The 57,671-nt window shown below is 52.9% G+C and carries 45 protein-coding genes and 8 tRNA genes; 30 read left to right on the top strand and 23 right to left on the bottom strand.

Going from position 1 to position 57,671, the window contains the following annotated elements; genetic code table 11:
- Positions 1–159: 159 nt before the first annotated feature.
- A complete protein-coding gene (gene udp, locus EHSB41UT_RS15185; protein WP_087111336.1) occupies positions 160–918 on the top strand; it encodes a uridine phosphorylase in 759 nt (252 codons plus the stop codon).
- Between the two features lie 61 nt (positions 919–979).
- On the opposite strand, the gene EHSB41UT_RS15180 is transcribed toward udp, so the two are convergent.
- The 4 genes from EHSB41UT_RS15180 to EHSB41UT_RS15160 all read right to left on the bottom strand — a co-directional run bounded on the left by EHSB41UT_RS15180 (position 980) and on the right by EHSB41UT_RS15160 (position 6,099).
- Complete coding sequence (locus EHSB41UT_RS15180; protein ID WP_087111334.1) at positions 980–2,431, bottom strand: hypothetical protein; 1,452 nt, start codon at positions 2,429–2,431, stop codon at positions 980–982.
- 584 nt (positions 2,432–3,015) lie between these two features.
- Entirely contained in the window at positions 3,016–3,552 is a 537-nt protein-coding gene (gene yjjX, locus EHSB41UT_RS15170) for an inosine/xanthosine triphosphatase (RefSeq protein ID WP_207626660.1), read from the bottom strand.
- A gap of 74 nt (positions 3,553–3,626) precedes the next feature.
- Positions 3,627–4,874 carry an NRAMP family divalent metal transporter gene (locus EHSB41UT_RS15165; protein ID WP_087111330.1) on the bottom strand — a complete coding sequence of 416 codons (1,248 nt, stop codon included), beginning with the start codon at positions 4,872–4,874 and terminating at the stop codon, positions 3,627–3,629.
- 190 nt (positions 4,875–5,064) lie between these two features.
- The gene (locus EHSB41UT_RS15160; protein WP_165767282.1) at positions 5,065–6,099 is read right to left on the bottom strand and encodes an AraC family transcriptional regulator; all 1,035 of its coding nucleotides are present in this window, start codon (positions 6,097–6,099) and stop codon (positions 5,065–5,067) included.
- Between the two features lie 147 nt (positions 6,100–6,246).
- On the opposite strand from EHSB41UT_RS15160, the gene EHSB41UT_RS15155 reads away from it, so the two are divergent.
- The 4 genes from EHSB41UT_RS15155 to cysS all read left to right on the top strand — a co-directional run bounded on the left by EHSB41UT_RS15155 (position 6,247) and on the right by cysS (position 11,323).
- Positions 6,247–6,759 (top strand): styrene oxide isomerase, encoded by a 513-nt coding sequence (locus EHSB41UT_RS15155; protein WP_087111326.1) that lies wholly within the window; start codon positions 6,247–6,249, stop codon positions 6,757–6,759.
- Complete coding sequence (locus EHSB41UT_RS15150) at positions 6,752–7,531, top strand: metal-dependent hydrolase (protein ID WP_087111324.1); 780 nt, start codon at positions 6,752–6,754, stop codon at positions 7,529–7,531. Before EHSB41UT_RS15155 ends, EHSB41UT_RS15150 begins: the two co-directional genes overlap by 8 nt.
- A 521-nt stretch (positions 7,532–8,052) precedes the next feature.
- Complete coding sequence (locus EHSB41UT_RS15145) at positions 8,053–9,759, top strand: glutamine--tRNA ligase/YqeY domain fusion protein (protein ID WP_087111322.1); 1,707 nt, start codon at positions 8,053–8,055, stop codon at positions 9,757–9,759.
- Between the two features lie 181 nt (positions 9,760–9,940).
- A complete protein-coding gene (gene cysS / locus EHSB41UT_RS15140; RefSeq protein ID WP_087111321.1) occupies positions 9,941–11,323 on the top strand; it encodes a cysteine--tRNA ligase in 1,383 nt (460 codons plus the stop codon).
- Positions 11,324–11,440: 117 nt separating this feature from the next.
- On the opposite strand, the gene EHSB41UT_RS15135 is transcribed toward cysS, so the two are convergent.
- Together EHSB41UT_RS15135 and EHSB41UT_RS15130 are read right to left on the bottom strand one after the other, a co-directional pair.
- Entirely contained in the window at positions 11,441–13,339 is a 1,899-nt protein-coding gene (locus EHSB41UT_RS15135; RefSeq protein WP_087111319.1) for a serine/threonine-protein kinase, read from the bottom strand.
- Between the two features lie 72 nt (positions 13,340–13,411).
- Positions 13,412–15,286 (bottom strand): serine/threonine-protein kinase, encoded by a 1,875-nt coding sequence (locus EHSB41UT_RS15130; RefSeq protein ID WP_165767281.1) that lies wholly within the window; start codon positions 15,284–15,286, stop codon positions 13,412–13,414.
- A gap of 109 nt (positions 15,287–15,395) precedes the next feature.
- Between EHSB41UT_RS15130 and EHSB41UT_RS15125 the strand changes: the two genes are divergently transcribed.
- On the top strand, positions 15,396–16,166 hold the full coding sequence (locus EHSB41UT_RS15125; protein ID WP_242667333.1) for a DUF3581 family protein: 771 nt from the start codon (positions 15,396–15,398) through the stop codon (positions 16,164–16,166).
- A gap of 84 nt (positions 16,167–16,250) precedes the next feature.
- Here EHSB41UT_RS15125 and EHSB41UT_RS15120 read toward each other — a convergent pair whose 3' ends face one another.
- Positions 16,251–16,595, bottom strand: coding sequence for a zinc ribbon domain-containing protein YjdM (locus tag EHSB41UT_RS15120; protein WP_087111315.1), 345 nt, complete (start codon positions 16,593–16,595; stop codon positions 16,251–16,253).
- A gap of 291 nt (positions 16,596–16,886) precedes the next feature.
- Between EHSB41UT_RS15120 and EHSB41UT_RS15115 the strand changes: the two genes are divergently transcribed.
- From EHSB41UT_RS15115 to EHSB41UT_RS15060, 12 genes are all read left to right on the top strand, one after another.
- Positions 16,887–16,963: transfer RNA gene (locus tag EHSB41UT_RS15115), tRNA-Pro, on the top strand.
- Between the two features lie 98 nt (positions 16,964–17,061).
- Positions 17,062–17,138, top strand: a tRNA-Arg gene (locus EHSB41UT_RS15110).
- Between the two features lie 186 nt (positions 17,139–17,324).
- Positions 17,325–17,400 (top strand) — tRNA-His (locus tag EHSB41UT_RS15105).
- 78 nt (positions 17,401–17,478) lie between these two features.
- A tRNA-His gene (locus EHSB41UT_RS15100) sits at positions 17,479–17,554 on the top strand.
- Positions 17,555–17,642: 88 nt separating this feature from the next.
- Positions 17,643–17,718: transfer RNA gene (locus EHSB41UT_RS15095), tRNA-His, on the top strand.
- Between the two features lie 22 nt (positions 17,719–17,740).
- Positions 17,741–17,825 (top strand) — tRNA-Leu (locus tag EHSB41UT_RS15090).
- Positions 17,826–18,049: 224 nt separating this feature from the next.
- The gene (tig, locus tag EHSB41UT_RS15085; protein WP_087111313.1) at positions 18,050–19,405 is read left to right on the top strand and encodes a trigger factor; all 1,356 of its coding nucleotides are present in this window, start codon (positions 18,050–18,052) and stop codon (positions 19,403–19,405) included.
- An 87-nt stretch (positions 19,406–19,492) separates the two neighbouring features.
- Entirely contained in the window at positions 19,493–20,140 is a 648-nt protein-coding gene (gene clpP, locus EHSB41UT_RS15080; RefSeq protein ID WP_087111311.1) for an ATP-dependent Clp endopeptidase proteolytic subunit ClpP, read from the top strand.
- A 324-nt stretch (positions 20,141–20,464) separates the two neighbouring features.
- Complete coding sequence (clpX, locus tag EHSB41UT_RS15075) at positions 20,465–21,760, top strand: ATP-dependent Clp protease ATP-binding subunit ClpX (protein WP_087111309.1); 1,296 nt, start codon at positions 20,465–20,467, stop codon at positions 21,758–21,760.
- A gap of 399 nt (positions 21,761–22,159) precedes the next feature.
- Positions 22,160–24,577, top strand: a complete 2,418-nt coding sequence (lon, locus tag EHSB41UT_RS15070) for an endopeptidase La (RefSeq protein WP_087111307.1) — start codon at positions 22,160–22,162, stop codon at positions 24,575–24,577.
- A 284-nt stretch (positions 24,578–24,861) separates the two neighbouring features.
- On the top strand, positions 24,862–25,137 hold the full coding sequence (locus EHSB41UT_RS15065; protein ID WP_087111305.1) for an HU family DNA-binding protein: 276 nt from the start codon (positions 24,862–24,864) through the stop codon (positions 25,135–25,137).
- A 334-nt stretch (positions 25,138–25,471) separates the two neighbouring features.
- A complete protein-coding gene (locus tag EHSB41UT_RS15060) occupies positions 25,472–27,382 on the top strand; it encodes a SurA N-terminal domain-containing protein (RefSeq protein ID WP_087111304.1) in 1,911 nt (636 codons plus the stop codon).
- A gap of 106 nt (positions 27,383–27,488) precedes the next feature.
- Here the strand turns inward: EHSB41UT_RS15060 and EHSB41UT_RS15055 are convergent, their stop codons facing one another.
- Positions 27,489–28,226, bottom strand: a complete 738-nt coding sequence (locus EHSB41UT_RS15055) for a substrate-binding periplasmic protein (protein WP_165767280.1) — start codon at positions 28,224–28,226, stop codon at positions 27,489–27,491.
- Positions 28,227–28,767: 541 nt separating this feature from the next.
- On the opposite strand from EHSB41UT_RS15055, the gene fabV reads away from it, so the two are divergent.
- The 3 genes from fabV to EHSB41UT_RS15040 all read left to right on the top strand — a co-directional run bounded on the left by fabV (position 28,768) and on the right by EHSB41UT_RS15040 (position 31,833).
- The gene (gene fabV, locus EHSB41UT_RS15050) at positions 28,768–29,970 is read left to right on the top strand and encodes an enoyl-ACP reductase FabV (RefSeq protein WP_087111302.1); all 1,203 of its coding nucleotides are present in this window, start codon (positions 28,768–28,770) and stop codon (positions 29,968–29,970) included.
- Between the two features lie 158 nt (positions 29,971–30,128).
- On the top strand, positions 30,129–30,428 hold the full coding sequence (trpR, locus tag EHSB41UT_RS15045) for a trp operon repressor (RefSeq protein ID WP_087111301.1): 300 nt from the start codon (positions 30,129–30,131) through the stop codon (positions 30,426–30,428).
- 70 nt (positions 30,429–30,498) lie between these two features.
- Positions 30,499–31,833 (top strand): sodium-dependent transporter, encoded by a 1,335-nt coding sequence (locus EHSB41UT_RS15040; RefSeq protein ID WP_087111299.1) that lies wholly within the window; start codon positions 30,499–30,501, stop codon positions 31,831–31,833.
- Between the two features lie 85 nt (positions 31,834–31,918).
- Here the strand turns inward: EHSB41UT_RS15040 and EHSB41UT_RS15035 are convergent, their stop codons facing one another.
- Positions 31,919–32,950, bottom strand: a complete 1,032-nt coding sequence (locus EHSB41UT_RS15035) for a response regulator (RefSeq protein WP_087111298.1) — start codon at positions 32,948–32,950, stop codon at positions 31,919–31,921.
- 195 nt (positions 32,951–33,145) lie between these two features.
- Here EHSB41UT_RS15035 and EHSB41UT_RS15030 point away from each other — a divergent pair, with 195 nt between their 5' ends.
- From EHSB41UT_RS15030 to EHSB41UT_RS15020, 3 genes are read left to right on the top strand one after another with little or no spacing between them, the layout of a single operon-like run.
- On the top strand, positions 33,146–35,506 hold the full coding sequence (locus EHSB41UT_RS15030) for a DNA translocase FtsK (protein WP_087111296.1): 2,361 nt from the start codon (positions 33,146–33,148) through the stop codon (positions 35,504–35,506).
- Between the two features lie 32 nt (positions 35,507–35,538).
- On the top strand, positions 35,539–36,276 hold the full coding sequence (lolA, locus tag EHSB41UT_RS15025) for an outer membrane lipoprotein periplasmic chaperone LolA (RefSeq protein WP_165767279.1): 738 nt from the start codon (positions 35,539–35,541) through the stop codon (positions 36,274–36,276).
- A complete protein-coding gene (locus EHSB41UT_RS15020) occupies positions 36,276–37,607 on the top strand; it encodes a replication-associated recombination protein A (protein WP_087111291.1) in 1,332 nt (443 codons plus the stop codon). The genes lolA and EHSB41UT_RS15020 overlap by 1 nt, the downstream gene beginning before the upstream one ends.
- Before the next feature lie 175 nt (positions 37,608–37,782).
- Here EHSB41UT_RS15020 and crcB read toward each other — a convergent pair whose 3' ends face one another.
- The gene (crcB, locus tag EHSB41UT_RS15015) at positions 37,783–38,175 is read right to left on the bottom strand and encodes a fluoride efflux transporter CrcB (RefSeq protein WP_087111289.1); all 393 of its coding nucleotides are present in this window, start codon (positions 38,173–38,175) and stop codon (positions 37,783–37,785) included.
- A gap of 281 nt (positions 38,176–38,456) precedes the next feature.
- On the opposite strand from crcB, the gene serS reads away from it, so the two are divergent.
- Positions 38,457–39,749: a serine--tRNA ligase gene (gene serS / locus EHSB41UT_RS15010; protein ID WP_087111287.1), complete on the top strand. Its 1,293-nt coding sequence runs from the start codon at positions 38,457–38,459 to the stop codon at positions 39,747–39,749.
- Between the two features lie 74 nt (positions 39,750–39,823).
- Here serS and EHSB41UT_RS15005 read toward each other — a convergent pair whose 3' ends face one another.
- Complete coding sequence (locus EHSB41UT_RS15005; RefSeq protein WP_087111285.1) at positions 39,824–41,758, bottom strand: tyrosine-protein phosphatase; 1,935 nt, start codon at positions 41,756–41,758, stop codon at positions 39,824–39,826.
- 245 nt (positions 41,759–42,003) lie between these two features.
- Between EHSB41UT_RS15005 and EHSB41UT_RS15000 the strand changes: the two genes are divergently transcribed.
- Together EHSB41UT_RS15000 and cysG are read left to right on the top strand one after the other, a co-directional pair.
- Positions 42,004–44,076 carry a hypothetical protein gene (locus tag EHSB41UT_RS15000; RefSeq protein ID WP_133060531.1) on the top strand — a complete coding sequence of 691 codons (2,073 nt, stop codon included), beginning with the start codon at positions 42,004–42,006 and terminating at the stop codon, positions 44,074–44,076.
- Between the two features lie 107 nt (positions 44,077–44,183).
- Positions 44,184–45,584 carry a siroheme synthase CysG gene (gene cysG / locus EHSB41UT_RS14995; protein ID WP_087111282.1) on the top strand — a complete coding sequence of 467 codons (1,401 nt, stop codon included), beginning with the start codon at positions 44,184–44,186 and terminating at the stop codon, positions 45,582–45,584.
- Between the two features lie 18 nt (positions 45,585–45,602).
- Here cysG and EHSB41UT_RS14990 read toward each other — a convergent pair whose 3' ends face one another.
- The 8 genes from EHSB41UT_RS14990 to EHSB41UT_RS14955 all read right to left on the bottom strand — a co-directional run bounded on the left by EHSB41UT_RS14990 (position 45,603) and on the right by EHSB41UT_RS14955 (position 49,866).
- Positions 45,603–46,253, bottom strand: coding sequence for a deoxynucleoside kinase (locus tag EHSB41UT_RS14990; protein ID WP_087111280.1), 651 nt, complete (start codon positions 46,251–46,253; stop codon positions 45,603–45,605).
- A complete protein-coding gene (locus EHSB41UT_RS14985) occupies positions 46,253–46,792 on the bottom strand; it encodes a thymidine kinase (protein ID WP_087111278.1) in 540 nt (179 codons plus the stop codon). The genes EHSB41UT_RS14990 and EHSB41UT_RS14985 overlap by 1 nt, the downstream gene beginning before the upstream one ends.
- A 174-nt stretch (positions 46,793–46,966) precedes the next feature.
- Positions 46,967–47,293: a TusE/DsrC/DsvC family sulfur relay protein gene (locus EHSB41UT_RS14980; protein ID WP_087111275.1), complete on the bottom strand. Its 327-nt coding sequence runs from the start codon at positions 47,291–47,293 to the stop codon at positions 46,967–46,969.
- Complete coding sequence (tusB, locus tag EHSB41UT_RS14975) at positions 47,293–47,595, bottom strand: sulfurtransferase complex subunit TusB (RefSeq protein ID WP_087111273.1); 303 nt, start codon at positions 47,593–47,595, stop codon at positions 47,293–47,295. Before tusB ends, EHSB41UT_RS14980 begins: the two co-directional genes overlap by 1 nt.
- 10 nt (positions 47,596–47,605) lie before the next feature.
- On the bottom strand, positions 47,606–47,962 hold the full coding sequence (tusC, locus tag EHSB41UT_RS14970; protein WP_087111272.1) for a sulfurtransferase complex subunit TusC: 357 nt from the start codon (positions 47,960–47,962) through the stop codon (positions 47,606–47,608).
- Positions 47,963–47,964: 2 nt separating this feature from the next.
- Entirely contained in the window at positions 47,965–48,357 is a 393-nt protein-coding gene (gene tusD / locus EHSB41UT_RS14965; RefSeq protein WP_087111789.1) for a sulfurtransferase complex subunit TusD, read from the bottom strand.
- Positions 48,358–48,449: 92 nt separating this feature from the next.
- A complete protein-coding gene (locus tag EHSB41UT_RS14960; RefSeq protein WP_087111270.1) occupies positions 48,450–49,055 on the bottom strand; it encodes a hypothetical protein in 606 nt (201 codons plus the stop codon).
- 136 nt (positions 49,056–49,191) lie between these two features.
- Positions 49,192–49,866, bottom strand: coding sequence for a Bax inhibitor-1/YccA family protein (locus tag EHSB41UT_RS14955; protein WP_087111268.1), 675 nt, complete (start codon positions 49,864–49,866; stop codon positions 49,192–49,194).
- A 152-nt stretch (positions 49,867–50,018) separates the two neighbouring features.
- On the opposite strand from EHSB41UT_RS14955, the gene EHSB41UT_RS14950 reads away from it, so the two are divergent.
- Positions 50,019–50,109: transfer RNA gene (locus EHSB41UT_RS14950), tRNA-Ser, on the top strand.
- A gap of 89 nt (positions 50,110–50,198) precedes the next feature.
- Positions 50,199–50,289 (top strand) — tRNA-Ser (locus EHSB41UT_RS14945).
- A 232-nt stretch (positions 50,290–50,521) separates the two neighbouring features.
- Here EHSB41UT_RS14945 and EHSB41UT_RS14940 read toward each other — a convergent pair.
- From EHSB41UT_RS14940 to EHSB41UT_RS14925, 4 genes are read right to left on the bottom strand one after another with little or no spacing between them, the layout of a single operon-like run.
- Entirely contained in the window at positions 50,522–51,844 is a 1,323-nt protein-coding gene (locus EHSB41UT_RS14940; protein WP_087111267.1) for a lysine N(6)-hydroxylase/L-ornithine N(5)-oxygenase family protein, read from the bottom strand.
- Positions 51,841–53,646 (bottom strand): IucA/IucC family protein, encoded by a 1,806-nt coding sequence (locus EHSB41UT_RS14935; RefSeq protein WP_087111265.1) that lies wholly within the window; start codon positions 53,644–53,646, stop codon positions 51,841–51,843. The genes EHSB41UT_RS14940 and EHSB41UT_RS14935 overlap by 4 nt, the downstream gene beginning before the upstream one ends.
- A 5-nt stretch (positions 53,647–53,651) precedes the next feature.
- Positions 53,652–54,683 (bottom strand): GNAT family N-acetyltransferase, encoded by a 1,032-nt coding sequence (locus EHSB41UT_RS14930; protein WP_087111263.1) that lies wholly within the window; start codon positions 54,681–54,683, stop codon positions 53,652–53,654.
- Positions 54,680–56,461, bottom strand: a complete 1,782-nt coding sequence (locus EHSB41UT_RS14925) for an IucA/IucC family protein (RefSeq protein WP_087111261.1) — start codon at positions 56,459–56,461, stop codon at positions 54,680–54,682. Before EHSB41UT_RS14925 ends, EHSB41UT_RS14930 begins: the two co-directional genes overlap by 4 nt.
- Positions 56,462–56,564: 103 nt before the next feature.
- On the opposite strand from EHSB41UT_RS14925, the gene EHSB41UT_RS14920 reads away from it, so the two are divergent.
- The coding region (locus EHSB41UT_RS14920; protein WP_133060530.1) for an MFS transporter at positions 56,565–57,671 on the top strand (1,107 nt) is incomplete at its 3' end.

The following is a 57,671-nucleotide window of genomic DNA, read 5'->3' as shown; positions in this document are numbered from 1 at the left end:
TACTGACGGAAGTGTAATCCCTGTCGGTTAAAAATTGACCTACATCTACGAATCCTCAGAATTTCAGGCAAGGCCGTAAAAATAGTCGTACTCTGCAACACTGAATACACATTGTTGTACGTGTTGTCCCTTAACCGGGATTTGTCTGGAGAGTTAAGAATGTCTGATGTCTTTCACCTTGGCCTGGTTAAAGCTGATCTGCAGGGCGCGGAGCTGGCGATTGTGCCTGGCGACCCTGAGCGGGTAAAACGCATCGCTTCCCTGATGGATAACCCTGAGCACTTGAGCACCAAGCGTGAATACACGATCTGGCGTGGCTTTATCGGAAGTAAGGCGGTTATTGTCTGCTCGACCGGTATTGGTGGTCCTTCGACGTCTATTGCGGTAGAAGAACTGGCCCAGTTGGGCATTCGCACCTTCTTGCGCGTGGGAACAACTGGCGCGATTCAGGAAGATATTGCCGTTGGCGATATTATTGTGACCACCGGTTCCGTACGCCTTGATGGTGCCAGTCGCCACTTTGCACCGATCGAATATCCGGCGGTTCCTGATTTTGGCTGCACCACGGCTATGGTTGAGGCAGCCAAGGCAAAAGGTGTGACTTACCATACCGGTATTACCGCGTCCTCCGATACTTTCTATCCGGGTCAGGAACGTTACGACACCTTTAGTGGTTACGTGATTCGTGATTATCAGGGCGCGATGAAAGAGTGGCAGCGTCTGGGTGTGCTCAACTATGAAATGGAGTCCGCTACCCTGTTGACCATGTGTGCCAGTCTGGGGCTGAAATCCGCCTGTGTGGCTGGCGTTATTGTGAACCGGACTCATCAGGAAATCCCTGATCCGCAGCTGATGGCGAATACTGAATCCGGTGTGATTGAAATTGTTGTTGATGCCGCCCGCCACCTGTTGGCCTGATACCTTTCTGGTCCTTTCTTGACGCTTCTGCCGGTTCTTGCTGGTAGAAGCATTCATCCTCTTAATACTTGCTGTGGGCCGTTTTAGCGTTCATCAGTGAATTGCCACTGCTCTGCTGGCTGAGTGATCTTTGTGTTGCGGTGACCGGCTCTGAAGTTTGCCGGGCAAAAATGGGTGGTGCCGGAATGGACTCAACAGCTTCCAGGTCCACGCTCCTTCTTCTCGCACGACTGCGCAGAGTGCCCAGCGTATCCACAAGCGAATGACGGCGGGAGGAAGGCAGTTCCTTTGAGTGTCTGTGTTTTCTCTTCAGGGAGTCTTCGTAGGTTTGTGAGCGGGATGTGGCCAGTTGGGTGCGGCGTTCTACCCGGCCGGGAGAGCCTGCCCGGGAACAGGCACCTACTTTGCCTTCATATTCCGGGTAGTATTCCTTGAAATAGAGGGAAATATGCCAGGCCTGTTCAGAAAACAGATGCTCCCCGTTTAAGCTTTTCAGATAGGGCAGAAAGCTGGTGGCAACTTCGTGGCTTTTGGTGTCGGCATAGAGCAGGCCGCTCTCCCTGAGTACCCAGGCAACCGCCTGGGAGCAAAAGACCCGCGTATTTTCATCCTTGCTGCTGGTCGGTGTTATGTCGATCTTAAACGTCAGTTTGGCAAGTCCGGCGAGCACGCCCAGCAGATTGTATTCCTTGGTGAGTTCGGTCAGCTCTTGGGCTTTGCTGTAGATGGCGGCTGCATCGAAGGCGTCGTGATTACGGTCCAGTCGGACAATCCAGGCACTGGCGTATTCCTCTTGATAGTTCTCCATTATGCCGGTCAGGGTGCGGACGCAGGCGCCATTTCCCTCGGCAGTCACCAGCTCAATCTGGTCGGGGTCATGGCTGTTATGGGGGTTGGCCACCACCATGGCTACATGCCCCATGGGGATTTGCTCACCTCGGGATGAGACCCTGATCACCATAGAGCCGTAACGGCTTTTGCTGTCAAAGACCACCAGATCGCCCACGCCAAGTGGTATCTCCGGTTCGATTTTCAGTTGATAGGCCAGACGCTGTTCTTTTAGAAAGCGCAGATTGTGACTGGATTGCAGGTATAGCTGCTCACTCTTTTTGCGGCGAGTGTAGAGATCAACCTTGGCCTCGGAAAAGTCTTTCAGTTGTGATTCGATTTCAATGATGGCCTTGTCCTGATGCAGTCGCATTTTTTCATCAAGAAAAGGATGAGCGTACAAAAGCTCTTCCTTAAGGCCGGCCAGATTGGTGTCGATAGCCTGCTGGTATTCCATCGTATTTCTAGGAATGGCCTGCTGGTAAATGGGAAAGATCTGTTGAGGGAGCCCGGGAATAGCAAGCTCGTCATCGAGCATATCCTCGTTAGAGTCTTCGGTTGTTTTAGTTTGCTCTGGCTCTGTTTCCTGCTGCAGTTCTGGTTCTGGCTTCGATTCTGATGCGCTGTTCTCAAGGCTGAGTGCCTGGAGCTTTTCGTTCAGAGTCTCCGCAAAATCTGTTTTCACGGCGATAACTGGCTGTTGGCTATGTCTGGTTCCCCAGCTGGAGGGGCGTGGTTTTGACAGGAGGACAGGTTTAGGTTGGTCGGTAGAAGCATGCTCATGCTTGTCATAGTAAGACTTGGGTAGATAGTTGCGGAGTAGTTTATGCCAGACGTCAGTGCTTGTTTTGCTAGGGTTTTCCCCTGCGATTCGCCTGTGTGTGCCCTTGTGAAAGCGAGGCTTGGCACCATTGTGCAGGCAGCCATCAAGAGGGGTGCCGTAAGTGATTGTCGGTCGCCAGCATTGGGGACAGATTCCGACATTGCAGCCATCTTCAGAGCAGACCAGTGGTGTGTTTTTGGGAATATCACCACAGAGAGTGCAGCCATAGCGCGCCAGCAGAAATTGGGGCAGTACGCTGTGAAAGTTGTGCGAGTAAAATTTCTGAGTCGCTTGGCTGAAGTGAGGCCAGACGAGCAGAAGGCAGAGTAGAGGCAGTCTGTTTTTTATCATTCACGCCAGATCGAAATCCGTTATCCCGTTTTATATCAACAAGCCAGACTAGTTGATGATTCGGAACTGGCAAATCCACTGTCGTTTATTTGATGTTAATGTGCTGGGAAGCGTTCCGGGTTGATAAAAGGAATGCAGGCCAGAATCAACGCCTGATGGTAAACCGAGGAGCGGGACAGAAGCCCGCCGGTCAGCAGGCCGATAGCGCCACCCTGTTGTTTGATATTGGTCGTGCCAAACTGTTCATCCATCACATCCCCCAACTCTTTGCCCTGGGCAATGCCGGTCAGTACTGCTGGTGGAAGGGGTAAAGCGGCCGAGCGGGATTCACCCCGGGTCTTACCATTGCTGATCACCATCCAGGCAAAGGTATGCTCGCCTTCGATCCCTGCTTCCAGGCCCACCCAGTAATCGGCTTCCGGCATGGCCTGCTCAGCATTGGTAACCCGGTTACGGGCGCCTGCCAGGGTTTCTTCGTTAGATAACGGCTGGTCGGGAACACCGCTGCTGACGGCAACACCTTCTATAGAGACTGGGTTGGTGAAGACTTCGGTAAAGGCGCTTTCAACGGCGGCCAGTTTGGCGGGGTTCAGGGAGGCAACGCAAACGCGCAGAGTGCTGTTATCAGGCAAGGGGAGGCTCCGGGCTTAATAAATACAGCGGCAGGGGTGAGCTGCCGCTGTCAGTCAGGTTGTGAGCGATGTTATCAGATGATGAATTTGTCAGCGAAGTTGCTGATGTTGGAGACGCTGGCACCGGCCATGACGATGACGATCAGGGCACCGACCGCAGTTAGCCAGGCCGGGTGTTTGTAGTCGCCCACGATATCCTTGCGGCGGGCCGCCATCAGTACCGAAGCCAGTACCACTGGCAGGATGATGCTGTTGACCAGACCGGCGAGCATCAGCAGGAATACCGGCATGTTGACCATGACCGTTCCCAGTGTGGTGACCACGATAAAGGCCACGCAGCTGGCTTTTTCGTTGCGGGCGACAAAGGGGAACAGGGTCTTGACCAGCGAAACCGCCATGTAGGAGTTGCCGACCACTGAGGTGATGGAGGCGACGAACAGGACGATGCCGAAGATGTGGTAACCCAGAGAGCCGGCACCGAGCTTGAAGGCGCTGGCGGCAGGGTTGCTGTTATCCAGAGCGACACCAGTGGAGATGACACCGATCACGGCCAGGAACAGCAACACCCGGATGACGACTGCGATGGAGATGCCGGCCCAGGCTGCTTTCTTGATGGTGTCGATATCGTTGCCGCCCTGGGACTGCAGGTCAACCAGACGCTGGGCGCCGGTGTAATAGCCGCCGACGGCACCGCCAACGATGGTCAGGGTTGGCAGCAGCAGGCTGGCGTAGCTGGATGGGTAGACGGCTGCGGTCAGGGTTTCTGCAACGGGTGGCAGGTTGGTCATGGCGACATAGGCGATCAGCACAATCATCAGCAGACCGAGGTAGCGTGCCATGGCATCCATGCCACGGGAGGCGTTATGGGCCATAAACAGGATGCAGCCGAGGACGCCGGTAAACAGTGCACCCCAGACGGTATCAACCCCGGTCAGCACATTAATACCCAGAGCTGCGCCGCTGACATTACCGAAGTTGAAGGCCACTGCGCCCAGAGCCAGCAGGATACCGATCACATAGCCAAGGCCTGGGGCAAGGCGGTTGGCCAGATCCTGAATGCGCAGGCCGGAGGTGCCGGTTACCCGCCAGATGTTCATCACGATACCGAAGGTGATAAAGGCGGAGATCAGAACCGGAAACGCCATATCCATCTTGTAGATGTTGGTAAATACGGCGGTCTGGGTCAGAAAGCCCGGGCCTACCGAGGTGGTCGCCATCAAGAAGGCAATGCTGAGAATGGTCTTGGTACTGGCTTTAGCCCGTTTATCCACGGTAACGTTTTCGTTTTTTTGTGCAGATAAAATAGAAAGAGTAGATGACATGGGCAAACCTGATGTTTCTGTTGTTCCTACTTTTTAAAAAAAGCAAAAACAACTGAAATAAATCAGTTGCTCTAACAGAGAACCGCAGTAGGAAGGGGCCTTTCGGCGCTGCGCTCTCTTTAAACGGCGCGGACTATACAGCCGGGTTTTGGGGTTGTCTATAGAATTTTGTCGTTTATTTTTCGGGTGCCTAGTCTCCAGTATTCAGTGCTCTACGCCAGGCCGCAGGTGTTGTTGCAAACCAGGCGCGAAATGCTCGTCCGAAGTTTGCTGGTTCATGATATCCCAGTCGAAAGCTTATCTCTGAAACGGTCAGTCCGGTTTTTCTCAATAGCTGAAGGGCAAAGTGTTGGCGCAGCTCTTCCAGCAGTTTTTTATACGAAGTCTGCTCTTTTTTTAGATGGCGGATCAGGGTGCGGGTGCTGATATTTATCTGTCCGGCAATCTGTTCCAGATTCGGAATGTTACTGGCTGGTGCATTAATCATTGTCTGTTCAAAATGGGCAGACAATATATTCCGAACCGCTTCCGCTGGGCTGTTGCCCCGGGTTTTACGGGCCAGCAGGGTTTGACAGTTGGCCAGATTCTGTCGGTAGCTGTTTTCATCATAAAGCGGTGATGGCAGTGGCCACCAGGTTTTGGGGAAACGAAAGCCGTTAAAGCGCTGCTGGTAATAACATGAGCAGCCATAGGCCTGTTCCAACTCTCTGTGATGGCTCGGCTGATCATAACGAAAGCAGATTTTCAGATGCTCTCCGGTGGCGTGACCTAGAACTGTTTCAATCAGTAGTTGCAGAATACGAATGACGCTCTCGGTCAGCCGGCGGCCATAGGGTTCACTGCCGCTGAGGTCCTGGCACTCAAACTGCCAATACTCGCCTTCCTGTCGCATACATCCATGAAAGCTATCCGTGCGAATGGTGTGGTAATCCATCATGACCATCAAAGCTTCGCCCAGAGTCGGCGCGCTCATGGCGGCAAATCCGAGCGGGCCGTGGCTGGTGATATGGATTTGGCTGCCCAGATGAACGGACCAGGCTCGATCATCACTGTGGTGATCAAGGTTATTCATAATGGCGATATGGTCCGCCAGATTGATGTACTCCAGTCGATCCAGTTGGGCTCGGGTTAGCCTGGTTCCCGCCAGTAATTGCTCTTCAGGCAATCCGCTCATGGTCAGAAAGATTTTGATATACGCAGTAGCGCAGGTAGATGTGCCCAGCATTGTTGTCATTATTTTTCGGCGATGGTTTAAACCGTATCAATATGGGGCAGGTTGTCAATTAATGACTGTTTTTTCGGCAGTCAGTGAAAACGGTTTCTGACAGATAGCAGGGTACAGTGATGTTTATAAGAACAACGGAGTACCGACATGAGTGGTCAGGAAGCAATATACAAGCAACAGCTAAGGGCGGTTATCCATGGCAGCCTTGGCATTTTTCTCGGTTTACTGGCCGGGGTGGCATTAACCTATAGCGCTCTGGGGGAGATCGCCATCTGGCCATGGGTGTCTATTCCCGTTGATATGCCTGGCGATGTTTCTCTGTGGCGGGCTGCCCATGTGGGCTCGATTACCAATGGTCTATTGTGCATTGCCCTGCCGCTGGCTTTTGGGGTGGTAAAGGCGGACGGTGTTTCAGCCCGGCGTGTCTGCAATGCTCTTATCTTCACCGTCTGGGGCAATATTATTTTCTACTTTGCCCGTATCTGGGGTACCAACCGTGGACTGGCACTGGAGAGTGAACGATTTGGTGAGGGAAATTTCTTTGATGGCCTGGCCATGTGGCCGGCCTTTGCCGCCATGCTGGTGACGGCCTATGCCGTGATAAAAATGATTCTGCTGGCCCGACAGGCGCTGAAGCTGGGAGGTGTGAGTCATGACTGAGATGACTGTTCGCAAGCCCGCCTTTGACTTTCCTACTGAGCTGGCAGTGATGCCGGATCTCAAGGATAAATATTATGCGGCGTTTACCAGTGCAGTGACCTTTATTGCCCCCAATATTGAGCGCTATCTGATTCGTATGATGAGTCGGGCCAAGGCGGAGATCAAAGACCCGCAGGTGTTGGATGATTTGCTGACTTTTTCCCAGCAGGAAGCTGCTCATACCAAGGGGCATGAGCAGCTCAATGAAATCCTGCTGGCGCGGATGAGTGAAAAGGGGCGTGAGAGAGTGAAGGCCATCAATGATCAAATGGCCGAAGATTATCGCCGTTTTCTGAATACCCGCTCTTTGAATTTTAACCTGGCTTATGGTGAAGGTTTTGAGTCTGTTACCTGTGCTATCGGCCTGTGGGCTTTTCAGCATCGTACGTTTGAGGGTTTGACTGATGGTTGGCGAGAGTTGATTGAGTGGCACCTGGCGGAAGAGGTTGAACACCGTACGGTTGCTTACGATGTCTACCATGGGTTTAAAGGTCACTGGCTGCACAGGATTACTTTCTCCACCTATGCCCAGCTGCATCTGCTGAAATATATTGTTCGGTTTGGCCGGTGTTTTATGGAAGAGTATGACTTTCCAGGGGATGAAAAGTCGGTATTTAAGCAGTACTTCTGGTCACTGCTACGCCATTATCTGAAAACTGTGCCTCCCTGGTATTCACCCCGTAAGCTTAAAATTGATCCGGCAATCAACCGATTGCTGGAGAAATTCTCCTGATTTGTCTTGGCTTGGATGCTCGATAGCAGCGGTGTGCTGCTATCGGGGCGTTCTTGATGCTCTTGTTGCGCTTGTAATTGTACCTGCCTGCCGGAAAGTGATAATCTCCCACGTCAATAAGCAATTTCAGTTTATAGTGGTCAATTGGGTTGAATTCTCCGGTTGATTAACTGTAAGCCAGACTCCCCTTCATTTGAAGCTGGGAGATATCTACAAGGAAAGGGTTACCATGATGCGCGAGGCGCCGGTCAGTACGCTGACACCTGCATGGTTTGAAACCAGTGCAGAGCTATTAAATATTTCCTGTTGCTCCCCATCCGACAGTCAATGTCGACAGCAACAGCAATGTGGAATGCAGTGCGCCTGAGCATTCACTGACTGCTTTGCAGTGTGCAGCCGAAAGATGAAAGCCGCACCGGATCCTAAAAAACGGTCAGCAAAGTAGAGCTAAGCTATAGACTAATTTACCAAGGGCTGTGAGCAACGGTTCCTTCTTTATTAAGCGTTCTGGCTAATTATCCATGAGCAATTCAGAATCCCCAAAAGCGGCTGGCAAGCCGAAGAACTTTCTTGAGCAGATCATTGACCGTGATCTGGCAGAAGGCAAAGTGCCTAACGGCAAGATCATTACTCGTTTCCCGCCGGAGCCAAACGGCTTCCTGCACCTGGGCCACGCCACCTCTATCTGCCTGAACTTCGGTCTGGCGGAAACCTACAACGGTGAGTGCAACCTGCGTTTTGACGACACCAACCCTGAGAAGGAAGAGCAGGTGTACGTTGATGCGATCCAGGAAGACGTTAAGTGGCTGGGCTTTAACTGGTCCGGCGATGTGCGCTACGCCTCCAGCTATTTCGATACGTTTTATGAGTGGGCTCTGCACCTGATTCGTGAAGGTAAGGCGTATGTGGATTTCCAGGATGCGGAAACCATGCGCGAAACCAAGGGCAACTTCACCAAGCCGGGCGTAAACAGCCCATGGCGTGATAAGTCCGTGGACGAGAACCTGGCCGAATTTGAAAATATGCGTCTTGGCAAATATGACGAAGGCAAAGCCTGCCTGCGCGCCAAGATCGATATGCAGAGCGGCAACATGAATATGCGTGATCCGGTGCTGTACCGTATCCGCAAGGTGCCTCACCACCAGACCGGTGATAAGTGGTGCATTTACCCAAGCTACGACTTTGCCCACGGTCAGGAAGATGCCATTGAAGGCGTGACTCACTCCATCTGTACTCTGGAGTTTGAAGATCACAAGCCACTGTATGAATGGTTCCTGGACAACCTGCCGGTCCCAGCTCGTCCGCGCCAGTATGAGTTCGCTCGTACCAACCTGAACTATGTGGTGACTTCCAAGCGTAAGCTGAAGCGTCTGGTTGATGAGAAGGTTGTTGATGGTTGGGATGACCCGCGTATGCCAACCGTTTCCGGTATGCGCCGTCGTGGTTACACCCCGACTTCCATCCGCAAGTTCTCCGAGATGGTGGGTGTAAGCCGTACTGATGGTATCGCTGACTTCTCCATGCTCGAGCACGCGATCCGTGACGATCTGAACAACAATGCCGCCCGTGCCATGGCTGTTCTCGACCCGCTGAAGGTTGTGATCACCAATATGGCAGAAGGCGAAGTGCAGGATATGACCGCAGCGGCCCATCCGAATAAGCCGGAGCTGGGTGAGCGTGTGCTGCCATTTACCCGTGAGCTGTACATCGACCGCGAAGACTTCAATGAAGACAACACTTTGTCCCGCAAGAAGTTCAAGCGTCTGGTCACCGGTGAATACATTCGTCTGCGCAGTACTTATGTGATCAAGCACGAAGAGACCATCAAAGACGATAACGGTGAGATCGTTGAGATTCGCTGCAGCTATGTGCCGGGCACTGTTGGTGAAAACCCACCGGAAGACGTGAAGCCACGTGGCGTAATCCACTGGGTATCCGCCAGCCATGGTACTGAAGCTGAATTGCGTATGTACGATCGCCTGTTCAACCATGAAGCACCAGACCGTGGTGAGGAAGATTTCCTGACCCATATCAACCCGAACTCCCTGTCTGTGAAGACAGCCTGGGTTGAGCCAAGCCTGGCGAATGCGGCACCGGAGCAGGGCTTCCAGTTTGAGCGTGAAGGTTACTTTGTGGCTGACCGTTTTGATCACACTCCGGAGAAGCCGGTGTTTAACCTGACCATCGGTCTGAAAGATACCTGGGCTGGCAAAGCCGGTAACCAGTAAAACAGCATGTCCGGGCGATTATCGCAGATGTGACAGCGCAGGTTCAGATTGCTGCTTTCAAAGGCCATGGATGGCCTGAGAGTCCCTCAGAGCAGGGACAGCTCTGGAGGACGGAAAGCAGTTATCTGATTCCTGCAGCGGTTTCTGATGATCGCAGGACCAAAACAAAAGGACAGCTGACGTGTTACAGATTTACAACACCCTGACCCGTAAAAAAGAAGTCTTCAAGCCTATCCATGAAGGCGAAGTGCGTATGTATGTGTGCGGTATGACCGTATACGACCTCTGCCATATTGGCCATGCCCGGGTGCTGGTGTCCTTTGATGTGGTGACCCGTTACCTGCGCGCCAAAGGCTACAAGGTGACTTACGTTCGCAACATTACTGATGTGGACGACAAGATCATCAAACGCGCCAATGAGAACGGTGAAACCTTCACCGCTCTGACCGAGCGCATGATCGCAGAAATGCACAAGGACTCCGGCGAGCTGGGCGTACTGCCGCCAGATGCGGAGCCAAAGGCAACGGCTTATATCGCTGAAATGCAGGACATGATCAGCACCCTGATCGAAAAAGGCTACGCCTACGCACCGGGTAACGGTGATGTTTACTACCGCGTTCACAAGTTCGACGGTTACGGCAAGCTGTCCGGCAAGATTCTGGAAGAGCTGCAGGCCGGTGCCCGTATCGGCGTGGACGAAATGAAGGAAGACCCGCTCGACTTCGTGCTCTGGAAAGGCGCGAAAGAAGGTGAACCTTACTGGGAGTCTCCGTGGGGTAATGGTCGTCCGGGCTGGCACATCGAGTGCTCCGCCATGGGCAAGTGCTGCCTGGGTGAGACTTTCGATATTCATGGTGGTGGTCCGGATCTAAAGTTCCCGCACCATGAAAACGAAATTGCCCAGAGTGAAGCGGCCAATGGCAAGACCTTCGTGAATACCTGGATGCACGCCGGTGCAGTGCGGGTGGATAACGAGAAGATGTCCAAGAGCCTGGGCAACTTCTTCACCATCCGTGAAGTGCTGGAAAAGTATCCGGCGGAGGTGGTGCGTTACTTCCTGATCTCCAGTCAGTACCGCAGCCCGATCAACTACTCCGAAGACAGCCTGAAAGAAGCCGGTGTACGCCTTGAGCGTCTGTACACCGCTCTGGAAGGTCTGAATCTGGATGGTGTTGAGCCTGAGCGTGGCACCAGCTACGAAGAGCGTTTCCATGCGGCTATGGAAGATGACTTCAATACTCCGGAAGCGCTGGGTGTGCTGTTTGAACTGGTGCGTCACCTGAACAAGGCGCGCAAGGATGGCGAAGCCAACGCTGCCGCCCTGGGTGCTCTGGTTAAGGAGCTGGGTGGCCTGCTGGGTATTCTGCAGGACAATCCAGACGCCTTTCTGAAGTCTGGTGGTGACGTTGATGAAGCCTGGATTCTCGAGATGATCGAGAAGCGCAAGGCGGCCAAGGCAGCAAAAGACTTTGCTGAGGCGGACCGTGTGCGTGAAGAGCTGGCTGCTCAGGGTGTTCAGCTGAAGGATACCCGCGAAGGGACAACTTGGCAGATAGAGCGATAAGTCTGCTACTGCTGTACTATGAAAAAAGCGCCTTCGGGCGCTTTTTTCATTTGGAGCCTGTCGAGTGAGTTGATTGTTTTTGGTGGAGGATGTTCCGTTCTCTCTATCGAAGTGGTGTCAAAGAGTTGTGCGCTTTATGGTGGGTGATGGGGGACGCTGTAGCCATGAGTGGGCATTAATGTCATCAATAGTGGGGCGCATTCTCGGATCATAGGTGCAGCAGCTTTGAATAAAGTTTCTTGCCTGTGCTGAAGGTCTTAGTTTGGCAGCCTTCAGTCGCTGTTGGATGTAAAAAGATCCGAGTTCTTTGTCCGGATTGTCCAGACGGTATCTTTTCACACTCTGCTTCTCAGCTTCCGTGTAGGTGTCATTCTCGTCATCGCCCTCATCTTCGGAAAGTTCAAGAAAATAGGTTGGCTCATTGAGCAAGGCAGTGAGTGTTATGGCCCCCATAGACCAGATATCACCAGGTTTAGTATTGTTTCCGACCTCACCCTGTAAGGCTTCAGGTGCTGAATAGTCAACGGTTCCGGGGCAGAGGTCGTTGGCAAAGTGTTCTCCATCGGACAGTGCGGAGAGGCCGAAGTCGATAACTTTGATAGTGGCTAGGCTTTCGTCCGGATGAAATAGGAGGAGGGTGTTTTCGGGTTTCAGATCCCGGTGGGCAATATTGTTGTGGTGAAGGTAGGCAACCACTCCCGTCAGTAAACTGATAATTTGTTTAATCAGGGGTTCGGTGAATCGTTGGGATAGCGTGTTCAGTGCTGTCAGCATATCTATGCCCGGAATATGTTCCAGCACTAGCTGCAGTTTGTATTTGCCAGTCTCATGGTTTTTTAAAAGATTGAAACCAAAAATATTAACGATATTCGGGTGCAGTAAGTGCTGGAGAATTGTTGCTTCCCGTTTCAGGTAAAGAGCATTGAAATGCTCCTCATCGATGGTCTTGGTGACAATGTCGATAATACCTTCTGAGGATGGACCCCGATGTTGTCTTATCGATCCGAAGGATCCCCGCTTCAAAAGTTCAATGGTTTGAAAGTTTTTCATCGGGAATGATTGCAACCCGGCCTTGGACATGGCTTCCAATGTTGGGGATGTCGAATCAGTGGGGATCAGATGGGCGAGTTTGTCGCTGATAGAGAGGGGCGAAGAGGAAATAATGCCTGGGGTGCGAGTGTCCAGTATGGTTAATGTTTTTTTGGGCTGCGTTTCTTTTTTTACCACTCTGACATGACGAGTTGTTGCTGATCTCGGTGCGGGAGTTCGGATGATAGGGCGCTGGGGTTGTTGTGGAGGAATGGGCTGTGTCATCTCAGCTGATGTCTTAAGTGTAATGCTACTTAGGGATTGGATGATGTCGGCTGAGGTGTCACTCTGATGTTCCGGAGTGTCATAGGTTTCGGGGGCTGGTACTGACAGGCTTTCATGGTACAGAGTGTAAAAGGGAGTTTTTCCCATTGAGCTATAGGTCTGAAAGCGGTGTTCGCCGATTTGAATTGTATTGGAAGATGGCGTTTCAACCTGTGCATGATGTTGGCTGATGCCTGATTGATGGCCGGATTGCTGCTCCGGTGACATCAGTAGAATCTGGTGTTGGCTTGCTTCGGGATTATGCTTTCTGTCGGAGGAATGGAATCCGGTTTTCCATACCATGTACTGTTCCGAATAGTTTTGTGCCGGCGAGGAGTAAAAGAGGGTATCCGAACCTGAAGATAATGCGATCTTAGGCATTCTTTTTTTCAGGAGTGTCGGTGTATCCAGATGGGCAGAATCGGCTGATACCGGGTAGATGGTCAGTGAGATCCAGGGGTGCTTGTAAAGCGGGATGCTTGGGAGTTCAGTGTTGTTATCAACATTATCTGGGTACAGAGCAACAACCAGGTAGGTTGTCAGAGCGGCTGGCAGCTTGAGGGCTGTAAATCCGCTGAGAAATACAATCAGTGAAAAAAGCTGTGCGCATGCCGTTCGATTGAGTCGTTCAAGTTTGAGTGGGACGTATTCCCTGTGCGTCATAGGTATCAATGTCAATCGGTTGTCGTTTGTTAGTCAAGATAGCCCACGGATGGCGGCGCACAAGAACACACCCTAAAGCTTGGTGCTTTGTATTGGGGCGTAGTGATTGAGAATCCAGGGATGTTGTAATACCTGATCAATGTTGGGGCGGTTGCCAGGTTTGTACTGGCAGAGGCTTTGTACAAACTGATGGGCAAGATCTGATGGGCGGGGGAATGCCCTGTTGAGCAGATCCGTTGAGTATTGGGTGCCGAGTTCCTTATCGGGATTCTGCAGGCGATAGTCTCTTAGAAACTTAAACTCTTCATCGCTCATAATGCCAGGGATGACGTTGAGATGGGCGGGTGGTGCCGGGTAGGGTGGTCTTTTGGCCACAGTGATGACGCTTAATACGCCCAGTGTCCAGATTTCATTCTCTTTAAAGTCAACATTCGGATCGCCTCGAATCGTTTCCGGGGCGGCATAGTCGATACTGCCGGGAAAGTTTTTAGTGGGGTATTTCTTACCATTGCTCAGTGCGGACAGGCCGAAGTCGATAATCTTAAGACTTTCCAGCTGCATATCCTCGGTCAGGGACAGCATGATGTTTTCACCCTTCAGATCACGGTGGGCAATATTGTTGTGATGTAGATAGTGCACGGTCTCTGCGACGGTGGTGATAATTTGTCGGGCAAGGTCTTCGTTAAACTGCCTGTAGTTGTCTCGAAGTGTCAGCAGTAGGTCTTTTCCGGGCAGGAATTCCAGCACCATTTGCAAGGTAGCGGGGCTTTCCGGGTCATCGTCATCCACCACATTGAAACCCAGAAAGTTAACAATGTTTTGATGGGAGAGGGTGTGGAGAAACAAGGCCTCCCGTTTGAACTGATACGCCTCGTGTTTATCTTCCGGGATGCTTTTGATGACGACCTGTCTGCCCCCGTGTCGACTTGGCTGCCGATAGAGATCGACCCGGCCAAAGTTGCCGGTGTATATGTTTCTTGAGAAGCGGTAATGGGTTAGGGGAAATGGCTGGAGGCCGGCATTCTCAAGTCCCTGCACGGAAATAGACATGGAGTCTGATCCCATCCTGCGAGACAGTTGCCGGCTTAGTGGCTGAAATTGTGCTTGCGCATGCGGCAGTCCCTGGGAGGTTCCGGTCGGCAGGCTTCTTCGGGTCATTTCCTGCCGGTCTTTTATAGGGGTTGGCAGGGATGATGGTTGGGAGCTCGGTTTGGCTGAGAACGGGCGGCTGGATTTATAGCTATGTAGTGGTGTTGCCTCATCCATCTGGGACAGCTGGTCTTCCATAATTGAAAACTGATGGTCCAGCTCCTGCATGAGCTGGGTGACTTCCTCGTTGGTCGGAATGTAGTTGGAACCGCCGCTTTCCGGGTAAATCGTGTTTGACGGTATGACTCCGTCGCTGGGGTTAAAGACTTTGAAATGTTGGGAATCGATAATGAGCTGGTTGGGGCCGGGCGACAGTATCTGTTTGGTCGTGTCTTCGAGGGAGTAGCAGGCCTGGTAGGCTGGCGACATGCGCAGGATGGTTTCCTGGTAAGCACCTTCTATAGGCGGCTCCTGCGCGGAATGGATGGTGGTCTTCCAGGCCGCAAATTGTTTGCCAACGGCTGTTGCTCTGCTGAAGAAGATCGAGCTCATTCCCTGGGTCATGGTGATATCGGGCATTCTTTCCCGAATTAGCTGCTCAGTTGTGGGTGGATGGCTGTAAGCCGGCAGTGGATGGATGGTCAGGGATAGCCAGTCTTGCTGGTGGAGCGGGGTGTGTAGCCGTGAATGGTCCCGGTCTACGGGGTGATCGTATTGAACAATCACCAGATAATTTCTGGCTCCGGCGGCGGCTGTCGGGCTGAGCAGTATCAACAGCATGACAGGCAGGAGCCAGAAGCTGGTCGTTCGCTGCGGCAGGCGTGGTGAGTATGCGGTGGTGGCGGGGTTTCCGTACATGATAAACATCGGCCTGTTGTCGTTTGTAGGTCAAGATAGACCACGAGCAACAAGCCTGAAGAACAAAAAGCTACGTTTTTGCTGTACAACCACAACATGGGTTTAGATTATGATCAGGACATCTGAAATAACCCAAAGGCATAAAGGGTTCTTGCCTGCGCCGATTATGTTTATCACTCCTTATTGTACGACCCATAGTCAGAATACCTTTTCCTTCACCCGTGAGCAGGCCAGCCGGTTTGCCAAGCAGGTGGCCAATGACTTCAACCCGATTCACGATGAGGACAGCAAGCGCTTTTGTGTGCCGGGGGATCTGTTGTTTGCCCGCATCCTGAGTGAGCGTGGTGTCTCCACCCAGCTGAAGGTTTCCTTCAATGGTATGGTGAATGACGGAACAGTGCTGACTCTGGAAGATCAGGGTAACCATCGTTTCTCTCTGAAGGATGACAATGGCAAGGAATACCTTGAGCTGGAAGAGCAGGGTGGTGAGCGGATTACCGATCCGGCGGTTATCGAGCGGCTGATTCGCAGTTATGTCTCTTTTTCCGGGGAGAACTTCCCGCATCTGCTGGTGCCGCTGATGAAGGATGGCGGGGTGATGATTAACCCGTCCCGGCCGCTGGTGATTTATGAAAGCATGTCTATCTCACTGCAGGCCACGGAGCTGGTGGCTCCTGAGCTGGCACCGGCCGGTTCAGAGTTGAAGGTGGATGGTCGTCGTGGCACTGCCACCCTGCACTTTGAATTCCGCGATCAGGGACAGGTTGTCGGTACCGGAGTGAAGACGATGGTGCTGTCCAGTCTTCGGGAATACACCCAGACCGACATTGATGCACTGGTGGATGAATACAATAGTCGTCGGGATCGTTTTGCGGCCTGATGGCGAAGTAAACTGAACAGATACAAAAAAGGCGACCCGGGAGGTCGCCTTTTTATTGTTGGGCAGAAAGCTGTATACGAAGTTTTAAGCTTTCTTCACCACGGAGCATTTCAGGTAAACCTGGCCGTGGCCATCGATCTTGCAGGAGATGTCATGGCCGTTGACCGGGTCATCCAGCAGACGAATTTTTTTCACCTTGGTGCCGGACTTGATGGTGCTGCCGCCTACCTTGAGATCCTTCACAACGGTGACGGCGTCGCCATCAACCAGTGTATTGCCATTCACATCAATAAAGCCGGTCGGTGCTTCTTCTGCCTCGGCTTCGCCGGACCACTCGTAGAAGCACTCCGGGCAAATCCACATCTGGCCGTCGCTGTAGGCATAAGGGGAGTGGCACTTAGGGCATTCTTTCTGGGAATCGTCAGACATGGTTGTTCCTCGCTGAACTCAAAATGTCGCGGCCATCCGGGTTGATGGTGTTTATACATCGAACAGGATGACTACATAAAAGGAAGGGCGCGTATTATGAGAGCCCGAACTCGGGTATGGAAGACAGGAAGTCCTATAGAAAGTAGCTGGATGGCGAAATTCTGTTTAGTCTTAGTGAAAAAGAACTGTGGTGTTGGTGATTGCGGTTGGTCGCAGCTTTTAAGCGTTGACGAAGGCGGAAGGTAACAGTAATATTCGCCGCGTCGCTGGGGCAGCCCGGCATGACATTATCGGGGTATAGCGCAGTCTGGTAGCGCGCCTGCTTTGGGAGCAGGATGTCGGGAGTTCGAATCTCTCTACCCCGACCATTTATCAAGCAGCTCGCAGGGTTGCGGGTTGTTGTGTTTGGTAAAGCTTGATAGGTCGCTAGATGCTTAGCTTCTGGTGAATGGCCTGGTAAGTTCATGCGCCCGTAGCTCAGTTGGATAGAGCATCCGCCTTCTAAGCGGATGGTCGCAGGTTCGAATCCTGCCGGGCGTGCCATCTTCAAGATATCTTCTTTCGCTCCTGCCGTTGTGTGACCCCTGCTGTAAAGTTGGTGCTCTAACAAATGTTGATCTGGTAAAAAGAAAATCACTTGCTCGATGGGGCTTGTAAGTTTCGCTCGAATGAGTATCATTCCGGCGGTCGATGAGGCCTTAAGGGTTGAATCGAAAAGAAAGTTTAGTGGTGGACGTAGCTCAGTTGGTAGAGCCCAGGATTGTGACTCCTGTGGTCGAGGGTTCGATCCCCTTCGTTCACCCCACTTTTCTAAAATCAGGTGCTTAATTTCTTTCTGCGGCTGGTTTTGAAAATGGTCGAAAGGCCAAAAGTAAATGAGATGGTGGACGTAGCTCAGTTGGTAGAGCCCAGGATTGTGACTCCTGTGGTCGAGGGTTCGATCCCCTTCGTCCACCCCATTTTCCCAATGGGTGGCCTGCCTCTCATTGTTTTATCTTCTTTATGATGTGAAGATAAAAGGTATAGCAGTTATTTAAAGTTTTAGTGGTGGACGTAGCTCAGTTGGTAGAGCCCAGGATTGTGACTCCTGTGGTCGAGGGTTCGATCCCCTTCGTCCACCCCACTTTTTGCTTTAAAGCAGTGCTGCGGATGTGGTGGAATTGGTAGACACGCTGGATTTAGGTTCCAGTGCCGCGAGGCGTGAGAGTTCGAGTCTCTCCATCCGTACCATAAAATTCGATCTTAGGGGATAAGCTTGCTTATCCCCTTTTTTCGTATATGTCGGCCTGCGTCGGGGTCTGGAATGCCCCGCCAGCGTTGATGAGAATAAATAAAGTGCGCAGTGATGCCTCAGGCTGTTCTGTGCTGCTGAAGAATCTGATACCCTGTTGCGCTTTCTGAGCATTGGTTTGATAAAAACGCTCGTTGCAACACTTGGTTTATGAGGATTAACCATGCAAGTCTCACTTGAAACGACTTCCGGCCTCGAGCGCCGCTTGACCATCACGGTTCCTGCTGAAACTGTAGAAACCCAGGTTGATAAGCGTCTGCGCGATATGAGCAAGCGTGTAAAGCTGGACGGTTTCCGCCCTGGCAAGGTGCCATTCAAGGTGATCAAGAAGCGCTACGGCCTGGGCGCTCGTCAGGAAGTTCTGGGTGAGGTTATGCAGTCTTCCTACATGGAAGCTGTAATCAAGGAAGAGCTGCAGCCTGCAGGTGCTCCCAAGATTGAACCTAAGAACATTGAAGAAGGCAAAGACCTCGAGTTCGTTGCCATCGTAGAAGTGTACCCGGAAGTTGAAATCGCTGATTTCGCCAAAATCTCCGTAGAGAAGCCAGTTGCTGAAGTGTCTGAAGAAGACGTCAACAAGATGCTGGACACCCTGCGTGAGCAGAGCAAGACTTTTGAAGCCGCTGAAGAAGGCGCTGCTGCCGAGCAGGGCGACCTGGTTATCATCGACTACAAGGGCACCGTTGACGGTGAAGCCTTTGAAGGTGGTGCAGCCGAAGGTCAGCGTCTGGAACTGGGTTCCGGCCGTATGATTCCTGGCTTTGAAGACGGTATCGCCGGCATGAAGGCTGGTGAGCAGAAAGACATCAACGTGACTTTCCCTGCGGAATACCACTCTGAAGAGCTGAAAGGCAAAGACGCTGTGTTCGCTATCACTGTGAACGAAGTACAGAAGCCTGTACTGCCTGAGCTGAACGAAGAGTTCTTCTCCCGTTACGGCGTTTCCGAAGGTGGCCTGGAAGGCTTCCGTGAAGAAATTACCAAGAACATGGGTCGTGAACTGAAGCAAGCCGTTAAGAACAAGGTTAAGAACCAGGTTATGGACGGTCTGATTGAAATTCACAACGTTGAACTGCCAGCAGCACTGGTTGAGCAGGAAATCGGCCGTCTGAAAGAGCAGGCTGTACAGCGTTTCGCCAGCCAGGGCATGCAGGGCCTCGACGCCTCCGCTCTGCCAAACGAAATGTTCCAGGCTGAAGCTGAGAAGCGTGTTCGTCTGGGCCTGATCGTTGGTGAAATCGTTAAGGTTCGTGAACTGAAGCCTGAAGATGACCGCGTTCGCGCTATGATTGAAGAGATCGCCTCTGCTTACCAGGAGCCTCAGCAGGTTATCGACTGGTACTACGCTAACGAGCAGCAACTGAGCCAGGTTCAGTATGTTGTGCTTGAGGAGCAGGTGGTAGATACTATTCTTGAAGCAGCACAGGTTTCTGAGAAAGCCTGCAGCTACGAAGAAGCAATCAAGCCGGCCCCGGCCAAAACCGAAGAGGGCGCCGAAGAAGAATCCGCTGAAGCTTAATCGAGCGAAGGCGTTTTCCTAAAACGGCCCCTGAACGGGGTGTCGCCTGCGGCGGCACCCCAGACTGACAAGGAGCCATTCAAGGACATGTCCCACTTTATCGATTACCGCGCTCCCGACATCACTGCCAGCGGATTGGTGCCGATGGTTGTCGAGCAGACTGCACGCGGTGAACGTTCCTACGATATCTATTCCCGACTGCTCAAAGAGCGGGTGATCTTCCTGGTCGGCCAGGTTGAAGATCATATGGCGAACCTGGTGGTAGCCCAGCTGCTGTTCCTGGAAGCCGAAAATCCTGATAAAGACATTCATCTCTATATCAACTCCCCAGGTGGTTCCGTGACTGCCGGCATGGCGATCTACGATACCATGCAGTTCATCAAGCCAAACGTCTGCACCTACTGCATCGGCCAGGCGGCCAGCATGGGCGCACTGCTGCTGGCTGCGGGTGAAAGTGGCAAGCGTTTCTGTCTGCCGCACTCCCGGGTGATGATTCACCAGCCGCTGGGTGGATTCCAGGGTCAGGCCTCCGATATCGAAATTCACGCTCGTGAAATCCTGTCCATCAAGGACAAGCTGAACCACGTGCTGGCTCACCATACCGGTCAGCCTCTGGAAGTGGTTGAGAAGGATACCGATCGTGACAACTTCCTGTCTGCCGAAGACGCCATGAAGTATGGCCTTGTTGACAAGGTTATGGATCGTCGCGCGATGCATGGGGAAAGCGGCAAGTAAGATCCCGGACCTGCCGTTGCAGAAATGCGTGAAGCGCAAACCTTGTAACGGCGGGTTTCCTGATGCGACATCAGGTTGGTGTGGGGTCAATTTTGTTTCTTTTCTGGTTGCAGCCTTGAAAAGTTGCTGCAAAAACCGCATCTTGTTTCTATATAGATAGAACTCTATGGAAAATATCCTTCGGGATGTTTTCTGGCTGGGCTTGTTTTCAGGTCCGATAGCCGAGTTGAACAGGCCAGGCCGGAAGATAAAGAGGGCTGGTGACTGGTAAAGACTGTTTTTCGACTGTATTGATTACAGTCCCGTGATAGCAGGATATTGCGAATGACCGATCAAACAAATGGAAAGGGCGAAGACAGCGGTAAGCTGCTTTACTGCTCCTTCTGCGGCAAGAGTCAGCATGAAGTGCGTAAGCTCATTGCCGGTCCTTCGGTCTTCATCTGTGACGAGTGTGTCGATCTGTGTAACGATATCATTCGCGAAGAAGTACAGGAGAATGTTCCTGAGGGTACCAGCGAAAAGCTGCCGGTGCCGCGGGAAATCAAAAACATTCTCGATGAGTATGTGATCGGCCAGGCCCGTGCCAAGAAGGTACTGTCTGTGGCTGTTTATAACCATTACAAGCGTCTGCAGGCGGGTGAGAGCCGTAAGAAGGAAGATGTTGAGCTCGGCAAGAGCAACATTCTTCTGATTGGCCCGACCGGTTCCGGTAAAACCCTGCTCGCTGAAACGCTGGCACGTCTTCTGAATGTTCCGTTCACCATTGCTGATGCCACGACACTGACCGAAGCCGGTTATGTGGGTGAAGATGTTGAGAATATTATCCAGAAGCTGCTGCAGAAGTGTGACTACGACGTAGAAAAGGCCCAGCGCGGTATTGTCTACATCGATGAGATCGACAAGATCTCCCGGAAGTCCGATAACCCATCCATCACCCGTGATGTTTCCGGTGAGGGTGTGCAGCAGGCATTGTTGAAACTGATTGAAGGCACGGTTGCTTCTGTTCCACCACAGGGTGGCCGCAAGCATCCGCAGCAGGAATTCCTGCAGGTAGACACCTCCAATATCCTGTTTATCTGTGGCGGTGCCTTTGCCGGCCTGGAGAAAGTGATTCGCGACCGTACTGAGAAGGGTGGTATCGGCTTTACTGCCGACGTGAAGAGCAAGGATTCCGGCAAGAGTGTTGGTGAGGCCTTCAAGGGTGTTGAACCGGAAGATCTGGTGAAGTTCGGTCTGATTCCGGAATTCGTTGGTCGTCTGCCGGTGATTGCTACCCTGGAAGAGCTGGATGCCGAGGCTCTGGTGCGCATTCTGACCGAACCGAAGAATGCTCTGACCAAGCAGTACTCCCGCCTTCTGGAAATGGAAGAGGTGGAAGTAGACTTCCGTCAGGACGCTCTGGAAGAAGTCGCCAAGCAGGCGATGGAGCGTAAGACCGGTGCTCGTGGTCTGCGTTCCATTCTGGAGAATGTGCTGCTGGATACCATGTATGACATCCCGTCTGACAAGACCATTACCAAGGTGGTGGTTGACGCGAATGTTATCCGTGGTGAGTCCGAGCCGCTGCTGATGTACGAAAACCCGGAGCAGCCGCAACAGCGCGCGCTTCCTGAAGACTGATACGTTGTCTGACAGCGTTGCCATGTCTTGATGATAAGCAGGCCGGACACTCGTGTTCGGCCTGTTTTTTTATGAGTGTGTTATCCAACCCGCATGCATGTCAGCGACTGTTCTGTTGCTGACAGTTTGTGTTACCGCAGATGTAATCAATCTGTAATCGCGTTCTGTCTGAAGACTCCCTGTTATGCTGCCTGACTGAATCGGTGACTGTGGCCAATGAACCCACAGGGCAGGTTTCGGTCAGATAACTTGATCCTGTTTTGTTCTTGTATTTTTGAACATGAACCCTCATCTTAGAGTCAGGCTTCTGACGACAACAGGGTCAGCAGAGCGCCTCCGGTTAATTGATGTGTTGTACACATTGGCAAGGCCGGGAAGTACAACAAGAGAGGGCTGTATATGGAACAACAAGAGACTCGCCGGCAGGAACGGATTGAGCTGCCATTGTTGCCATTAAGAGACGTGGTGGTCTATCCGTACATGGTGATTCCCCTGTTCGTGGGCAGGGACAAGTCCATCCAGGCTCTCGATGTGGCCATGGAATCTGACCGTCGTATCTATCTGGTAACCCAGCGCAATGCCCAGGATGATGACCCTGAGCAGGAACAGCTTCATGAGCTGGGTACTGTGGCGACGATCCTGCAGTTGTTAAAGCTCCCTGATGGCACTGTTAAGGTTCTGGTTGAAGGCAGCCAGCGTGCCGAACTGAATTCCCTGAATCATCACGATGGCTATTCCACTGCAGTTGTTGATGTGCTCGCTGAAGATGAATTGGAAGAGCGACGCAGTGAAGCTCTGACGCAATCCCTTTACGGCCAGTTTGAGCAGTATGTTCAACTCAGTAAAAAAGTCCCTGCTGAGGTATTGAGCTCGCTGGCGGATGTGGTTGATCCGGCCCGCCTGTCGGACAGCATTGCTTCTCATATGGTTTTGAATGTTGAAGAGAAGCAGAAGATTCTGGAAATCGTTGATCTGGTTGAGCGTCTGGAATACCTGATCAACCTGATGGAAACCGAGATCGACCTGCTGCAGGTGGAGAAGCGGGTGCGTGGCCGCGTTAAGAAGCAGATGGAGCGCAGCCAGCGGGAGTACTACCTCAACGAACAGATGAAGGCGATCCAGAAAGAGCTGGGTACGCTGGAAGATGAGCAGGATGAGCTGGAAGCTCTCAAGACTCAGATTGATAATGCCGAGATGCCGAAAGAGGCGAAAGAGAAGACCATGGCCGAGCTGAAGAAGCTCCGTCAGATGTCTCCTATGTCGGCTGAGGCGACCGTGGTGCGCGGTTACATTGACTGGATGATCAATGTGCCGTGGAAAAAGCGCAGCAAGGTCCGTCACGATCTGAAGAAAGCGGAAGAGATTCTGGATCAGGATCACTTTGGTCTGGAAGAGGTTAAAGAACGTATTCTCGAATACCTCGCCGTGACTCAGCGTGTCCGCAAGCTGAAAGGCCCGGTCTTGTGTCTGGTCGGTCCTCCTGGGGTGGGTAAGACTTCTCTGGGTGAATCCATTGCCCGCGCTACCAACCGTAAGTTTGTGCGTATGGCTCTGGGTGGTGTGCGTGATGAGGCAGAGGTGCGTGGTCACCGCCGGACCTATATCGGTTCCATGCCGGGCAAACTGATCCAGAAGATGTCCAAGTCCGGTGTGAAGAACCCGCTGTTCCTGCTGGATGAGATCGACAAGATGGGCGTGGATATGCGGGGTGATCCTGCCTCTGCGCTGCTGGAAGTGCTTGATCCGGAACAGAACAGCTCGTTCAACGATCACTATCTGGAAGTGGATTACGATCTGTCCGATGTGATGTTCGTATGTACCTCCAACTCCATGAATATTCCGGCTCCGCTGCTGGATCGTATGGAAGTGATTCGTATCCCGGGTTACACCGAAGACGAAAAGATCAATATCTCCCGTCGCTACCTGTTGCCGAAGCAGCAGAAGCGTTCCGGTCTGAAAACCGGTGAGCTGGATGTTTCCGATGAGGCAGTGCGTGATCTGGTGCGTTACTACACCCGTGAATCCGGTGTGCGTGGTCTGGAGCGTGAAATCGCCAAGATCTGCCGTCGGGTGGTGAAGGAGAAAGCACTGGGCCGTGATGATGTGGTTGAGTCTGTTGGTCCTGATGATCTGGATCACTACTCCGGCGTTCGTAAGTTCAACTATGGACTGGCGGAAGAGCAGGATCAGGTCGGTCAGGTGACAGGCCTGGCCTGGACTTCAGTCGGTGGTGAACTGCTGACCATCGAAGCGGTGGCGGTACCGGGCAAAGGTCGGATCATCAAGACCGGTTCCCTCGGTGATGTTATGCAGGAGTCGATTCAGGCGGCCATGACGGTTGTACGCAGCCGTGCGCAGGTACTGGGTATTCCTGCGGACTTCCATGAGAAGAACGATATCCACATCCACGTGCCGGAAGGTGCCACACCGAAGGATGGTCCAAGTGCTGGTATCGCCATGTGTACCGCATTGGTTTCTATCCTGACTGGTATTCCTGTGCGCGCCTCTGTTGCCATGACCGGTGAAATCACCCTGCGTGGCCAGGTGCTGGCGATTGGCGGCTTGAAAGAAAAGCTGCTGGCCGCGCACCGTGGCGGTATCCGCACGGTCCTGATACCGGATGAAAATGCCCGCGATCTGAAGGAGATCCCTGACAATATCAAGAATGATCTGGATATCCGTCCGGTGAAATCCATTGATCAGGTGCTGGAAGTGGCCCTTCAATATGTCCCTAAGCCCCTGCCTGAAACCGAAGCACTGGTGAAGGAAAAGGAGCAGGAATCCAAGGCTGTTGAATCCGGGGTGAATACCCATTAAGGCTCTTTTCGCAGGCAGTCTCGACTGCCTGCGAAGGCTTTATTTTCAAGGGATTCTTGACAGTTACGGAAATCAGTTGGTATAAAAAATCAACTTTAGACTTCCTATGGCAGTCTTACCTGAACGGTCTGTACCGGGATCTTCTTTCAGAGCTAACGGTGATCAGGGCGACTGAGGGTGGTTTTTCAGAGTTGGCGATACAGGATTTGTAGGGCCGGTTCTGATCCAGAAGCACCCATCCGTACTTAACACATGAAACGATGTCGAATCGTAAGGGGAAAAGTGTGAACAAGTCAGAACTTATCGATGCCATTGCAAACTCTGCTGAGATTCCTAAGGCTTCTGCCGGCCGTGCTCTGGATGCAGTGATCGATTCCATTACCGGCGCCCTGACCGGTGGTGAGCCTGTAGCCCTGGTTGGTTTTGGTACTTTTGATGTTAAAGACCGTGCAGCCCGTACTGGCCGTAACCCACAGACTGGTCAGCCGATCGAAATTGCTGCCTCCAAGGTGCCTAGCTTCAAAGCTGGTAAGGCTCTGAAGGACGCGGTAAACGGCTAATCCGACCGCAGGCGGATTCCGCAAGGCCATACGGCCTCCCGAATACCCTGAAAGGCGCATCTCCGAATGCGCCTTTCTTTTTGTCTGGATTCCATCGATTCGGGGAACTCTTAGTGGCTTCGCTGCTCCATGATGCTGACAGGAATAAGAAAGCTGCCGAAGAAATGGGAAAGAAACACAGAGAAGGGCAGATTCTTATGCATCTGTCTGTTATTCTGTGCCCGTTCATCGGTTGATGAAATCAACAATCAGGCCCGCATGCCGGCTCGTTAGCTGGCCGGTTAAATGGAATCGTTGACGGGTATAGTATTTTGAGGATGTCGCAGAGGATACGATGCTGCTTCAAGACATGAGAGAGAAGGCGCAGGGGTGGGTTGCGAAAGTCATTGTCGCTGCCATCGCCTTCACCTTTGCTATTTTCGGGCTGGAGTCCCTGAGCCCGAATACCGGAAACCCAGATGTTGCCACCGTGAATGGTGAAGCCATTACTCAGCAACAGTTAATGGAAACCATGGATCAGCAGCGCCGTGTTCTGATTCAGCAGATGGGCGATAATTTTGATCCATCCATGCTGGACAGCCCAATGCTGCAAAACGCGGCTCTGGAAAGCCTGATTCAGCGTGCGCTGCTGCGTGCCCGTCTTCAGGATGACCAGATGGTTGTGTCTGAAGCGATGCTGGATGAAGTGATCCGTACCGCTCAGGAATTCCAGGTTGACGGCCAGTACAGCCCGGACCGGGTTATGCAGTACGTGCGCAATATGGGTATGACTGTGGCTCAGTTCCGCAACATGCTGCGTGAAGAGATGATCTCTACTCAGCTGCGCGCCGGTATTGCCGCCTCTGAGTTTATGACCACGGCTGAACTGCAACAGCTGAATAACCTGCAGACCCAGACCCGCGATATCAGCTGGCTGACTCTGAATAATGAGCAGGCCCGCAATGCTGTTAACGTCAGCGATGATGACGTGGCAGTTTACTACGCAGACAACGGCTCCCGCTTTATGCAGCCGGAGCAGGTAAGCGTGGATTACATTGTTCTGGATAAGAACAAGATCGCTGAAACTATTCAGGTTTCCGATGCGGATATTCGTGCCCGTTACAACGCTCAGGTTGCTGATCTGAAGAACAAGGCTTCCAACGAGCTGCGTGCTTCCATGATCCTGCTGGAGCCTAATGGCGACCGTGATGAAGCGGCGACCTTGGCTCAGGCGAATGAGCTCTCTACTCAGCTGAAGAATGGTGCAGACTTTGCCGCACTGGCTCAGGAGTTCTCCGATGATCCGGATTCTGCTGCTCAGGGCGGTTCTCTGGGTGCGGTAGAGACTGGCTTCTTTGGCAGTGAGTTTGACAGTGCGCTGGCGGGCCTGGAAGCTGGTGCTGTCTCCGAGCCTGTACAGACCGATTTTGGTGTAGTGCTGATCCGTCGTGACGGTTCTGCCGAAGCCCGTATCCCGTCCCTGGAGCAGATGCGTGCTTCCATCGAACGTGAGCTGCGCAATCAGGCTGTGGATCCACTGTTTGTTGAGCAGTCCCAGATGATGGCGGATATCAGCTTTGAAGCCTCCGATCTGGCACAGCCGGCTGAAACCATGGGTCTTGAGATTCAGAGCAGCCCTTTGTTTGGCCGTAACGGTGGCGAAGGCATTGCAGCCAATGCTCGTGTTGTTGCTGCAGCGTTCAGTGAAGATGTGCTGGAACTGCGTGCCAACAGTGATCTGGTCGAACTGAGCCCGGAACAGGTTGCCGTTCTGCATATCCGTGAGCACAAGAAGTCTGAGCAGAAGCCTGTGGCTGATGTGAAAGATGAGATTGTTGCCGCTATCCAGACTGAGCGTGGTGCAGAGCAGCTGAAGCAGCGTGCAGAAGCCGTTATTGCCGAACTGAATGGTGGTGCTAATGCTGAGCAGCTGGCTACTTCCAATGGCCTGACCTGGGCGGCTCAGGAGAAGAGCGTACGCTTCAACCGTGAAGTGCCAGCGCAACTGCTGGCAGAAGCCTTCCGCCTGCCGCATCCGGCGGCCGGTCAGTTCTCCTACGGCACAGCCACTCTGCCAAATGGCGATATCGCTGTGATTCGCATCGCCAATGTGGTGAACGGCAATGATGCGCTGGATGCTGATCAGGCTCGAATGATGGGAACCTCTCTGGCCCTGCGTCAGGGTACCCAGATGTACGACGAGTATGTTCGCAACCTGCGTGACACCGCTGATATCAAAGTGGTACAGGCTGACAGCGAAGGCTGATAGTCGGGCGATTCATTGAATCGCTATACAACCTTGATAAAAAACGGGCCAGAAATCATTTCTGGCCCGTTTTTTTATGTCTTCCCATCGAGAGGAGGCTTTGCTTTTACTGATAACGTTTATGAATGGCTGCTGCTGTGCCATCGGCTTTTATCGCATCAAGAGTTGTCTGCAGCTTCTTGATCACATTGACCGGAGTCTGTTTGTTAAAGGCCAGATGCAGGCCCTTGGATTCGACTACGTAAATCTGTTTGATATTGGTGACGCCCACTTTACCGGCGTTATAGGGGCCGGAAAGGCTACCGCTGGCCCAGACATCAATACGACCCTGTTCGAGCTTGGTCGCGTTATAGCTGTCTTCCGGGGTTTCTATGACTTCAATGCCTTTGGATTTGAGAAGTTGTGAGACATAGTCGTCTTTGTAGGCACCCACCTTGTACTTTTTCAGATCCTCGATGGTATTGATGGTGAGATTGCTTTTTGCCATGGTGAACAGGACATAGTCATTATCGACGACCGGACCGACCCATTGGAACAGTGGTTCTCTCTCTGCGCTTCTGGCTGTTGAGAAGATGGCGTAGTTCGGTTTTTTCAGGGTCTGGTTGTAGATTCTGCTCCAGGGGAAGCGCAGCGTGAAGGTTGCCTCGATATTGGCGCGTTTCACCATTTCCCGAATGATATCGGTGGAAATGCCTTCGACTTCGATACCCCGGGCAAAGTTACGATCATCAACACTCATATTGAACGGAGGGTAGTTCTCCGTCAGCAGCGTCAGCCGCTCTCCAGCCTGAACCGTTAATGCAGACGATAACAACAGGGCTGCAGCCAAGGACTTTTTTATCATTCTCATGTCTTGTCTCACCTGAATCCTGAGCACTCACAGAAACCAGTCATACTGAGGCTTTTGTTACTAATGGTGTTGATATTGGTCAGTTCAGGCACGCTTTGGTGAAAGAATTGAATCGTCGTGCTCTAAAAAAGAGGTTGCGGCGTGTGTTATGTGAGATGGTGTCGGTTCATTGTTGGATTCGTGTAACGCGGCTATGTTGCATCCGGCCTTTACGATAATCTATGCGCAAGCTAGGGTCTGTGGACGCTTGCTGATGCGACTCAGTGAGACTGTAAACGGCTTATCGTTAGAAAGGCTTGTGAAAATCGTAGATTCCTACATTAAGCAAGCCTGACGCAGCGAGAAGCCGTTTACAGCCTCACCCGAAGGGCTTTTCCGAGAGCTTCCATGTCGTCGTTGCAGTGGCTTGAAAGAGAACCACTATTCCTTCACCACTGCGTCTAGCCCTGAAAGCTCTCGGAAAAGCTGAGTCCGATCAGCAAGCGTCCACAGACCCGATACATGACGTAACGCGTACGTACCTTAGGGATCCAGCATGATTATCAAACCTAAAATTCGTGGGTTTATCTGTACCACAACCCATCCGGTGGGTTGTGCCCGGAATGTTCAAGATCAGATTTCCTTCGTGAAGTCTCAGCCCAAGCTGGAAAATGGCCCGAAGCGGGTACTGGTTGTCGGTTCCTCCAGTGGCTATGGTCTGGCCTCCCGCATTGCTGCGGCCTTTGGCAGTGATGCCTCTACCATTGGTGTGTTTTTTGAAAAGCCGGGCACTGAGCGCAAGCCGGGCACCGCCGGATGGTATAACAGTGCCGCCTTTGAGCAGGCTGCCCACGAAGCTGGTCTGTATGCCAAAAGCATCAATGGTGATGCCTTCTCTAATGCCGCCAAGGAAAAAGTGATTGAGCTGATCAAGGCAGACCTTGGTCAGATTGATATGGTCGTTTATTCCCTGGCTTCACCGGTGCGTAAGCTGCCGGATACCGGTGAGGTTATCCGTTCAAGCCTGAAGCCGATTGGTCAGCCGTATGTGGCGACAGCGGTTGATACCAATAAGGATCAACTGTTTGAAGCGTCTGTTGAGCCGGCGACCGAAGAAGAGATTGCCAACACAGTGACTGTGATGGGTGGACAGGACTGGGAACTGTGGATCAATGCTCTCAGTGACGCCGGTGTGCTGGCGGAAGGCTGCCGTACTGTTGCGTACAGCTATATCGGTACCGAGCTGACCTGGCCTATCTATTGGCATGGTGCACTGGGTCGGGCCAAGCAGGATCTGGATCGTGCTGCCGGCGAGTTGAACCAGAAGCTGGCCGCAATTGGCGGTGGTGCCAATGTTGCCGTTCTTAAGAGCGTAGTGACCCAGGCCTCTTCCGCGATTCCGGTTATGCCTCTCTATATCGCCATGGTGTTCAAGAAGATGCGTGAGCAGGGGCTGCATGAAGGCTGTATCGAGCAGGTCTGGCGTATGCTCAGCACTCGTTTGTACCAAGGCGGTGAGATACCGACAGACGACGAAAACCGTCTGCGTCTGGATGACTGGGAGCTGCGTGATGATATTCAGCAGCATTGTAAAGAGCTGTGGCCGCGTCTGACCAATGAAAACCTGTCCGAGCTGACTGACTATCAGGAATACAAGCATGAGTTCCTGACGCTGTTTGGCTTTGGTCTCGATGGCATTGACTACGATGCGGATGTAAACCCGGAAGTGGCATTTGATGTGATTACCCTGGAAGGGTAACTCTCTTCCGGTGCTGGAAAGGCGACCATGGGTCGCCTTTTTTTTGTGAGTGATTTTTGTTTAAAAAATGAAAGTAGGTAAAAATACCTACTTAAGGATATTTTGTACTGCTGTAATATTACATCAGTACATCATGCATTAACGACGATGGTGGTTTTATGGCACAGAATGCAGAACTGGTAAAAGGCTGGCAAAAGTTTATCGAGCTCTTTGATCAGGATCATGATGAGAAAGCATTGAACCGTTTGTTTTCGGTACTGCTGACCAGTGAAGAACGCACGGCCATTTCCCACCGGATCGAAATCCTCAGTTCACTGCTGGAGGGTAATGAGTCCCAGCGGGATCTGTCCGCACGGCTGCAGATCAGTATTGCGACCGTAACCCGGGGCTCCAACAACCTGAAGCAGCTCTCGGATAAAGACAAGGCGTTCCTGCGAACGTTGTTACTGGATGAATAAACCGGGTGGCTGGTCTGGTTAATTGTGATACCAGACTTCCACCCGGCCCATTTTGTGGTTGATAGTGATTATGGATAGCCCGACACAAAACTCTGCGGCTCCCCGCGACAGTTTTCACAGCCAGCTTGGCTTTATTCTCGCCTGTATTGGCTCTGCTGTCGGTATGGCCAATATCTGGCTGTTTCCTTACCGGCTGGGTCAGTTTGGTGGTGCTGCGTTTCTGATTCCCTATGTACTGTTCCTGTTGATCGGTGTCTGGGGCGTACGGGGCGAGATGGCCTTTGGCCGCGCCATGCGGGCCGGTCCGTTGGGTGCCTTCAAGAAAGCCTTTGCCTGTAGAGGTTTGAGAGGAGGCGAACTGATCGGTCTGGTACCGGTGATTGCTTCTCTGGGTATTGCTGTTGGTTATGCGGTTGTGGTGGGCTGGATATTGCGCTTTACCTTCGGTGCCATGACTGGCTCGATGATGGCAGCGGAAAGCAGTGGTGCCTACTTTGGTGAAATCGCAGGACCTTACGGCAGTGTACTCTGGCATCTCCTGGCGCTGGGTATCACCTTTGCCATTATGATCTTTGGTGTCGCCCGGGGCATTGAGCGGGTGAATAAATTTATGATGCCCGCGTTCTTTATCCTGTTCCTGATTCTGGCAGTGCGGGTGTTTACTCTGCCGGGGGCGATGGAAGGCTACAAGTATCTGTTTATTCCTCAGTGGGCGTTTCTGGCCGACCCGAAAACCTGGGTCTATGCCCTAGGGCAGGCGTTCTTCTCCCTGTCATTGGCGGGCTCCGGAACTCTGGTTTACGGCAGCTATCTGAAGAAGACCGATAATGTGGTGAGCAGTGCCCGTAATGTTGCGATCTTCGATACCTTTGCGGCATTGCTGGCTGCAGTTGTGGTGATACCGGCGGTGTTTGCCTTCGGCCTGGATGTGTCTGCCGGTCCGCCGCTGATGTTTATCACCATGCCCAATGTGTTCAAGATGATGCCTCTGGGCGAAGTGTTTGCGGTGATCTTCTTTATTGCCGTCCTGTTTGCCGGTATCAGCTCGCTGATGAATCTGATGGAAGCGCCGGTGGAAGCGATGCAGCAGCGCTTTGGCCTTTCTCGCGGCGGGTCTATCGCTGTGGTGGCGCTGGTCAGTGTGGCTGCCGGTCTGAGACTCGAAGATGGCAATGTGCTCGGACAGTGGATGGATATTGTCTCTATCTATCTGATCCCGCTGGGCGCTCTGCTGGCGGCTGTGATGTTCTTCTGGGTATGCGGTAAGGAGTTTGCCCGGGAACAGGTGCAGCTAGGTCATAGTGGCAAGCTCAGCCCATTGTTTGAACCGATGACCCGTTATGTGTTCTGCGGTACGACATTTGTTGTTTACGTACTGAGCATTGTTTACGGTGGTATTGGTTAAGGCAGTCTTGGTTAAGGTGAGCATTCTGCGCGTCTAACATGAAAAAGGCTTCCCTCGGGAAGCCTTTTTCATCCTTAAAACTTCGTTAGAAAATCACCGCCAGAGTGATAGCTACCAGGCCGCAGGCCAGGCTGGCAAAAGACAGCAGCTGGGTTTGGCGGGTTTTGTGCTGGAACTGCTCGGTAAAATGACTCTGCAGCTGCTGCTCCTGCTGGCTAAGCAGGGATTTAATCTGCTGGGTCATTTGTTCTTCAATGGAGTGGCGAACCTTTTCAGCAATATCGTGATGCAGCTGATCACTGCTCAGGCTGGCCAGTCCATACTCTTCCGCCTGTTCGTAAAACTCCGCGCGAACCGAATGCTTGATATTTTCCTCAATCAGTTGGCCAATATCGTGGGTCAGGCTCTGGTGCAGCTGGCTGTGCAGGGATTTGGCTGATTCCACCAATGTGTTTTCATGGCCGGATTCCAGCTGTACCTGCATCCGCTCGAAACGGTTGTTGAGGGAGCTGTCCAGCTCCTGGCGATGCTCACGCAGGGCTGACTCAATCTCTGTCAGGTTATTGCTGCTGATCTGTGCGCTCATCTGTTCGAGCATTTCTGGCTGGCGCTCGTTCAAGTAGGTTTCAACAGCAGTATGGATACTGGCATCAATGGCCGGTGCCTGAACTGGCTCTGGAGTTGGAACCGGTGTTGGTTTGGCTTTTGACTCATCCTCGCCAGCGACCAGTTCAAAAGTCGGGGCAGAGCGGGAATAGGTGGTCAGTATCTCAACCAGCCGTTCTTCCGGCGCGGGCTTGGAGATAATGTCCGCAGCGCCATTGGCCATGGCTTCATCGCGATAGGCTTCCCCTTCCCGGGAGGTGCACATGATCACCGGAATATCCGCAGTTTTCGGGTTGCCCTTGATGGCGCGAGTGGCTTCAAAGCCATCCATACCCGGCATCAGGTGATCCATAAAAATAATATCCGGAGTGCGACTCTCGAGAATATTGAGGGCGTCGCCGGCGGACTCAGCAAAACAGATATCAATATTCTGTTTCTGCAGCATTTTCTTCATGGAGTAACGGGCTGACTTGGAGTCGTCAACTACGAGGGCCTGAATTGTGGCAGTCATTAGTCGTTCGGATCACTTTTTATGATTTTCGGGAGTTATAGCATCACGTAATCGGCAAATAAACCGATGAAGACGAAAACTGTCTTATAGGTCATATTTGAATAAAAAGTCGGGGCTTTTTCCTTGGCGCAAAAAATTCCATACAATAAAGAATCTGCCAGTTTTTACGGCAGACAGATTTTAGCGTGTTCACGGATGTGGCAGGGCACAGTGAGAAAAGGGAAATCACCCGAAAGCGGTCATAAAGGGGCAGGCCATCAGGCCGCCGACGAAAAAGAGTCTATCCAGGGACGGCTGCGCGTGCTGCTCCGGGAAGGGCTGATGCTGGTGTGGATTGTGCTGGGCGTCTATCTGACCATGGCGCTGATCAGCTACTCACCTCAGGACCCGGGCTGGACCCGTATCGGTCCGGTGGCGGATGTACACAATATGGGCGGACGGGCCGGTGCCTGGTTTGCCGATGTGTTCCTGAGTCTGTTCGGTGTGCTGGCGTTTCTGTTCCCGTTGCTGCTGTTCTTCCGCAGCTATGTGGTTTTCAAAACCCGCCATGAAGAGAACAGCTTCCATGGACCCTTGTTTACCCTGCGGGCCGTAGGGCTGGTGCTGTGCCTGATTTGTGGCACGGCCTTGGTTGCGCTGCATGTCGGCGATGTTCTGAATATGCCGTCTAATGATGGTGGGATTATCGGACAGCAGACCGTTGAGCTGGTGCTGCCGGTGCTGAGCTTTCATGGCACCACCCTGATTATGGTGGCGCTGCTGCTGTTTGGTATTACCTTGCTGACCGACCTGTCCTGGTTTGCTCTGATGGATGGTGTTGGTGCCGTCACACTGGCTCTGCTGGACCGTATTGCCGAGCAGGTGCGTCAGCTCCGTGAAAAAATGTCTGCCCGACGCGAGCGTCAGGCGCTGGACAAGGTTCGCAAAGATCGCGAGCAGGTGTTGCAGAAAGAGAAACAGCGCCAGCAGAAGCGTGAGCCTGTGGTCATTGCGCCACCACCGAAAGTACCGGAGCTCAGCCCGAAGGTGGTGAAAGAGAAACAACAGACTCTGTTTACCGATGAACCGGTGACCGGTGAACGACCGGCTCTGGGGCTTCTGGATCAGCCGGATAAGACCCACAAAAAAGGCTACTCAGCTGAGTCGCTGGAGGGTATGTCCCGCCTGCTGGAGCTCAAGCTGAAAGATTTTGGCGTGCAGGCAGAAGTGGTGGCTGTGCATCCCGGTCCGGTGATTACCCGCTTTGAAATTCAGCCGGCGGCGGGCGTAAAAGTCAGCAAGATTACCAATCTGGCCAAAGACCTTGCCCGCTCGTTGGCGGTGATCAGTGTGCGTGTGGTGGAGGTCATTCCTGGCAAGTCTGTGGTGGGTATCGAGATTCCGAATGAGGATCGTGAAATTGTTTATTTCAGCGAGCTGATCTCCTCCAAGGCCTTTGATGATTCCGAGTCCCCGCTCACCATGGCTCTGGGCCATGATATTGCCGGTCAGCCTGCGGTGGCCAATCTGGCCAAGATGCCACACCTGCTGGTGGCCGGTACCACCGGTTCCGGTAAGTCGGTGGGCGTGAACGCCATGATCCTCAGTCTGCTGTATAAGGCCTCACCGAAAGATGTGCGGCTGATTATGGTGGACCCGAAGATGCTGGAATTGTCGGTGTACGAAGGTATTCCTCATCTGCTCTGTCCGGTTATCACCGATATGAAAGAAGCGGCCAATGGTCTGCGCTGGTGTGTGGCTGAGATGGAGCGTCGTTATAAATTGATGGCGGCTATGGGCGTGCGGAATATCGCCGGCTTCAATCGCAAGGTGGAAGATGCCGCCAAGGCCGGTACGCCGCTGACGGATCCGCTCTATCAGCCGGTTTCTATGGATGATGCCGCGCCAGAGTTGGAAACCCTGCCGTTTATCGTGGTAGTGATTGATGAGTTTGCCGACATGATGATGATCGTCGGCAAGAAGGTGGAAGAGCTGATTGCCCGTATCGCCCAGAAGGCACGGGCGGCGGGTATTCATCTGATTCTCGCGACCCAGCGGCCGTCGGTGGATGTGATCACCGGTTTGATCAAGGCCAACGTGCCGACCCGCATCAGTTTCCAGGTCTCTTCCAAGATCGATTCCCGTACCATTCTGGATCAGGGCGGTGCCGAGCAGCTGCTGGGGCATGGTGATATGCTCTATCTGCCACCGGGCACCAGTCTGCCGGTGCGGGTGCATGGCGCGTTCGTCAGCGATGATGAAGTGCATCGGGTGGTTGCTGATTGGAAAAAGCGCGGCGAGCCCAATTATATTGAAGAAGTTCTTAACGGGGCTGCTGATGAAGGTGGTGGCGAGTTCTCAGACGGCGGAGATTCAGAGCAGGATCCGCTCTATGATGAGGCGGTGGCGTTTGTTACCGAATCCCGCAAGGCTTCCATCTCCTCTGTGCAACGCCGCCTGAAGATCGGCTATAACCGCTCCGCCAATATTATTGAGGCAATGGAGCGAGCCGGGGTGATCAGCCCGGCGGGCAGTAATGGCAACCGCGAAGTGATCGCGCCGCCACCGGTGAAATAACTGAACAGAGTGTCTAAATGAATCTGTACGCAATGAAAAAAACACATGTTCTTCCTCTGGCGCTGTTAGTCGCCTGTTTCTCTTTGTCGGGCAGTCTGCTGGCTGCCGGTGAAAAGCCTGCCGATGCCAGCTCTGCAAAGGTCACTGCCCTGAAAGAGCGTGAAGCTGCCGATGAGCTGACCCGGGTACTGAAGGATATTCAGACTCTGCAGGCCCAGTTCCAACAAACCACAATGGATAACGGCGGTCGCCGGCTGCAGGAAAGCAGTGGTGATATGGTGCTGAAACGTCCAAACCTGTTCCGCTGGAATGTGGCAGACCCGTTCCCGCAGGAAGTCGTGTCCAATGGTCAGCAGGTCAGCTATTACGATAAAGAGATGGAGCAGATCACCCTGCAGGATCTTGATCTGGCCAGCAGTGCCACCCCGGCTCTGCTGTTGAGTGGCGATACCGCTGCCATGCTGGAAAGTTTTGCGGTGAATATGGCCAAAACCTCTGGCAACCACTTCTTTACCCTGTTGCCGAAAGGGGGCGACAGCCCGTTTCAGGAACTGCAGCTCACCTTTGTTGATGGGCGGTTAAGTAATATGGTTCTGCTGGACTCCCTCGGTTCACGCACCAAAATTCTGTTCGACAAAGTTGTGATGAACGAACCGGTCAAGGACAAACTGTTTGAGCAGTATGTGCCGCCCGGTATTGATGTGCTGGATCAGCGTGCCTCCGTCATGAATGCTCAGAAGCCGGCCAGTCAATCTGTTGGCAAACCCTGATGGCCAGTGGTTCTCTCTTTGATGTGCCTCAAGAGGCTTATGAGCCTCTGGCGGCACGCATGCGGCCTCGCAATCTCGCTGATTATCTGGGGCAGGAGCATATTCTCGGTGCTGGGAAGCCGTTAAGAGTCGCGCTCGAACAGGGTATGCCTCATTCCATGATTCTGTGGGGGCCGCCCGGTGTTGGGAAGACGACATTGGCACGATTGGTGGCCAATGTCTGCGATGCCCGCTTTGAAAGCCTTTCGGCGGTACTGGCCGGGGTGAAAGATATTCGCGCGGCGGTGGATCGGGCGAAAATGGATCGTGCGCAATCTGGCCGCCGCACCATTCTGTTTGTCGATGAGGTACACCGCTTTAACAAGGCGCAGCAGGATGCCTTTCTGCCTCATATTGAAGATGGCACGGTCATCTTTGTGGGCGCGACCACCGAAAACCCGAGCTTTGAACTGAATAACGCTTTGTTGTCACGGGCGCGGGTCTATGTGCTCAAGTCTCTCGATAACAAGGCGCTGCTGGAAGTGCTGAATCATGCGCTGCACGATGAAGAGCGTGGTCTGGGGCGGCAGCATGTGGTTATCTCCGATGATGTGAAAGACATCATTGTGCAGGCTGCGGATGGTGATGCTCGTCGGGTGCTGAACCTGCTGGAAGTGGCTACTGATCTGGCGGGCGAAGGGGAGGTGACCCGGGAAATTCTGGAAGGGGTGCTGGTTGATAACCTGCGTCGCTTCGACAACAAGGGCGAAGCCTGGTACGACCAGATCTCTGCGTTCCACAAGTCGGTGCGAGGGTCCAGTCCGGATGGTGCACTGTACTGGATGGCTCGGATTATTGATGGCGGAGCTGATCCTCTCTACATCGTTCGTCGTCTGGTGGCGATTGCCAGCGAAGATATTGGCAATGCCGACCCGCGAGCACTGGAGATGGCTTTGAATGCCTGGCAGGCGTTTGAGCGGTTGGGGGCACCAGAAGGTTATCTGGCTATTGCTCATGCCACGGTATACTGTGCCAGCGCACCCAAGAGTAATAAGGTGTATCTGGCCATGAAGGCGGCGTTTGAGGATGTGCGCAGCAATCTCAGCCATGAAGTGCCGATGCATCTGCGTAATGCTCCTACCAAGCTGATGGCCGAGCTGGGTTATCACAAGGGTTATCGTTACGCCCACGATGAAGACTATGCCTATGCTGCCGGGGAGAGTTATTTTCCGGAGGCGATGGAGCCAAGAAAATATTACCAGCCTTCAGATCGGGGGCTGGAGCATAAGATAAGTGAAAAGCTGCGTTGGCTGGAAAGTCTGGATGCGCAGTCGGCCAATAAAAGGCGTTAGTTTTCCGAGTCTGTTGACTACAGGGCTGATGGAGGCTTGCTACAGCCCGCGCCCATGGACAGTCCCTGTCCAGCGGCGCTAGCCGGCCATCCATGGCCTCTGGCTTCCGCAAGCCTCCATCATCCCCGCTCTACTTTCAGCACATCCGTTCTTTCTTTTAGCAACGTATGTCGTTTTAAAAACGTCCCCAGTTCTGAATCAAGTGCACTGTACCCATCCCCAACAGGGTGAAGGCCAGTGAACCCATCACATGCAGAACAATGGCTCCCGCGAACCAGCCGAACCGGCCTTCCTGCATAATCTCGATCATATCTGCTGAGAAGGAAGAGAAGGTAGTCAGTGCGCCCAGAAAACCGGTCACAATAAATAAACGGATCTCCGGTGTGGTGACGACCAGAGCATTGAGGGCGGGCAGGGCAATGCCGATCAGATAGCAACCCAGCCAGTTGGCGGCAAGGGTGCCGCTGGGCAGACCGGCAAAGACCGGATTAAGAAGCAGGCCCAGTGCCCAGCGCAGGTTGGCTCCTACCGCTGCACCGAGACCGATAGCCAGAATTGAAGTCCACATGGCGAGTCTTTGGGTCCCTATCGACAGGTCGCATTTCAGATTGCGCAACATTGCACAGCAGACCATTATCTTATCGTATTTTATTTGCAGGGTCTTTTTTCGCCGGAATCCGCCGAAAAGAGTGCAGATTCTCTGAGAAAACCTAGGAAAGATGACCTCACGCATATTGCCAATATGCCAGTATCTTTTATTATGAGCATCTGCCCTTGCTGCATGAATTTGCCCATTGGCAGTAAGTTGTAAAACGCTGTGTTTTTGAATAGTAAGGTTAATGGATTCCAATGCTGGACCCTAGATTCGTTCGTGAGAACCCTGAACAGGTTGCTGAGTTACTTCGCAAGAAGAAATTTGATCTGAATGTTGAAGAGATCAAGTCCCTTGAGTCGGAGCGCAAGACTGTTCAGGCCTCGGCACAGAACCTGCGTGCAGAGAAGAAGCAGGCGTCCAAGCAGGTTGGTCAGCTGATCGGACAGGGCCTGTCCGTTGATGAAGCCAAGGCACAGGTTGCCGAACAGCTGTCCAAGATCGACAGCCAGCTGGCTGAAGCCGAAGTCCGTGAACAGGCCATTCTGTCTGCTCTGGATGAAATCATGCTGGGCCTGCCAAACCTTCCCCACGAATCTGTGGCGGATGGCGACTCAGAAGACGACAACGTGGAAGTACGCACCTGGGGTACTCCACGTGAGTTTACCTTCGAGCCAAAAGATCACGTTGATCTGGGCGAGAAGCTGGGCCTCGACTTTGATGCCGGCGCCAAGCTGTCCGGCTCCCGTTTCGTGGTTATGCGCAACAAGATCGCTCGACTGCACCGTGCTCTGGCTCAGTTTATGCTGGATGTGCAGACCGGCGAACACGGTTACGAAGAGTGCTATACCCCGTACCTGGTGCACGGTCACGCTCTGCGTGGTACCGGCCAGCTGCCAAAGTTTGAAGCGGATCTGTTCAAGACCAATGCGGAAGAGCAGGAACAGCCTCACTACCTGATTCCTACCTCTGAAGTAACGCTGACCAACCTGGTGGCAGACAGCATTCTGGAAGCTGACCAGCTGCCGATCAAACTGACCGGTCACACCCCATGCTTCCGCAGTGAAGCCGGCTCTTACGGGCGTGATACCCGCGGTATGATCCGTCAGCACCAGTTCGACAAGGTTGAGATGGTACGTATTGTTCATCCAGAGCAGTCTTTTGAGGCGCTGGAAGAGATGACGGGCAATGCGGAAGCGGTGCTGCAGAAGCTGGATCTGCCATACCGTGTGGTTGCCCTGTGTGGCGGTGATCTGGGCTTTGGTGCCACCAAGACCTACGATCTGGAAGTATGGCTGCCAGGTCAGCAGAAGTTCCGTGAGATCTCCTCTGTATCCAACTGTCTGGATTTCCAGGCTCGTCGCATGCAGGCGCGTTTCCGTAACCCGGAAACCGGCAAGCCTGAACTGGTTCACACCCTGAACGGTTCCGGTCTGGCGGTTGGCCGTGCCATGGTGGCGGTGATGGAAAACTATCAGGACGAGCAGGGCCGTATTCACGTGCCGGAAGCTCTGAAGCCTTATATGGGCGGTATTGAAATTATCGAATAAGCCTCTGGTTTGATTCGTTACCAAAAGAGCCTGTCGGTATAACCGGCAGGCTCTTTTTTATACCGAAATCCGGTTTATCGATTCAGGCTCTGTTTCCTTGGAGGCGGTGGTGGGGATGGTTGTTCCCGGTTTTGAAAAGGCAGGTTTTCATAGTCCGGACCATTGGCGAATTGCTGTTGCTCCAGCGCCATCTGTCCAACCTGATAAATGAGTTCATGTTGAGCCGCTGTCTGCACCCAGGCCGTGCCCCGTTGCTGCCGATTGGTCTTGATCAGGTCATTCACATGGCTGGTCAGCTGCCTCATATTGGTGATGCGGCCATCATCAATCATCTGCACGACATCGAAACAGGAATCAAAGGTTCCGGTTCGGCCTACACCGGCAAAGCAGTGGGTAGCCATAGTACTTGGGGTGGAGCTGCCGACTTCCCGACAGAAATCGAGCATGGCTTTCGGAGTAGCGACACCATGGTCTGGCCAGTTCGGATAGCGGGCAATATTTAAGGTTTTGCTGCCGGACGGGGTCTCGATTTGCACCTGGCTGATATGGCCGGTCTGATTCAGTAGGGTGATTTTATTGTTGCCGACAGTAAGAGTCTGGTTGGGCTGGGAAGGGATATATTCCAGCATGACCGGTTGTTCTTTCATCCGGGTGAGGTTGACGAGAGTATCGACATTCTCCTGCACCATAGTCTGAAAGAAGGCGTCAACACTGCCCAGCTTGGTATTGGGCCCATTGGTGGCAATCATATTCACACCGCTGGCGGATTTTACATGGCTGGCATTGACCGGTTGCCCATTAATGCTGATGGAGTGCTTCTGGGAGATAACAGTTTTGCCGACCGTTTTTTGAAAGGGAAGATGGTTGTCACCCTTGGCCAGTTCTTTCGGGAAGGTATAGAACTGCATCAGTCGGTCAAATGTGGCACCAGCCTTGGTTTCAGGTTGAAGGCCGGCTTTGCTGAGAGCAGAATCCACAGCACCAGGCTGAACCGCTTCATAACGTATGCCCATCCCCATATCCAGATCGGTTTCGCTGAGTTCCTTGTTGCTGGAGGCCTGCGCCAGATTCATAAGGTAAGCCGCTTTAAACTGTGGATTGTTCGCCAGTTCTGGATTGCCCTGGGTCACCTTCTCAAAGTCCTGCAGCATCATGGATTCCAGGTTGCCGCTTTCGCCAGCCTGCTGGGCTCTCATCTCAACAACTTTCAGTGTCACGGCAGCCAGAATGTCCGGGGGGATGCGGGAGTCCGGTTTGGCAAGTTCGGGTGAGCTTTTGTAGCTAAAGCTTTTAAGGCGATTATTCGCGTTAACCAGATCCTGACCGGGGGGATGGCTTGGAGGCTGGGAAGCAATGCTGGTAGCACGTACATCAATCCACTTCTCAGTCAGCTCCTGCTTTAACGTCGGATGTCCGTCCAGCATTTTCTGGCCACTGCCTACGGTCAGATTGCGCAGGGCATCGGCGTTTTCTTTCTTGCTGAAATCGAGGCTATCCAGACGCTCATGGAGCAGGGCAGCACCAAAATCGCCTTGAGCCAGATATTGCGGCAGTGACTGGGTGAGTTCGCTCATGGAGCTGTGAGGGAGGTCGCGAAGGGCATCTTTCATCTGGCCTTGCTCAAACATCTTGCGGGCATCGCTGACATGCAGGCCGATGTCTGTCTGGGAGACTTTTCGATCCATCAGTTTGGTTTTGAAGGCCTGGGTCATATCCTGCAGCTGCTGCTCATCAACTTTAGCCCCGGAGCTACCCTGCTGGGCATACAGTTGCAGTGCCAGATAGCCAGCGGCCAGATTGTTGGCCTGTTTGTTAATTAATTCACCCTTATTGATGGTGCGAGAGCCCCAGTTGCCCTGTGCACCCTGGTCAGCCAGAAATATCAGATCACCCTTGCCAACCTTGACCCGGAAGACATTATCGTCAGAAGAGCTGCTTTTTAGAGCCTGGCCCATTTCATTGGAAATCTGCCTTGTCAGCGAAATGCCGCCACCACTGACCTGTCCCATAGTCTGCTCCCTTTTCCAATGGCTCACCTTTGGTCTGAGTTTAGCCAGTAGCCTTGTAGGTGTTGGGTAACACCGTTTTCGGGTGGCGAATTTTCCGTTCGCCGGCAGGGTAAAGGGCTGCGGTAGGTAGGGTTGGCGGTGAATTGGCACTTTAACGCCCGCCGTTATCGCAGGCTTGGACTAGTATTGCTCCGCCACAGTCTTGGCTATGACGGCCATAACCACAAAAAATATGGGAGCTGGGGATGGGGGAAGTGTTGTGCCAGAGGCCAACGGGGGCGCGTTATGTGCTCGGCTTTCGGTTGCTTACGGTGATGTTTTGCCTGTGGGCAGTGCTGTGTCGGGGCGATATAGACTATCCGGCTATGGATCTGCCTCCTGATCCTTTTCCTGCGGCTTCACCTGAAGGTTTGCGGGAAAGCAACTGGTTTGCCTCAACCGAAGAGGGCAGCTGGCTGGACTTTGGCCTTGGGCCTTTCTTTCTGCAGGGACTGAAGCCGACCACTGCGGGGGCCCAACTTGGTGTTCTTGCCGGGCTGCAATCCTTGTCCTGGCTGTCGGGCAGTGAATGGCTTGCCCGTCAGCGCTGGGCTATGCCTGAGAGTGTACTGTCCGTCATGAATAAGGCGGGTCTGGTATATGGTATTGGCAGTGCGGCCTGGTACCTTTCCGACGCGCTGGACAAAAGCGGCTGGTTGCCTGCTGAACAGGTCCGCATTCCACTCACGCTGGCTGTTCCTGAATTGTCATCACAACTGTTTTTCCAGCTGACGACCTGCGCCTCTGCAGCGCCGGAGTGTGGGAGCTCCGTGCTCACCATTCTCCGCAACCCTTTGCAGACACCGACAGCGCTTGAGCAGGATCAGCCTTATTGGGTGCAGACGGCTTTGTATCTGAATGAGGTGATGGCCGGGCAGGGCATTGAGCGTATTGATATGGAATTGTATCAGGTGGTTGGCAGACCCGGCTTGAAGCTGGGCTGGCGCACGGAGGATCAACAGTGGCACTGGTTAAATCTGGATAGCCTGATAACTGCTGAAAATGGCGCTCAATGGCTTCATGGGCCGCCGGTTGCGGATGGCCGGCTGTATATTTCTGCTTTGCAGGTGGAGCTGCTCAGTGCTGTCAGCCGTATTCTGGAGCGGGCACGCAGCACCGAGTTTACCGAGATTCCATTGCCGCTGTTGGATTATGAGCTCTCAGAGAGTCGCAGCTCTTATCTGCTTGAGAGTGGTGAGCGTCCGATTCTGGTGCAGCAGGAATCTCGTGGTGGATCCCTTTCAGCTGTTAGTGTTGAAGCCGTCGGTCAGCAGAGTCAGGCTTTTGATCGGTTGCGTCTGATCTCTGAAGCCTGGACCGCGGCCGGGCAGGGATTACTGAATGTCGGAATGATGTTCGCCTGGTATCGGTATTTGCAGCCCTGGCTGCAGCCAGAGGGGCGGGCAAAGCTGATCGCCGCGCGTCGTGCATCTGGTGAGGGCGTCACGACTCGTCTCCAATTGCTGCAGGCCGGCAAGGTGGCCAGTGTCAGCGGCGCAGCGGCGACCACCCGTAAAATCGCCGGCAAGCCCTATGTTGTGAAGGTTGGGCACTCCGGGCGCTATAAAGACAGTAATTTTATTGCCTTGCCGGAAAAACTGACGGAAGAACTGCTGGTCTCTGTGGATGCACCCTGGAACTTTGAGCTGACGGGGACTGATGGTCGTAAGGGCTGGGCAGTGAATGATGCCAACCGGCACAGCAAGCACGATAACGAAATCCTGATGTCCCAACATATGATGAACCGGCTGAAGGTTCACAAGGGCAGTGAGATCAATTTACAGCCAGTACGCTTGCCTCTGTTAAAGGATCTGGAGATCAGCGTGGTGGGCGGGAAGGATCCGCTCAATGATAACCAGATTGCTGCGATTGTGTCGGAAGCTCTGGATAAGCGCTACTGGACGATCCACGAAGGCGAGGTGATTCGTACCAGTTACCAGAATAAGCCTTATGCCTTCAAAGTGGAGAGGATGCTGCCAGGTGGCGCGGCTTATAACGGTGTGGTGGGGAATGTGGAGCGCAGTGTTCCTTTGCATGTGCTGCGTCCTGAGCGCTGGCCGGAGTATATTCCTGCTGCCGTACGTGAAAGTGGTGAAGCCCAGGCCTTTACCCATGAAGGGCATGTGCTGCGTACCGGTAAGGTTGTAAAAACAACGCAGGCGGATAGGGCGGCTATTAATCAAAATAACCCGGATCTTGCGGAGCAACCGGCGCAACGTTACCAATATGAGGTTCCCAAAAACGGACAGGCGACGGGATATCGCAAGTCGAAGCCTTGATAGGCATGTGACCATGCAGCCCCATAAGCTAAGACCGTTTTGTTACTGGAGTTCAGGAAAGCAGGCAGGTAGAGTGGCTGCAACTATTAGAAAAATATGGCCGCAGTATGGATTATTTGCCCCTGTTCCTGGATCTCAAACAAAAACACGTACTGGTTATTGGCGGGCATGATGTTGCGCTGCGAAAAGTCCGCCTGCTGCTTTCTGCCGGAGCGACTATACGGCTGGTGGCGCTTGATATTCTTCCTGAACTTCGTGCATTGCTAAGTGGCGGCAGCCATCAGGTGATCTGTCGGGCCTATCAGGCGGATGATCTGGATGGTGTCCAGCTGGTTATTGCTGCGACAGAAAATATGACGGTCAATCAGGCTGTTGCGCAAGATGCACAGGCGCGTCATTTGTTTGTGAATGTTGTTGATGGCCCTGATCTGGGCAATGCCATTATGCCAGCCATTGTTGATCGTTCGCCGATTGTTGTTGCGTTATCCAGTGGTGGTAAAGCCCCGGTGCTGGCCAGAATGCTGCGGGCTCGACTGGAAAGTTTGATCCCTGCTGGTTATGGCCGGCTGGCAGCTCTGGCTGGTCGCTTCCGGGATCAGGTTAAGTTGAAGTTTTCCACGCTGAATGAACGCCGTTATTTCTGGGAACGTATGTTCGAGGGAGCCGTGGCTGAACAGGCGCTGGCCGGGCAGCTGGAGCGTGCTGAGGAGATGATGGCCGAGGCACTGGAGCAGCAGGGGCAAATAACGACAGGTGAAGTGTACTTGGTCGGTGGCGGTCCGGGTGATCCTGATCTTTTGACGTTTAAAGCTTTACGGTTGATGCAGCAGGCGGATGTAGTGCTTTACGATCGTCTGGTCTCCAAAGAGGTCTTGAACCTCTGCCGCCGCGATGCGGATATGATCTACGTCGGCAAACGTCGTGACCAGCATGCCGTACCCCAGGGCAATATTAACCAGTTATTAATTGATCTCGCCAAAGGCGGACGTCGTGTGCTTCGCCTGAAAGGCGGTGATCCGTTTATTTTTGGCCGGGGAGGTGAGGAGATTGAATCCCTGGCTGAAGAGGGCATTCCTTTTCAGGTGGTGCCGGGTATAACCGCCGCTTCGGGATGTGCAAGTTATGCCGGTATTCCTCTCACCCATCGTGATCATGCGCAGTCCGTACGCTTTGTTACCGGTCATCTCAAAGATGGCAGTATCGATCTGCACTGGCAGGATATGGCGACACCGGATCAGACGCTTGTTTTCTATATGGGCTTGATGGGATTAAGGGAGATCTGTCGCCAGCTGGTAGCCCATGGTCGCGATCCGCAAACACCGGTAGCACTGGTACAGCAGGGAACGACATCACGGCAAAAAGTCTGGACGGGCACGTTGAACACGATTGCCGATATTATCGAAGGGGAAGAGGTAGCACCGCCAACGTTGATTATCGTTGGCAGTGTGGTGTCTCTGCATCAAACGCTCAACTGGTTCCATCCTCAGAAGGAACCAGCTGTCGCTTAATAAAGCTCGTGACGTCGCTTAGGCGACGTCACGGGCCTTTTCTTCGGCGATGATGTCGAGAATCATCTGCGCGACTTCTTTCTCACAACCGAAGTTATCCCACTCCAGCTCGATCAGCGGGGTTTTCATTTCCCGGCAGATCTGCGGCAGGCAGGCTTCGTGGAAGTTGTGCAGATCCTGAATGTAAGACAGTGGCGTACCGTTCTCGGCTTCACGACCACGGGAGATCAGGCGGCCATAAGCCACTTCAGGGGTCGTACGCAGGTAGACAACAGCGCTGATACGTGGGTATTCCAGCAGACGACGCTTGATGTCGTAGTAGTAATCCATGTACATGGCGTTTGGCTGTTCCATGGACAGGAAGTTGGCCTGAGAGAAGATCAGGTCAGAGTACAGGGAACGTTCAATCAGGTAGTTCTTGCTGGTATCCAGCTCAGTCACCAGACCCGCACGACGCTCGGTAATGTACTTCTGGAAGCGAATACGACGGTTGGCATCGTGAGGATGCTTGGTGAAGTCTTCCAGCAGTTCGGTAAAGCGTGGGTCGTCTACCGGCTCTTTCAGAGGCTCCCAGCCCAGCTCGGTAGCGAGTTGAGGCAGCAGTGTGGATTTACCTGCAGCGATATTCGCCTCAACAGCAACAAAGTGGTTGGTTTGATTCTTAAGCATTAATGAGCCTCCAGGAAGCACTCGGTACAGACGGGAAAGTAGTGTTCATCGTGGCCGACAATAATTGTCTGGCCATTGCTCTCACCGGTAAACCGGGTGAATTGAGCAGGCTGACCGCATTTGCAGTCAGCGAAGATTGGGTCCAGCTGACCCGCGAAGCGGGTGATGTACTCGGATGCCGCAAAGGTATTGCCGCGGTAGTCGGTCATCAGGCCATAAAAACGTACGCGCAGCCCAGACAGGGACTGCTTGACCAGAAACAGAATGGTCTCTTCCGGCAGGAACTGGGATTCATCTACCAGAATATATTCCGGCTTGTATTCCTCCAGCTGGCGGGCCAGTGCTTCCCGTGAGTCAAAGACGACACAGGGCAGTTCGCGTCCATTGCGGCTTTTGACCTTATCATCCGGCGAGCGGGTATCCAGTGCTGGACGTACGACCAGAACCGAATGATCTTCAGAAATCGCATAAAAATCGCCGATGAGACGCGCAGTCTTACCGGACTTCATTGGGCCGTAAATAAATGTGATTGGGCTCATGAAAGTAAATTTTTATCCTGCCGGTCGCGTCGTTTTGAGAGCCGCGCACTATAGGAGTACGCCGCTATTCCGGCAATAAGTAAATGAAACGCTTGAATTATGTAATAGGAGTGAAAGCTGTGCCAGCTTGCGACAGACGACGGCCTTCACTTGCCTACAGGAGACGCAATCCTGTCAAAAGCAGTTAGTGGGTCGTGGCAAGCCGGCAATTCTTGCGATCAGCTTCGCAGGGCTGCCGGGAAACAGTTTCATTAAATAAATACTGTTGCCTTTTTCCGGGCCCAGTCTCTCCTTGACGAACTTCACCAAAGGCCGCTGACTCGGTGACAGTTCAAACGTGTCGTAGAACTCCCGAATGATATGAATGATCTCCCAGTGTTCAGGAGTCAGAGTAATATTTTCATCCCGGGCCAGATTGTCGGCGGTCTGTTCGTTCCAGTCTGAGAGGTGGACCAGATAGCCGTCGTTATCCAATTCGGGTGTTTTTAAGGTATCAGTCATCAGAACCAGCTAAGAGTTCGCGCATGCTGTGCGGTTAAAGTTACAAAGAGATCGTCGTCGGCCATCACAACCCGTTCGGCCAGACGAGTGCTGAGACCGCGAGCCTGTATATCTGCCGCCAGCCCGTACAGGGTGATCTCGCGATCAAGATCCGCCAGAACCTGAAAGCCCTGACTGCCGGCCATTAACGTAGTCACGCCGTCACCCAGGAAAAGCAGGGCATCGCCGGGCTGGGCCACGCTCAATGCCTGGCTGACCGCCGGGTGACCAGCAGGTTTGCTGATAAGGTGAAGTGTTGTCATCCGTTTGCCGTCAAAAATTCAGGACGTGATCAAAACTGCTCAGCAAACCGGCCAGTTCCGAACGGGCAATGGCTTTCGTTTCGATCAGCAGATCTTCACAGGTCAGGCCGTATTCGTGCAGGTCTTCCTGGCAGACATACACTGACTCCACACCATACAGCTCAAGAGCCATCAGCATCGAGCTGGTGTTCTTGCCGGGCAAGGCGTCAGGTGCCTGTTCCTTGAGCAGCTGCAAAATACCCGGACCGAGGGCCACCAGTGCGGTATCAAGATCATAACTGGCGGCAACCAGCAGCGTCTCGATGCCATCACGAACCAACGTGCTGCCATAGGGCGTGTGGGAGCTGAGAATGCAAAGGCTGGCCATGATCAGGCTCCGAAGGTAATCGTGCGGTCGGCGGTAACCGTGCCATCAACCAGCTGACCCAGACCGGAAACGGTAAAAGGGGGCTCAACGGTAAATGCCGGCTGGTTATAACGCTGAGCTTCCTGCTCATCGAGCAAACCGCGTTTCAGTGCTGCAGAAATACAGACCACCATATCCAGGCCATGTTCCACACCCAAATTGCGCCATTCCTGATAAAGATCCTGTTCACCCTGAGGAGCAACAGCAATCCGGGAGGCGGTATAGACACCATCACCTAAAAAGAAAATGCGCACCAGTTCATGCCCCTGACGGAGGGCTGTGCGGGCGAAGCGAAGTGCTGTCTGGCTGGACGGGCTGGCAGCCGGTGAGCCGTGGATGATCAGTGTGTACTTCATGGAGTTGCAGCAGTGAAAACAGCTGCGCATCTTAGCATGAACATCGGTAGGGGAAAAACGGACACCCGAAGGTGTCCGTTCAGGGGCTGAACTTACAGGGTGGAAGCTTCTCTAAAGATCACGTCACTGGACTCTTTCTGAGTAGCGACCTCTGGAGCAGAAGACTTGCTATCCGTTTCTGGGGCGTCAGGAGCATCCGGAGATTCAACGATAGCCTCAGGTTCGGTCACCAGCTCGTCTTCATCGCACTCAACAAGCACTTTAAAGTAAGGCTTGGGGATGTAATCCATACCAAAGATATTGGCATAATTTTCATCATGATAAGACTGAAGATTGATGATTTCATCCGGTTCGTCAGCTTCAAGAATGAAGTCATACATGGTGGTAATCGTATCGCCACACTCATCGCAGATCGAAGTGATGGCGACAGGGAAGACCAGGCTAGCCGGTGAAATATTCGTGACATTGATGGTTTGCGTTAAGATGGAGTCATCTTCAGAGCTCAGTTTGATTTGATAGGCGCACTGCATATTGAAGGGCTTGCCTACATAGTCAAACTCGAAATCCTCGTCCAGATCAGTGCTCAAGGCACTGCTGTGGTTGCTGTTGTCGACCAGACGGGTGTCGGCCTGCACGCCAAAGGCGGTAGCGGCGAGGATGATTGCGGCCGTTAAGCCAATCAGTGTTTTATTGCGCATAAAAACCTCCCTGTTTTTTGCGACAGTTGTATATCGGGTATTTGGACGGATATTGTCTGGAGAAGTTCCGCAGGCATAAAAAAACCTCGCCGAAGCGAGGTTTTTTTAGACTAAAGTCGTAGAGACTTTGAGCCGTTTAGTCGTCGCTGCCCATGCCCAGCAGAGCCAGCAGATTCACGAACAGGTTGTAGATGTTCAGGTACAGAGCCACAGTTGCGCGGATGTAGTTGGTTTCACCGCCGTGGATGATACGGCTGGTATCAAACAGGATGAAGCCGGACATCAGCAGGACAATACCGGCAGACCAGGCCATCTGAATGAATGGGGTGTTGAAGAAGAACATGGCGATCATGGCGATCATGGCTACGACCATACCGACCATCAGGAAGCCGCCCATGAAAGAAAAGTCTTTCTTGGTGGTCAGCACGTAGGCAGACAGGGAGAAGAACACAACCGCAGTGCCCGCCAGAGCCTGCATGATCAGCATCGGGCCGTTAGCCAGAGCCAGGTAGGCACTCAGCATTGGGCCAAGGGAGCCGCCCATCAGGCCGGCAAATACAAAGATGGCTGGCAGGCCTTTGGCGCTGTCAGCCATCTTTTGAACTACGAACAGCATGATAAAGCCGCCGATCATCATGGCCAGAGCGGCGCCTCGGCCAAGACCCATGGCCATGGTAGCGGCAGCAGCCAGTGCGCTGAAGACCAGAGTCATGCCCAGAAGGGCATAAGTGTTACGCAGCACTTTATGGGTGCTGAGGAGTCCGCCCTGAGCCGACTGCTCGCGGATATAAGAGGAAGGTGATTGAGCCATTGCTATCTCCCTGTAGGTGATTCCCGAAAATTTTCAATTATGGTTAAGGATACTGTGCCGATAGCGCAAATCAAGACCATAGGACGTTGACTCGGAAGAAATTTTCAGTAACATTCACATCGTCCTGACGAGCTGAGGCTCAGATGGTTGCCGGAGGGATGGCTGAGCGGTTGAAAGCACTGGTCTTGAAAACCAGCGTAGGCTAATACCCTACCCAGGGTTCGAATCCCTGTCCCTCCGCCATATTAAAGGTTCGTGGCTAACGGTCTCGAACCTTTTTTAATGCCACTGCGTTATAAGCGAATCTATATTTATAAGGCAGGTATCCCTGCGGAGGGATGGCTGAGCGGTTGAAAGCACCGGTCTTGAAAACCGGCGAGGGTTAATAGCCCTTCTAGGGTTCGAATCCCTATCCCTCCGCCATAGTAAGGAAGCCCCGAGGCCGATCAGGTTTCGGGGCTTTTCTTTATCTTTTAAAAAATCAAAAGCTTACCTGCATTCTGCATCTTATCTCAATCAAGGCAGTCAACACATCTGACTCATGATCCTTTCAGAAAACCCCAATATTTCAAAAGCTGAAGATATTGGGGTATGCCAGCAATCTGGGTAACGACTTCTACTTATCTGACTTTTTGATCAGAATGCCGTGGTCAACTCAAGCCGCATTGCGAGGCTTGCCATCCTTAGAGATATGATTCCACGAGCTCCACTGCATTAGCCTTGGTTTGCCACCTAAATCAAAGTGTTTTTCCTGGAACAGGTTATTGATGATCTTTGCTGAACGCCAGGCATTCAAGCTGAGCTGGGGCTCTGCAATGCCGTGGCTGTGAAGACCGGCATTCACCGCAAATATTTTTCGGTCACCCGGGCCATCCCATTGCACCCTGAAGTCTTTATCAAGGGGGAGCTGCCCTGATTCGCCACCGGGAATTAAGGGAAGCAAGGGTTCCAGATACTCTGGCAGGCAATACTCAAAACCTGTGCACAGGATAATGGCATCGACGGTCAGGTTTTCTCGGGTGTTTTGAAATTTATTGGTCAGTTCCAGCTGGTATCCGCCTATGTTTTTTTCCATCTGAACCAGTTCTCTATCCGGTGCCAGTTGCCAGTCTGGGAGGCGACCCTGCTCAACATAGTTCTGGTAGTACAGTTCTTCATACATCTGGCTGAGATAGGCCGGGGTAATACCATCACTGGCCAGTTTCTGTCTTTGGGTAATGTGTGCTTTGCGTTCGTCCTCAATGCCATGAAAAGCATCGACATAATCAGGGGTGAAAAACTGATTAGTAAACGGACTTTCGTCCAGAGGCTCATAGTTCGGACGCCGTGATATCCAGACAATATCGGCGGGCTTACCCCAAAGGCCATGGAGGCTGTTCATAAACACTTCTGCACCCGTTTGCCCTCCGCCGACGACAGCTACCCGCTTGCCTGCGAGTTCCGGCCGTCGTGTATTCAGGCTGGTGGCATGGAAGCAGTTGTTGCTGAGGTGTGTGCGGGCACATGGCGGGATATAAGGTTTTTTGCCACTGCCCATGCAGATATTGTTGGCAATGAAATCTTTGTTATCCGTCCGAATCAGGAAGCGATCTTTCTGGAAGCTGATCTCCCGAACAGGCGTATTGAATGCCAGGCTGGGAAGGTTGTCGGCAACCCAGGACAGGTAACTGGTAAATTCCTGACGGCTGACAACCAACGACTCCAGAGACATAAAGTCGTAGAAGCGGCCCTGGGTGACCAAAAAGTTCATAAACGACCAGGGGCTGGTGGGCGACACTGGAGTGACAAGATCCTTCAGACAGGAGGTCTGCATGCGGGCACCGGGCAGCATTAACCCGGGATGCCAGCTGAACCGGCTTTTATCATCAAAAAAACGAGCGTGGCATTCGGGAATAGAGTCCAGAAGGGCGGCCAGGCTCAGGTTAAACGGGCCAACACCAATACCCGCCAGATCGAGGAGCTCTTTATGTGTGGTCATGATGCAATGTCCTTTGATGTTTGGTGGGGAGAGTCTTCGTGTTGCGCAAGAAACAGTGGGTTCTTTAAAGGCGTACCCAGAGCCGGTAAAGGGCGTTCCGCAGAATCGTCATAACCCTGCTGAAAACGTACCCGGTGCAGGCAGATGCGCTCTATGTCCGGCATGAGCAGATCAAAAAGCTTGAAGCGTTCATTGAGCTCCGGGTGGGCGCTCTGATAGTGGTTGATAACGTTGCCCAGGCAGCGATAAAAACGCAGTTCTGCAAAATTCTGTTCAGCCAGCGCGGTAGATATAAAACGCAGGACTGTCACAAAGTGCCCTGTCAGAAGATCATGAACCAGATACTTCTCCGGCAGGCGGCCAAGAATCTCTTTAATGGCATCAGGCAGGCCTTCTTGTTCTGGATAATTGTTTTCAGTCAGGCGCAGGTCACCCTGGAAATCTTTGATGGCCATTCTTTCTGGAACGCCATCTTTTAAAACCAGGGTGATGTTCTGGCCATGGGCGACCAGTCCAATGCCATAACGGCACATCAGGTGATAGAGCGGTATGACCGTTGCTGTAAACAGGCGTTCCAGCCAGTCTTCAGTAGAGAGGCCGGATTGGTGGATGTATTCGCAGATTAATGGGTAACCATGACTGTCTTTCTGGAACAGGGCAGACATGAGAACCGAGTTCTCTTCGGCTGCCAGATGGCTGGCAACGCTTTCGCGCCAGATACAGCCAAGCATTTCCTGGAAGCGGTAAGGCGCATTGTTAATTTGTTCATAAAGCGGGTGAGGGTAGAAGGCACCTGCAGGTTCCTGCAGAACGATCAACCGGCTTTTTGCCAGTGTCGTATCGTTTTTGGCCAGTCCGGACAACCACTCTGAGATCACCGGCCCCGCAGTTATATAACGACCGGGAATGCCCCGATAGCAGGAGGTGTTGAGAATGGTCAGCGGGAGTTTGATATGGTGTTGCTCAGGCCTTTCTGCGTTAGCCAGAGTCCGCAATGATTGAAGCGGCTGCATACCATCACCAAAAGCGCCGAGGCAGATCAGGTTTTTATTGGCAAGTTCTGCGGCAAAGTGGGTCGCCAGTTTATGGGACCATTGCCATGGGTGAACAGGGATCAGCAGATAATCCTGTCTTGTGACACTTTGTGCTTCCATGGCTTGCTCAAGCCGCTGGAACTCTTCTTGAGTTAGCAGGGCTTTATAAAGATCCTGTTCACGGACATTGGATGAGAGTGCAAGCTGGCACTTTTGGCGATGGGCGGCGAGCCAGAGCAGCTGCACTTTTGCCCCGGCTTCGGTACCGTATTGCTCAAACTCATCCAAGCCCCAGCCGAGCCTGCCTTTGTTGGCACTGATTTTTGGATGTCCATCCAGGTAAACCTGTAAGTCGTCGTCTGTCAGTTGAATCAGACGGGAAGCTGGAAGAGTATGTTTTGCCAGACGCTGGCAGTCTGCCATCAGTGTATTGGCCAGCTCTTCAAGCAGATTTCCCAGGGTTGCATCAGACATGCCCAGTTCCTTTTGAGCATCAATATAGAATTGACGGGCACAGCAACCTGATAAGCCTGGAAATCGTGAGACGCTGTTCGGGTCAATCACCAGCTGCCCCCAGATATTTCTCCAGGCGGAGAACCGGTAGAGAACATCGCTTTCCAACGACAAACGCCACTGGTTGTTGGCAATGCATCTGGGCGTAATCAACTCTTCCCAGTTCAGCTCGGCTATGGACTTTGCCAGCATGGCACGGTTGGCCTGTTCCCAAAGCGTGCGGTTTTCTACGGCGGGTCTGTTGATATCTGTCATCGCACTTACAGCCTCACCTGTTGGAAGAACGTCTCACGGTGGCACTGGATCAGGGCGGAACGTTTATGGGGGAAGTCGAATTCCTTCACGAAAAACCATCTGGCTGGCTCTAAGAGTTTCAGCAGGCGCTGATTATCTGCCCGTGGCTCTCCGGCCAGCGTGCGAGTGCGTGGGTCGTCCAGAAACAGGAAGTGACTCAAGGCACAGGTCCAGGTTTTGGAATAGCGTGGGCCGAGAAAGTTGGTGTTGCCCACCAGGACATGGCTGCCCCTGTCCCACGGCTGGCATGGGTAATAGGGGCCGAGACGGTCTTCCATGACCCAGTAAATTTCGAGATATCCCAGAGGTTCACCGTTGAGGCAGGCCAGAACGGGCCAGCTGTAGCGGTCGGCCCGTTGTTTTACGATGTAGTCTTTCAGTTCTTGCTTACTTTTATCCAATTCCCAGAATTCGGCGACACGGGGTTGGTTCATCCAGTCGTGAAACAGATCCAGATGCCGGTCTGGATCGAGTGTCTCCAGTGTAACCAGAAGATCATTGGAAAAATCATAGCGTTGGTAAAGCAGGCCTTCCGGTTGGGGGAGACGCTCTGGGTGACGAATGTTCTGATCATTGAATGCCCAGGTTTCGGCAACCGGGTTGCGTGAGCCGCGCCAGTGCCAGAGAAGACCGTTCTGGTAGAAGGCCGCACGCAGGATTGTTCCAGTCTTGTCGTTGTTCAAGCTGCTGATCAGTTCATCGCCCTGGCAGTGGCTGTTGAGATGATTGACCAGGGCTTGATTGAGGGTTAACTCTTCCAGCACGTCAGAGCGGGAAAACAGGTAGTCGGCCAATGTCGCCAGCAGAACTGACAGCTTATCTGTGGCATTCGTCTCTGTCAGAGCAAGAGACAGTATGGGTGTATTTTCACTTTGGCTGGCTTCGACAGTCAGTGCCTGACTTCCGGTGCTGGCTGAAAATGCGTAGCTGGAAAGCAGGGTGATGGTCACCGTATCACCGGTAGCAACCGGTACGGTAAAGGACACGTTGGTTTTCATGATGATTGGCCGTTCTTGTTTTTGATGTGTTCAGAAGAGTCCATGAGAAGAGGGTTGCCCATGGGGTGATAAATACCCAGAGGGTTTTCCAGAGTGTTTTCATTGATGGCGGTCAGGCAGCAGAAGAAATTGCCCTTGGCCTGAAGGGTGTCACTCTCAAGCATGTAATCGAGGCAGGAGGTATCGCGGGGATTGTTACCCCGAAGTTTTTTCAAAAAGGTTTTTAAATCATGCAGCAGGTCTTTCTCCGCGATTTCACCGGATGAAGCCAGGGCGCCTGTGACCCCGAATGTGGTGTTGATCAGAAGATAATAGGTAAAGAGTTTGTTACCGATATCGCCACTGATATGGTGTTCGTTATGCACAGGATTTTTAGGGAGCACCTCGGCAAACAGAGCCTGGGCCACGGGGGAAAAACCGGTTCCCTGGCAATCCCGAAACCAGGCGCGTGTCGGATATCCCGTGGTCAGGTCGATCAGCAGATTCTGCTGATGGGCACCAAACAGTAGCCCGTAGTCGTATTGTGCCGCCAGCAGTGGCTCTATGACTTTTGTCAGAAAGGCTTTGAACCAGTCGGTTGCTACTGCGGAAAAAGGCCGAGCTTCGCTCATGGCCAGCAGGTGGAGGCGGTTAATTAACCTGCAGTCGCCGTTCGGGTTGTCCTGGGTCAGCGTCGCCAGCAGCTCGATATGGGCGGAGTCTTGTTTCGGGAAAGGATTGTCACGAAAAACGACCATGGTTTCTGCTATGGGCTGGCCGTCAGCATCCATAATGCAGGCATGGGCAGGTTCGTGAATGATTTGAAAGTTCGGGAAGCGTTGGGAGAAGCTTTGTCCCTGTTGTGTTTGCAGTGCCCGGAAGATCTCCTTGCCCCGTTCCACTTCCTTGGGCAAAAGGTGGCGCAGAGAGTTGGTCAGTTTGACGCTCAGGGAAAACTTCAGCATATGGCGGGCGTGGTAGGCATGAACGGCACGCATGGACGATGTGGCCGCCCAGTGAGAGCCATGAGCGCCAAAGTCCTGCATATGGCCATCAAGGATGAGTTGGGCGATAGACTCATGTTTTAGCCACTGGCGCGCCTGCCAGGGGTGGGCAGGCAGCAGTGTGAACCCTTCAGGAATCCCTTCCAGAAACTGTACGCCCAGGGCCGGATCATCTTCCGCGAGTTGTCTGGTGAGTTGAGCAAATGACAAAGCTTCCGCACTTTCATCACTGAGCATCCGGTTATCTATGGCAAACCAGTGCAGGGCAAATGTCTGGCCAAACTCGGGGGCATAGAGATGGGTATCCGAGCTGTTCATACCCGTGCGGCTTTTGGGGACCGGATGTACGGAATGCCCGGCCAGCAAGCCTTGTTCAGATTCCTGAAATGTCGTGTCCTGATGATATAACGCTTCCAGATTCTGGCTGCGTTCAGCAAGGGTCTGTTGCGTGTTGGTCACGCTGTTTTCTACCCGCGCCAGAAAGTCACTGATGGCTGCCTGATGGATTGATTTGTCCTGCGCCAGTTTCTTACAGAGCAGTCTGGCTGATTCCAGAAAGGGTATAGACTTCTCTGATCCATCGGGTGAAATATGTTGCAGCTCAGGCTTAAACCTGTGTCGTCCGGCTATGCCTTTCTGCTCCAGCTCCAGTTGAAGGACACCATCGTTTTCCAGTAGTGGGAGGGTAATTTTGTTCTGTCCCCGCCATTGCCATGGATGCCACTCCCGGAGCAGCGCATTGAAAAAACTATTGATTGCCAGCACTTCGGCTGCAGAACGTGAATGCGTCTGCACAATTTATCCTTGAAAAATTATTTGTTTTTGTTTGGTAATGAGAATCGTTATCATTTATATTGTCTCCACAGGGCGAATATAAAATCAACACAAACTGATAAAAATGAGAAATAAGGCTTCAATCGGCAGCAGGATTCAATCTCTCTCCCTGTTCGTTGCGGTTATTCTTCAGGGCGCGGGGCAAACGGCATTGCTCGTTTGTTTGCCGCTACTGAGTCAGACAACGGGAATCAGCTATTCCATGCTGACCATGGCACTTTCTGTTGGCATGGTGATGGTATTTTTTGCTGCGCCATTTTGGGGCGACAAGAGTGATCGTATCGGGCGTAAGACCGTGATTCGTGCGGGATTGATCGCCATGGTTGTTGGGTATGTTTTGTTGGCGGCGGCGATCCTGCTGGCGCAGAAAGGGGTGATAACGTCTGAGGGGGCGTTAGGGATTATTGTTGTCAGTCGTCTTGTTTATGGTGCCTTTGTGGGCGGGCTTTACCCAACCGTGCAGGCAGCCGTTATGGATCAAGCTTCCAAAGAGCATGGGGCTCGGGCGCTTGGCAGCTTGTCGGCGGCGATGAATATTGGTCGCCTTGTGGGGCCTTTGTTTGGTTTTGTGGCCGTGCATTTTGGGGTTGTCGTTATGTGTCTGGTGTTGGCGGTCACGCCTCTGCTTCTGATGATCATGTTGGGTCATGGGCGTCAGTTCCCGTCAGCGGCGGCCCCGGCAACGGGTGTCAGGCCTGCCAGTTTGTTAGGGATTGTGAAGTGGGGGGCGCCGGTTTTCTTTATCGCTGTTTTACTGACAGCGATTTTCGGTGCCCTGCAGTTGATTGTTGGCCCGCTTATGTCGTGGCGTTTGGATTTGAGCCCTGCCGAGACAACGGAGCAGCTCTCCTGGCTGATGTTGACTCTGTCGCTGATTACCGTGCTGACCTATGCGTTGTTTACGCGCTTTATCGGGCAAAGGTACCCGTTATTCATAAAGACGGGCGCAACACTTTTGCTTGTCGGCTGCTTTTTGCTGATTCAGTTGGAAGGGGGCGCTGGTATCTGGCTGGGGCTCTCGCTGGCGGCCGTCTCTGTCATGTTGATGACTCCGGCCTATACCGCACTTCTCAGTGGGAAGGTTCCTGCAGAGAGGGGGCGTATAACCGGAGTGTTGAGCATGATGCACAGTGGTGGGGGGGCTCTGGGGGCGGGCATGGCGGCTCTCTTC

Source organism: Parendozoicomonas haliclonae, from assembly GCF_900174585.1.
Taxonomy (GTDB): Bacteria; Pseudomonadota; Gammaproteobacteria; order Pseudomonadales; family Endozoicomonadaceae; genus Sansalvadorimonas; species Sansalvadorimonas haliclonae.
The sequence above is the reverse complement of the archived record's forward strand: the minus strand, read 5'-3'. Positions and strand labels throughout refer to the sequence as shown.

What these genes read in the sequence shown, in the direction of transcription:
- udp (WP_087111336.1), top strand. Translation starts at nt 160, where the DNA reads ATGTCTGATGTCTTTCACCTTGGCCTGGTTAAAGCTGATCTGCAGGGC.
- EHSB41UT_RS15165 (WP_087111330.1), bottom strand. Translation starts at nt 4,874, where the DNA reads ATGTCATCTACTCTTTCTATTTTATCTGCACAAAAAAACGAAAACGTT.
- EHSB41UT_RS15160 (WP_165767282.1), bottom strand. Translation starts at nt 6,099, where the DNA reads ATGCTGGGCACATCTACCTGCGCTACTGCGTATATCAAAATCTTTCTG.
- EHSB41UT_RS15155 (WP_087111326.1), top strand. Translation starts at nt 6,247, where the DNA reads ATGAGTGGTCAGGAAGCAATATACAAGCAACAGCTAAGGGCGGTTATC.
- EHSB41UT_RS15150 (WP_087111324.1), top strand. Translation starts at nt 6,752, where the DNA reads ATGACTGAGATGACTGTTCGCAAGCCCGCCTTTGACTTTCCTACTGAG.
- EHSB41UT_RS15145 (WP_087111322.1), top strand. Translation starts at nt 8,053, where the DNA reads ATGAGCAATTCAGAATCCCCAAAAGCGGCTGGCAAGCCGAAGAACTTT.
- EHSB41UT_RS15135 (WP_087111319.1), bottom strand. Translation starts at nt 13,339, where the DNA reads ATGACGCACAGGGAATACGTCCCACTCAAACTTGAACGACTCAATCGA.
- EHSB41UT_RS15130 (WP_165767281.1), bottom strand. Translation starts at nt 15,286, where the DNA reads ATGTACGGAAACCCCGCCACCACCGCATACTCACCACGCCTGCCGCAG.
- EHSB41UT_RS15125 (WP_242667333.1), top strand. Translation starts at nt 15,396, where the DNA reads ATGATCAGGACATCTGAAATAACCCAAAGGCATAAAGGGTTCTTGCCT.
- EHSB41UT_RS15120 (WP_087111315.1), bottom strand. Translation starts at nt 16,595, where the DNA reads ATGTCTGACGATTCCCAGAAAGAATGCCCTAAGTGCCACTCCCCTTAT.
- tig (WP_087111313.1), top strand. Translation starts at nt 18,050, where the DNA reads ATGCAAGTCTCACTTGAAACGACTTCCGGCCTCGAGCGCCGCTTGACC.
- clpP (WP_087111311.1), top strand. Translation starts at nt 19,493, where the DNA reads ATGTCCCACTTTATCGATTACCGCGCTCCCGACATCACTGCCAGCGGA.
- clpX (WP_087111309.1), top strand. Translation starts at nt 20,465, where the DNA reads ATGACCGATCAAACAAATGGAAAGGGCGAAGACAGCGGTAAGCTGCTT.
- lon (WP_087111307.1), top strand. Translation starts at nt 22,160, where the DNA reads ATGGAACAACAAGAGACTCGCCGGCAGGAACGGATTGAGCTGCCATTG.
- EHSB41UT_RS15060 (WP_087111304.1), top strand. Translation starts at nt 25,472, where the DNA reads ATGCTGCTTCAAGACATGAGAGAGAAGGCGCAGGGGTGGGTTGCGAAA.
- EHSB41UT_RS15055 (WP_165767280.1), bottom strand. Translation starts at nt 28,226, where the DNA reads ATGATAAAAAAGTCCTTGGCTGCAGCCCTGTTGTTATCGTCTGCATTA.
- fabV (WP_087111302.1), top strand. Translation starts at nt 28,768, where the DNA reads ATGATTATCAAACCTAAAATTCGTGGGTTTATCTGTACCACAACCCAT.
- trpR (WP_087111301.1), top strand. Translation starts at nt 30,129, where the DNA reads ATGGCACAGAATGCAGAACTGGTAAAAGGCTGGCAAAAGTTTATCGAG.
- EHSB41UT_RS15040 (WP_087111299.1), top strand. Translation starts at nt 30,499, where the DNA reads ATGGATAGCCCGACACAAAACTCTGCGGCTCCCCGCGACAGTTTTCAC.
- EHSB41UT_RS15035 (WP_087111298.1), bottom strand. Translation starts at nt 32,950, where the DNA reads ATGACTGCCACAATTCAGGCCCTCGTAGTTGACGACTCCAAGTCAGCC.
- EHSB41UT_RS15030 (WP_087111296.1), top strand. Translation starts at nt 33,146, where the DNA reads ATGTGGCAGGGCACAGTGAGAAAAGGGAAATCACCCGAAAGCGGTCAT.
- lolA (WP_165767279.1), top strand. Translation starts at nt 35,539, where the DNA reads ATGAAAAAAACACATGTTCTTCCTCTGGCGCTGTTAGTCGCCTGTTTC.
- EHSB41UT_RS15020 (WP_087111291.1), top strand. Translation starts at nt 36,276, where the DNA reads ATGGCCAGTGGTTCTCTCTTTGATGTGCCTCAAGAGGCTTATGAGCCT.
- crcB (WP_087111289.1), bottom strand. Translation starts at nt 38,175, where the DNA reads ATGTGGACTTCAATTCTGGCTATCGGTCTCGGTGCAGCGGTAGGAGCC.
- serS (WP_087111287.1), top strand. Translation starts at nt 38,457, where the DNA reads ATGCTGGACCCTAGATTCGTTCGTGAGAACCCTGAACAGGTTGCTGAG.
- EHSB41UT_RS15005 (WP_087111285.1), bottom strand. Translation starts at nt 41,758, where the DNA reads ATGGGACAGGTCAGTGGTGGCGGCATTTCGCTGACAAGGCAGATTTCC.
- EHSB41UT_RS15000 (WP_133060531.1), top strand. Translation starts at nt 42,004, where the DNA reads ATGGGGGAAGTGTTGTGCCAGAGGCCAACGGGGGCGCGTTATGTGCTC.
- cysG (WP_087111282.1), top strand. Translation starts at nt 44,184, where the DNA reads ATGGATTATTTGCCCCTGTTCCTGGATCTCAAACAAAAACACGTACTG.
- EHSB41UT_RS14990 (WP_087111280.1), bottom strand. Translation starts at nt 46,253, where the DNA reads ATGCTTAAGAATCAAACCAACCACTTTGTTGCTGTTGAGGCGAATATC.
- EHSB41UT_RS14985 (WP_087111278.1), bottom strand. Translation starts at nt 46,792, where the DNA reads ATGAGCCCAATCACATTTATTTACGGCCCAATGAAGTCCGGTAAGACT.
- EHSB41UT_RS14980 (WP_087111275.1), bottom strand. Translation starts at nt 47,293, where the DNA reads ATGACTGATACCTTAAAAACACCCGAATTGGATAACGACGGCTATCTG.
- tusB (WP_087111273.1), bottom strand. Translation starts at nt 47,595, where the DNA reads ATGACAACACTTCACCTTATCAGCAAACCTGCTGGTCACCCGGCGGTC.
- tusC (WP_087111272.1), bottom strand. Translation starts at nt 47,962, where the DNA reads ATGGCCAGCCTTTGCATTCTCAGCTCCCACACGCCCTATGGCAGCACG.
- tusD (WP_087111789.1), bottom strand. Translation starts at nt 48,357, where the DNA reads ATGAAGTACACACTGATCATCCACGGCTCACCGGCTGCCAGCCCGTCC.
- EHSB41UT_RS14960 (WP_087111270.1), bottom strand. Translation starts at nt 49,055, where the DNA reads ATGCGCAATAAAACACTGATTGGCTTAACGGCCGCAATCATCCTCGCC.
- EHSB41UT_RS14955 (WP_087111268.1), bottom strand. Translation starts at nt 49,866, where the DNA reads ATGGCTCAATCACCTTCCTCTTATATCCGCGAGCAGTCGGCTCAGGGC.
- EHSB41UT_RS14940 (WP_087111267.1), bottom strand. Translation starts at nt 51,844, where the DNA reads ATGACCACACATAAAGAGCTCCTCGATCTGGCGGGTATTGGTGTTGGC.
- EHSB41UT_RS14935 (WP_087111265.1), bottom strand. Translation starts at nt 53,646, where the DNA reads ATGACAGATATCAACAGACCCGCCGTAGAAAACCGCACGCTTTGGGAA.
- EHSB41UT_RS14930 (WP_087111263.1), bottom strand. Translation starts at nt 54,683, where the DNA reads ATGAAAACCAACGTGTCCTTTACCGTACCGGTTGCTACCGGTGATACG.